The organism is Mesorhizobium sp. M0185, from assembly GCF_040322175.1.
Lineage (GTDB): Bacteria > Pseudomonadota > Alphaproteobacteria > Rhizobiales > Rhizobiaceae > Mesorhizobium.
This window is the reverse complement of record NZ_JAMYSY010000012.1, coordinates 54438-110652: the sequence shown is the minus strand read 5'-3', so window position 1 is coordinate 110652 and position 56215 is coordinate 54438. Positions and strand designations below refer to the sequence as shown.

The window sequence follows — 56215 nt, the reverse complement described above, 5'->3', positions numbered from 1 at the left end:
GACCACTTCCGGAAACGCGGCGCCGTTGCCACCTGGCTGCTCGCGATAGACAGGCAGCTGCTTGTTGCGAAAGAAATCAAAGACGAATTTCTGGATGCGCTCCAGAAGGTCCGGCTGCTCCTCTTCGACCGGCGGCAGGTCGTAGCGAAGGATCTGGCCGCGCGAATAGAGATGGCGGGAATCGAGCAGCAGGTTGGCGTCGCGGTCGTAAATGCGGGCGCGTGTGCGCGTCGGCGAGATCAACCGCCTGAGCACCGGCGCCACGCGCTCCGGATTGATCGGAAAATCGAGGTTGTCGAGCTGATCGGAGCCCGGGCCGAGGCTTTCGCCGGCCTGCAACTCGAGCAGCTTCTCCGGATCGATGCTGATCGAATCGGTCTCGACCGTCGCCGAGGCGGCGATCGCGCCGGCGATGATCTCGCCTTGAGTCATCAGGCTCTCGACACGGGCGTCGATCAGCCCGTCACGAAAGGTATTGAGATAGAGAATGCCGGTGACCAGGACGGCAAGGCCGGCAAGGTTGAGAAAGAGGATACGCCGCGTCAGGCTGGAAAAGATGTGATGGCCGAGAAACCGGCGCATCGGCACCGTAATTTTCGACACGAAGGCGGGCAGAATCCGCGGCGGGCGCCTGGCGGCGCCCGACCGTCTCACTCGCTCTACTTGCACTGCCATCGAATAGCAGCTCCCGCTCGACTCAAGCTTCGCGGAACCGATATCCGACTCCGTAAAGGGTTTCGATCATTTCGAAGTCATCATCAACGGCCTTGAACTTTTTGCGCAGCCGCTTGATGTGACTGTCGATGGTGCGGTCATCGACATAGACCTGCTCATCATAAGCCGAATCCATCAGCGCATCACGGCTTTTTACGACCCCCGGACGCTGTGCCAGCGAATGCAGGATGAGGAACTCGGTGACGGTAAGCGTCACCGGCTCGCCCTTCCAGGTGCAGGTGTGGCGCTCCTGGTCCATGACAAGCTGGCCGCGCTCAAGCGACCGGGCCTGCTGGTTGGGCGCCTTGGCCGCCGCCTCGCGGGTGCTGGCGCGGCGCAGCACGGCGCGGACGCGCTCCACCAGAAGACGCTGCGAGAAGGGTTTGCGGATGAAGTCGTCGGCGCCCATCTTGAGGCCGAACAGTTCATCGATCTCATCGTCCTTGGAGGTCAGGAAGATCACCGGCAGGTCGGATTTCTGACGCATCCGGCGCAGCAACTCCATGCCGTCCATGCGCGGCATCTTGATGTCGAGGATGGCGAGGTTCGGCGGGCGCGCCGCCAGTCCCTCCAGCGCCGATGCCCCATCCGTGTAGGTTTCGACCCGATAACCCTCGGATTCGAGGGCGATCGAAACCGAAGTCAGAATGTTGCGATCGTCGTCGACAAGCGCGATTGTTGCCATTTCAAGCGGCTCCCTCATGAGCTGTCCCTTCTTTCGTCGAGAAGGGGCTTTTGCAGGACAAATTAGGTACAAAATGTGGCACAGGCTGTATCCGCTGTCACGCGCGGCATGTCGACGGCCACAATTGTACCTCGATATGGATTGGACGAATGAACGTCGCCAATCCTTTGGGCAACCATCAGTGTTTTTGCACATATAAACGATTTAAACAACTTTCAAAATATTTAAATCGATTAATGATTTGATATCATTCGCCTTTTCTGGTTTTGACGTTTTTAGCTCCTGCAATGGGGGTTCCGGAATTCGCCGGTAAAGACGCGGTAAATCGAAGAAGGGACACCCATGTCGGAAGCCGGCAAACGCAATCCTGCATGTGCAATCGATCGCATCGGCCTGAGAACCACGGGGGTGGTACGCTATAATTTCGGCGCGGCCGCGCTCTACGAGGAGGCAATCCGCCGTGGCGAGGCCCGACTCACCGCGCATGGCGCGCTTGCCGCCGAGACCGGGCAGCACACCGGCCGCTCGCCCAGGGACAAATTCGTGGTGCGCGACGAAAGCACCGCGCCGCATATATGGTGGGACAACAACAAAGCGATTTCGCCGATCCAGTTCGATACGCTGCTTGCCGATTTTCGCGCCCACGCGGCTGGAAAGGACCTTTATGTGCAGGACCTGGTCGGCGGCGCCGACGAGGAACTGAAGCTGCCGACCAGGGTGATCACGGAGCTTGCCTGGCACTCCTTGTTCATCCGCAATCTGCTCATCCGACCGGCCGCCGCCGAACTCGAGCATTTCATGCCCGATTTGACGATCATCGACCTGCCGTCGTTCCGCGCCGATCCCGCCCGCCACGGCACGCGCGGCGAAACGGTGATTGCCGTCGATCTTTCGCACATGATCGTGTTGATCGGCGGTACCTCGTATGCCGGCGAGATGAAGAAGTCGGTGTTCACCGTGCTCAACTACCTGCTGCCGGCAAAGGGTGTGATGCCGATGCACTGCTCGGCCAATGAAGGGCCCGTCGGCGACGCGGCCGTTTTCTTCGGCCTTTCCGGGACCGGCAAGACGACGTTGTCGGCCGACCCGTCGCGCACGCTGGTCGGCGACGACGAGCATGGCTGGGGACCGCACGGCATCTTCAATTTCGAGGGCGGCTGCTATGCCAAGACGATCAAGCTTTCGGCCGAAGCCGAGCCGGAGATCTTCGCCACCACCCAGCGCTTCGGCACGGTGCTGGAGAATGTGGCGCTCGACGCAGGCCGCGTGCCGGATTTCGACGACGGCGGGCTGACCGAAAACACACGCTGCGCCTACCCGCTCCACTTCATCCCCAACGCCAGCAAGACGGGGCGCGCCAGCCATCCGAAGAACATCATCATGCTGACCGCCGACGCATTCGGTGTGATGCCGCCGATCGCGCGGCTGACCCCGGCGCAGGCCATGTACCATTTCCTCTCCGGCTATACCGCCAAGGTGGCGGGGACCGAGAAGGGTGTTACGGAACCCGAAGCGACATTTTCGACATGCTTCGGCGCACCGTTCATGCCGCGGCATCCGTCGGAATATGGCAATCTGCTGCGCGAGCTCATCGCCCGCCACGGCGTCGATTGCTGGCTGGTCAACACCGGCTGGACCGGCGGCGCCTACGGCACGGGCAAGCGAATGCCGATCAAAGCAACGCGGGCGCTGCTTGCGGCGGCGCTCGACGGCTCGCTGAAAGCGGCCGACTTCCGCACCGACGCCAATTTCGGTTTCGACGTTCCCGTGACGGTTGCCGGCGTCGACCGCGCCATTCTCGACCCTAGATCGACTTGGATCGACAAGCCCGCCTACGACCGGCAGGCGGCAAGGCTGGTCGGCATGTTCGTCGACAATTTCGAAAAATTCGAAGCCCATGTCGACGCCACGGTGCTCGGCGCCGCACCACGCATGCAGGTAGCGGCTGAATAGCCGTCGCCCCTGGTGATGCTTCAAGGCCCGGCTTCGATCGGGCCTTTTCTTTTTTCGCCTGCCGCGCCATGAGTGCGGCATGAACGCCGACGACAAGATCATCATTACCGACGTTGCGGTGATTAATCCGGGCGACCTGCACGAGGACTTCATCCGTTCGTCCGGCCCGGGCGGCCAGAACGTCAACAAGGTGGCGACGGCAGTGCAATTGCGCTTCGATGCCGCCAATGCGGCTGGCCTGTCGGAGCGGGTGCGCGAACGGACCATCAAGCTTGCCGGCCAGCGCGCCACCAAGGATGGCGTCATCGTCATTGAAGCCGGACGCTTCCGCACCCAGGAGCAGAACCGGGCGGACGCCCGGGCGCGGCTGACGGCACTGGTCGCCAAGGCCGCCGAACCACCACCACCGCCGCGCAAGAAGACCAGGCCGTCCAAAGGCGCGGTCGAAAGACGGCTCAAGAGCAAGGCCGGGCGCGGCTCGATCAAGAAACTGCGCGGCCGGGTCGGGGATGAGTGACAGCCGAAGCGGCTTCGGATCTCAGATCGCCGGTTAAAGCGCGCAGCCACCGTCGGAGGCGGCTTTCGGGTCGCCGTTTTCATTTGACGGTGGCATTCTGATTTCTCCAGACCAACGGATAAGCGACGCGATGCTCGTACTGCCCAAAGGCGTCCGCCATATGCCCGGCTACCTGTCGCGCGCCATGCAGGAAGTGCTGGTGGAAGATATCAGGCAGGTCGTGCAGAACGCGCCGCTGTTCGTGCCGGCGATGCCGCGTACCGGCAAGGAGATGAGCGTGCGCATGACCAATTGCGGTCCGCTGGGCTGGGTCACCGACAAGGAGCACGGCTATCGCTACCAGCCGACCCACCCGGTGACCGGAAGGCCTTGGCCGCCGATCCCGGAGATGCTGCTCGAACTGTGGCGGGATGTATCTGCCTATGCGCACCCGCCGGAAGCCTGCCTGGTCAATTTCTATTCGCAGGATGCCAAGATGGGTCTTCACCAGGACCGCGACGAGAGCGATTTCTCCGCGCCTGTCGTCTCGGTGTCGCTCGGCGACGATTGCCTGTTCCGGGTCGGCCAGACGACGCGCGACGGCGCCACCAAATCGTTCAGGCTGAGGAGCGGCGACGTCGTCGTGCTTGGCGGCGAAGGGCGGCTCTGCTTTCACGGCGTCGATCGTATCTACCCGTCGACCTCGGCATTGCTCAGGAGTGGCGGCCGCATCAATCTGACGCTGCGACGGGTGACGATGCCGAAATAGGCTGTTCGGGTGGCCGGTGGCCCGGGCGGACATAATCGTCGCGCAGATAGATGCGCTCGGTCTCGTCCTCGATAAGAATGCGGTAGTGCGCCAGGATGGCGTCAAAGCCAAAACGCCCCATCAGTTGGCTTGTCCACATCGTGTTGTTTTTCTTGAAGACGACGATATCCGGGCGCAGACGCACGAACTCTTCGCGTTTGCTTTCGACGTAGCGCGCCATGATGGCTCGGTAACGCATGGCTTCGGCGGTGTCACCCGAGAGAGATGCCTGCCGGGACAGGGAAAGTGCGAACGCTCCAAGCCAATCGCTGACGTGGGTCGAAACGAACTGCCCATCGATCATACGGTTCAACGGATGTCCCGAGGAAATATCCGAACTGACCAACGCTACGGTCGGCCGATCGGTGGCGGCGCGAATTGCGGCAACCAGCGCCGGCCCTGGTTTCTGGGTGCTCCAGTACGGCAAGAAAGCGATTGCCACCGCCGCCAATGCCCAAGCTCGCGAAGGAGCCGTCACGAACGTCAACAGCTTCGACGGCTGCTGCACGATCCTGGGCAGTGCCAACAGGCAGAAAATGGCTGCCACAGCGCAAAAGATCGCGGGATAGGCATGATAAGACCAGCCTTTGGCCTGGTAGAACAGGGGAAACATGCCGGCGATCGATGCCGCCAACGCTACCGCCGCCAGCTCTGGAAATCGCTTGGCAGGCCACAGCCACCAGATCAGGAAGACAAGGAAACACCACGAGAAACCGTAGCCGATCACAATCGGCCAAAAGATGCCGATCTTTGCATAAACGTCCGCCAAGAGGGGATAGATGTCGCGCACGAATTCCGGATGGATCAGCGTGACGGTGCCGAGATAGACAACGCAGATGCCGCCAATGACCCAGTGTTCCAGGGCGAAGATCGATTTCAGACTGCGCCGGCGCACTGCAACGACCAGCGCCGGCGCCAACACCATGATCGCATAGTAGGGCTTGACCAGCAGCAGAATGCTGCCCGACAGGCCGGCGAGTACGGCGAGCCCGGGGTCTGGTTGGGCAGCTGCATCTCTGCGCGCGCGCCAGGCATGAAGCGCAAGCAGCGGCATGAAAAGTGCCATGCCGATATGCTCCCGCTCGCTGAAGGCATTTCCGGGGAAGACCACCAACATTGCGCAAAACGCTGGCCCCAGTGCAAACAATGATGCAGTTTCGGTGAAACCCGCACGCTTGACGATCACGCCCGAGAGCGAAAGTCCGATAAGCACGGCAAGGTATGTCCAGGCCTCAACCAGGATTTCCGGGGCGGTGCCCAGCAATCTGGCCGCAGCCACTGGCGGCAGATAGAGCCAGACGCTGAATGGGGGATTGGTCTCGTAGATTTGCGAGTAAAGCCGCTCACCGGACAGCATACGCTCGCAGACCGTGATCAGCCAGCTAGTGTCGGGAACAGTCCCCCAACGTCGCTGCCAGAAGATCGAGAAGACGGTGACTGCGGCAATGGCCAGGACATTGCGGCTAGGAAGCAGCGACGCCGCAATATCCCGGTCGCGCCAGCGGCTCAAGCCGCCAACGTCGTTCGAGACGCTCATGCTGTTGCACCGAGGCTCTCGAGATCGAGCCATATGTCGTCCAGTGGAGCGATTGGATCCAGCCGTGTCATGGGTTTCCGGGGGCTCCTGCTCAATCGGTTTGGAGCGGCGCAGGCGCCGTGTAACGCAGATAGACAGTGATTTCCGGCTCGGCGTGCAGCAGACGATAGCCGGCCAAGGCGACCTGGATCCGCTTGTCCTGCAGCATCAGGGCAGTCCACGCCGGCGAGCCTGACAGCACGATATCGGGCTTCTTCGCTGATATCTCGGCGGCGTTTTCGCCGATCACCCGATCGCGGATGCTTTCAAGTTCCGGTCTCCGTTCGAGATCGCCGGTGACGCGGGCGAGCGTGTCCGCGTTGGAGACCGCCCAGGCGCTCGGATGGCGTGATATGAACCTGCCGCCGACCAGCCTGGCGAGGGGATGGGCAACCTGCATCTGGTCGGCAATCGACATGATGGCCGGGGTTTCGACCGTTGCGCGGATCGCGGCGACAGACCGGGCGATCGGGCCGTTATCCGTCGTCAGCGCCGCGTACTGTGCCCTGACCGCTATTTGCAGCACCAGCACGCAGCCGAAGATCAGGGCGGCCTTGCGAACGAAGCCTGCACTGCCGAATGTGCCGAACCGCACAAGCTGGATGCCAAATGCAAGTGTCGCAACAACGACCATCGGCAGCGCGTGATTGGGCCAACCCTTGCCCATGACAATGAAGGCCGGAATGAACCCCAGGGCGGTCAGGAGCGGAATCCTGACGTCCCAGTTCGTCTTTCTCAGGCCGCCGGCCGCAAGCACGGTGGCGGCGGCCAGAAGCAGCACCACTTTCGGCCAGTTTGCCAGCATATCGGCGGCAGAGGCCCTCAACGGAAGATAGACCTCCCTGACCAAGGGCAGGACGTCGCTGACGTAAGCGCGGTCGAAGAGCGCGATGGACGCTATATAGGCGGCCACGATCGCAGCGCCCATCAGGTTCTCTGCGACGAAGAGCGGTCTCAGCGACCGCCTTTCAAGCGCAAGACAGAGCGACGGCAACATGAAGGCCAGCACAAAATAGGGCGGCTTGACCATGACCACGACCGCCGCGCAGAGGCCCGCGACCATGTGCTCCAGGCGCGAGCCCGCGCTGAAATCCAGGTTCCGCTGACGTGTGCATTGCAACGCCACCCAAGGCAGAATGGCAATCAATGCGAAGTGCTCGCGTTGGCCGAATTGATCCGGCATGAAACACAGGATCAAAAACAGGGCCGCGGCTGCCGCCCACAGCGCATGGGGCTGCCGGTATACCGGTTCATCGCGCGCGAGAATGCGGACGGAAACGAAAAGACTGGCCAGGCTCAGGCAAACGATGCCAAGCGTCAGCCAGAATTCCGCACGCATGCCAGTGAGCTTTTCCAGGAGCATGAACGGCATGTAGAGCCAGATCGAGAAAGGGGGGTTGGTCTCCACGATGTCGGTGTTGAGCCGCTCTCCGCCAAGCAGGCGGTCGCAGACGACCAGAAGCCATGACACGTCAACATTGGTCGGAATTGCAACAGTCGATAGCCAGACGGCGTATGTGACGATCAGACTGGCCAGCAGCAACGGAGCACCCGCTACGCCCACAAAGGGCGAGAAGCGGTTGGCGCCGGGCAGCAGTTCACTGAGGGATCGCGCGCTAGAGACCACGAAACACCCAGCGCCCGAGGACGACATAGTTGATGACCGGCACGGCAATGCAGGTGAGCAGGATCGGGATTGCGGCAGGGACGCCGAGCATCTGGGTCAAAAGCCCCGGCAGGGCGATCGCGACGGCGAGCCCGGAAGCGGTGAGCAGGAGGAAGCGGGGCAATTCCATAGCGTGGCTGCCGCCCGAGGTGAACGTGAAATATTTATGCCCGGTGTAGGAGAACAACGCGGCGACGGCGTAGGCCGCAAACGATGTGAGCGCCGCCGGCAGGGCTGCCGTTGCCTGTCCACGCGACAGCAGAAAAGCGCAAACGGCGTAGATCAGCGTCGACGCGATGCCAATCAGCGCAAAGCGCGATAGTCGACGATACGAGCCGGTGCCCATGACGCGGTCAAGCTGCCAATTTCTCGTCGGGGCGAGCGGTTTCGACGGCGCTGTTCTTGCGGAATACCGCCAGCAGCGAAACCCCGAAGGGCAAGCTTGCATTTGGTATGATGCGGCCTTCCGCCGAAAACACTGCCTTCATCGCTGCATTCAGTGGTTTTGGCGGCGTGGCATGGCCGGCTGGCAAGGCCGACTTGCGCAACCTGTCCACCAGTCGTGCCAGCGCCGCTACCGGGAAGAGCGCGGCATTTGTGTAGCTCAGCCGGTCGATCGCGAAACCGGCCCTTTCGATTCGTTCACGCAGCAGATTGCGTGAATAGCGCCGCATATGATGCAGCCCCACATCATGCGTGCTCCACAGCCATTGGTGTGCGGGCACAGTGAGGACGACACTGCCGCCCGGTTTCAGCACTTGGCGGATCGCGGCAAGCGACGCCTCGTCTTCGGCGACATGCTCCAGCACGTCGAACAGGCAGACGAGGTCGCAGCTTTGCGGCGCGACAGGAATGTTGTCCGGCAGATGGCCGGCGAGGAAGTCGCGGCCGGTCTTTTCCCAGGCAATCCTGCGCGCGAGATCGCTCATCTCGACTGCCGTCACTGCGCCGAACTGCTCCAGCATCCGGATGTTGCCGCCGGTGCCGGCGCCGATCTCTACGATGCGCGCGTTTTCAGGCAGGCCGATGCTGCGAATGACCGCCTCGGCGATGGCGCGACGCCCGCAGAACCACCAATGCTCGTCTTCGGTGGCGGCCATCTGTCGGTAAGCGTCGATCTCCATCAGCTCACTCCCTCATATTTGCGGCGCACGATATAGATCGGACGCTGCTTGATCTCGGCGTAGACCCTGCCGAGGTATTGTCCGATGATGCCGATGCCGAGTAACTGGATGCCGCCAAGGAAAAGAACACTGACCAGCAGGGAGGCGTAGCCGGGCACATCAACGCCAAAGATCATTGTCTTGGCGACGATCAGCAGGCCGTAGAGGAACGACAGCGCGGAAATCGTCGCGCCGACATAGGTCCAGATTTCAAGCGGAGCGGTGGAGAAGCTGGTGATGCCTTCGAGCGCGAAGTTCCACAGCTTCCAGCCGGAGAATTTCGACTGGCCGGCGATGCGCTGATCGCGGACATATTCGACGCTTGCGGTACGGAACCCGACCCAGGCGAACAGGCCCTTCATGAAACGACGGCGTTCGGGCAAAGACCGCAGCGCCTGGATGACCTGGCGGTCGATCAAACGGAAGTCGCCGACATCGTGCGGGATCTTCTGCTGCGCGATCCAGTTGTGAACGCGGTAGAACATCGAGGCGGAGCGCTGCTTGAGAAAGCTGTCGCTCGACCGATTGGCTCGCTTGGCCAGAACAACCTCAAAACCCTCGCGCCACTTTTCCACAAGCAGCGGAATGACATGCGGCGGATCCTGCATATCGACATCCATCGGGATCGCTGCATCGGCATCGCAGCTGTCGAGCCCCGCGGTCATCGCGGCTTCCTTGCCGAAATTGCGTGAAAGGTCGATTACGTGGATGCGTGGATCGGTTTGTTGGGCTTCGATCAGCTTTTCGAGCGTCGTATCGCTGCTGCCGTCGTTGACGAAGATGAACTCGAGGGCAACGCCTTTGTCCTTCAGCAGCGCGGTGCTTTCGCATACCGCCTTCAGGAATGGAGCAATTGCGCCTTCCTCATTGTGGACAGGCACGATCAAGGCAATCGTTGCGCCGCCGCTGCCCGGACGTGCGATGCGGTCAGATGCCGGCCGATCGATGTTTAGGAATGGCGCATTCATTTGTTTGCCGAGCCCGCAGATCAGGCCCGACAATAGAAAGACTGGGTTAAGATGACTTTAAGGAATGTCCCGGGATTTCACAGTTTCCTGAGCGCCACTTCCTCGACCAGATGGTTGGCGCCCTTGCGCAGGATGAGATCGGCTCGGGCGCGGGTCGGCAATATATTCTCGCGCAGATTCTTCAGGTTGATGTTGGTCCACAGGCCCTCGGCGATGGCGCGGGCCGCATCTTCGGAAAGTTGCGAATAGCGGTGAAAGAAGGAGGCCGGGTCGCGGAAGGCGGTTTCGCGCAACCGCATGAAGCGGGCGATATACCAGTGATGGATCAGCGCCTCCTCGGCATCGATATAGATGGCGAAGTCAAAGAAATCCGACAGGAAAGGCACGATCTTGCCGTCCTTCGGCAGCTTGCCCGGCTGCAGGACATTAATGCCTTCGAAGATCAGGATGTCGGGCCGGTCGATGGTCTGGAACTCGCCCGGAATGACGTCATAGGTCAGGTGCGAATAGACCGGCGCGCGGACGTTGCGCTGCGCCGATTTGATGCCGGACAGGAAGCGCAGCAGCGCGCCGACGTCGTAGCTGTCCGGAAAGCCCTTGCGCTCCATCAGATTGTTGCGGCGCAGGACTTCGTTCGGCAGCAGGAAACCATCGGTGGTGACTAGGTCGACCTTGGGACTCGACGGCCAGCGCGCCAGCAGCTCCTTTAGCACGCGCGCCGTGGTCGATTTGCCGACCGCGACGGAACCGGCAATGCCGATGATGAACGGTGTCTTGGCCGCGTCCAGCGCGTTGAAGAAGGCCTGGCGTTGCCTGAACAGGAGTTGACTGGCTTCGACATGAGCCGACAACAGCCGTGACATCGAAAGATAGATGCGCTCGACCTCGTGGAGATCGACCGGATCGTTCAGCGACCGCAGACGACGGACCTCGTCCTCGGTGAGCGTCATCGGCGTATCGGCGCGGAACCGCGACCATTGCTCGGCCGAGAAGAAACGATAGGGTGAATACTTCTCGGTAGGAGCGAGCTGGTCCATCGAGTTCCTCCGCAGCGATCAGCCCCGGTCCAGCCGAGACGCCTTTTCGGCGATGCCCGAACGACCGGTGCGGCGTTCAAGCTCGTTGAGCACATCGCTCAGCGGAATGTCCGCTATGCCGAGAACGACAAGCCAATGATAGATGAGATCGGCGCTTTCCGAAACAAGCGCGGCCCTATCGGCGCTGACGGCTGCGATCACCGTTTCGACTGCCTCTTCGCCGAGTTTCTGCGCTGCCTTGCTCATGCCACGCTGAAAGAGCTTGGCCGTCCACGAATCCGGATCGCCGGAACGTGCGCGTTCGCCAATAATCTTCTCCAGATCGGAGAGCGAGAACTCGGTCATGACGGCGTTTACAGCCTCTTCTTAGCCGGAAAGGCTCTAGGACCGATTACCCGGCGAGTCCAGCCGCATCGGCAGTCCGGCCTGAGCCATGTGCAGCTTGGCTTCGGCGATGCTGTAGGTGCCGAAATGGAAGATCGACGCCGCCAGCACCGCGCCGGCATGGCCGTCGCGAATGCCTTCGACAAGGTGGTCGAGCGTGCCGACGCCACCGGAAGCGATGACCGGCACGCGTACGGCATCGGCGACCGCGCGGGTAAGGGCTATGTCGTAGCCGGCCTTGGTGCCGTCGCGGTCCATCGATGTTAGCAGGATCTCGCCGGCGCCGAGATCGACCACTCGCCGAGCGAACTCGACGGCGTCGATGCCGGTCTTCTCGCGGCCGCCATGGGTGAATATCTCCCAGCGATCAGCCTCGCTCGCAGCGGACACTTTCTTGGCATCGATGGCGACGACGATGCACTGGTTGCCGAATTTGTCGGCAGCCTCGGCGACAAAATTTGGGGTCTTCACCGCCGCCGTGTTGATCGACACCTTGTCGGCGCCGGCCAGTAGCAGCTTCCTGATGTCGGCGACCTGACGGACGCCACCGCCAACGGTCAGCGGCATGAAACATTGTTCGGCGGTGCGGGCGATGACATCGAAAATGGTCTCGCGGTTTTCCGACGAGGCGGTGATGTCGAGAAAGCAGAGCTCGTCGGCGCCGGCCGCGTCATAGGCTTTTGCCGCTTCGACGGGATCGCCGGCATCGACCAGGTCGACGAAATTAACGCCCTTGACGACACGGCCGTTCTTGACGTCGAGACAGGGGATGACGCGGGCTTTCAGCATCAGATCCTCTCGATCGCCGCAAGAATCTCGACAAGCAGCTGGCCGACGACGGGCGGAACTTCGGACTGGGAATCAAAGGCCGGGTCGTAGGCCGAGAGCGTCACGCCGACGATTGGGATTGACCTGGCCAGTCCGCAGGCAAGCTGCCGTAGCTGTTCCGGACTCGGGCCGCCCGGGTGCGCGTAGCGGTTCACCTGCAACACATCCGGATCGAGGACATCCAGGTCGAGATGCAGATGCGCCCGCACAGTCCCTGTCGCCGTGAGCTTTCCGATCATATCGAGTGCACCGGCACATTCGGTGCGCACGATCGGCAAAGTTTCCAGCAGTCGCTTTTCGTCGGGATCGAGGTCGCGGGCATCGACCAGCATGCAGCGCGCCGGGTCTATCGGCCGGAACCCCGGAATTGCTGCCGCCATCGGATGCCAGCAGAGCCCGAGCGTCGCCGCCAGCGCCATGCCGTCGAGAAAGCCGTAGGAGGACGTCTCCGGCGTGTTGAGATCGCCATGCTGGTCGATCCAGATGATCGAATCCGCAACTTCACCGCCGACCGCACCGGCGGCGGTCAGGCAATTTCCAGCAAGGACAATGGGGAAGCGTCCTCCATCGCGGGCGAGGTTAACCTTGGTCGCGACGGCGTTGCAGACGGCGAAGCCGGTTGCAATTTCGCGCCCCTGCTCGTCTCCGACCTTGCCGATATCTTCGACGGCGACGTCATGGCCAGCCACGGTCAGGGCTTCGACCAGCCCACCGCCGATGATGGCGTCCGGCCCCTGGCCGCACCCTTCGTGATAGTGCCCGCTGTCGTAGGGAGCAACGATAATCGAGACCTTCACGTTTCACACCCCTGCCATCGGTTTGCCACGCAGGATCGCCAATGCCTCGGCCGGGTCGATGCGGCCGTCGTAGAGGGCGCGTCCGGAGATCGCGCCTTCGAGCTTGCGGGCATCGGGCATGGTCATGCGCACGATGTCGGCGATCGAGGCGAGCCCGCCCGAGGCGATAACCGGGATCGACACCGCGTCGGCGAGATCGATGGTGGCGTCCCAGTTGATACCGGTCAGCACACCGTCGCGGTCGATATCGGTGTAGATGATGGCGGCGACGCCGGCACCCTCGAATTTCCTCGCCAGTTCAATGACGCCGAGGCTCGAGGCTTCAGCCCAGCCTTCGACCGCGACCTTGCCGCCCTTGGCGTCGATGCCGACCGCGATCTTGCCCGGGAATGCCTTGCAGGCCTGCCTGACCAGATCCGGATCGCGCACCGCCACGGTGCCAAGAATGACGCGGGCCAGCCCACGGTCGAGCCAGTCCTCGATCTGCGCCAGGGTGCGGATGCCGCCGCCGAGCTGCACCGGATTGCTCGTCGCCTTCAGGATGGCGCCGACCGCGGCGCTGTTGACGCTCTGGCCCTTGAAGGCGCCGTTGAGGTCGACGACGTGCAACCATTCGAAGCCCTGCTCTTCGAAGGCGCGCGCCTGAGCGGCGGGATCGTCATTGTAGATGGTGGCGGTCGCCATGTCGCCATGCCTGAGGCGCACGCATTTGCCGTCCTTGAGGTCTATCGCCGGAAACAGAAACACCTTCAGGCGCCTTCGACGATGACAAAGTGGCCGGTCGAGCCGGCGAGCCTGTACTTCAAGGCCTCCTGGTATTCAGGCGAGCCGTAGCATTCCAGCGCCTTTTCATAGGATTCGAATTCCACCAGCACGTGGCGATTGCCTGCCGGTCCTTCCGGGCTGGTGTACCGCCCGGCGCGCACCGGGAACTTCGCGCCGTATTTCGCGAAAGCCGCGGCATTGGCCTCAATGTACTGCTTGTAGATCTCGGGATCGTGGACATCGACCATTGCCATCCAATAGCCCTTCTTGCTCATGGTTCAGGGCCTCCAGCCTAGGAAATTGGTGATCAGCGCCAGGCCCAGCGCCTGGCTCTTCTCGGGGTGGAATTGCGTTCCGGCTAGGTTGTCGCGGGCGACAGCGGCCGTTACCGGGCCGCCATAGTCGGCAACCGCCAGCACCTCATCCTCCTTCCGTGCATCAAGATGGTAGGAGTGGACGAAATAGGCGTGCAGTCCCTTGCCACCCGTCGCAATGCCGGAAAACAGCGGATGCTTGCGCTTCAGGTCAATCGTATTCCAGCCGATCTGCGGGATCTTCAGTGTCGGATCGGCCGGCGTGATCTCCTTGACGTCGCCGGCGACCCAGCCAAAGCCCTTTGTGACGGTCTTTTCCAGGCCTCGCTCCGACATCAGCTGCATGCCGACGCAGATGCCGAGGAACGGCCGAGCCTTGGCGATCGCCACCTCCTCGACCGCTTCCCACATGCCGGCGACGGCACGCAGTCCAGCGGCGCAATCGGCATAGGCACCGACGCCGGGCAGGACGATGCGGTCGGCGGTCCTGACCCGCTCGGCATCTGCGGTGAGTTCGATCGCGGCGGCAATGCCGGCTTCATGCGCGGCACGCTCGAAGGCCTTGGTGGCCGAGCGCAGATTGCCCGACCCGTAATCGATGATCGCCACCCTCATCTCAGGGCTTTCCCGGAATATGGTTCAGCCCCAGCGCCAGGCCCATCTGCGCCGACCGGGCATGTGCTGCGTCTGGGACGATGCGTTGCACCGTCGGTTGTTCAGCCGATTGAGCATTGGCTTCCAATGCATAGCGGACGTCTGCGTCGTCGAGCCTGTCGGCCTCGACCACGCCCCATTCATGCCAGCCGCGACGGCGCAGGGCTGCGATCCGCAAGGCCTGCCCTTCCAGTCCGACAAAGAGCATGACAAGTAGGGATAAAAGCGAGCCGGCTGTTTCCAGGTCCAGCCTTTCGCCCAGCATCGAGAGCAGGCCCATGGCGACAAACGCCAATGCCGCCTCGACCCAGAGCCGGTGCCAGGCCAGCCACAGCGGCGGCACCAAGAAGCCGAGCCAGGCAAAGCCGTCACGGATAAAAGTAGTGTCCACGCTTTCGCTGCGGCCTGGCGGCTCCATCACGACATAGATGGCCATGACGCTATCCTTTCAGGGATCCCTTGGTGGAGGGAACCGCGTCCGGCTGGCGCGGGTCGCGCTCAAGCGCCGAACGCAGCGCACGCGCCACGGCCTTGAAGCAGGTCTCGGCGACGTGGTGGTTGTTGGCGCCGTAATGATTGGTGACATGAAGCGTGATGCCGGCATTCTGCGCCAGCGCGTGGAAGAATTCGCGCACCAGCTCGGTGTCGAACGTACCGATCTTCGGCGACGAGAATGAAACATTCCAGACCAGAAAAGGCCGGCCGGAGACATCGATTGCCGCCCGCGTCAGTGTCTCGTCCATGGCGAGATCGATCGAGGCGTAGCGCATGATGCCGCGCCGCTCGCCCAATGCCTTGGCCAGCGCCTGGCCGAGCGCAATGCCCGTATCCTCGACCGTGTGGTGGTCGTCTATGTGCAGGTCGCCCTTGGCCTTCACGGTCATGTCGATCAGCGAATGGCGCGACAACTGGTCCAGCATATGGTCGAAGAAGCCGACGCCCGTCGAAACGTCGGATTTGCCCGAGCCGTCGACCTGAACCGACACGGCGATGTCGGTTTCCCTGGTCTTGCGGCTTATCTCGGCGGAACGGGGCGCCATGACCTCATCCTTGTCTCAGATTTTGCACGATTCAGGCGTTCACATGCCTGAAAACGAAAGCCTTCTAGCAGCATGATCCGGCGATTGCCAGTTACCGCTGCGGAGCACAGTCCGGCCCGGCGGATGGCCGGTTTGCAATCGTCCGGCCTATGCATACATATGGCCGATCAAATCACTCGTAACGCGCCGATCGCCTCGATGGGATCGGTGCTTATCGGAGCAGAAAATGTCGAATGAACTGACCATGCATGCCACGACCATCCTGACCGTGCGCAAGGGCGGCAAGGTGGTGATCGCCGGCGACGGCCAGGTCAGCCTCGGCCAGACCATCATGAAGGGCAACGCCAAGAAGGTGCGCCGCATCGGCAAAAGCGGCAACGTCATCGCCGGTTTCGCCGGCGCCACCGCCGATGCTTTCACGCTGCTTGAGCGACTCGAAGCCAAGCTCGAACAATATCCCGACCAGCTGACACGTGCCTGCGTCGAGCTCGCCAAGGACTGGCGCACCGACCGCTATTTGCGGCGGCTGGAAGCGATGATGCTGGTGGCCGACAAGTCGGTGTCGCTGGCGCTGACCGGCACCGGCGACGTGCTGGAGCCCGAATTTGGCGTCATGGCCATCGGCTCGGGCGGCAATTACGCGCTGGCAGCGGCACGCGCGCTGGTGGACAGCGACAAGGGCGCAGAGGAGATCGCCCGCAAGGCGATGCAGATCGCGTCAGACATTTGCGTCTACACCAACAACAACTTCGTCGTCGAAACCCTCGATGCCGCCTGAGCGGAGCCTCCGCTATGGTTTTCGGCCGGTGACCCAGAGGGACCTGCCGATGATCGCCGGCTGGCTTGCCGAGCCGCATGTCGCCGAATGGTGGAACGACCCAGAGACCGAGATCGCGGAGATCCGCGAGCACATCGACAGCATTTCGGTCGAGCCGCTGATTATCGAGCTCGACGGAAAGCCCATCGGCTATTTGCAGAGCTACGATCCGCATCTGGAGGACGGCCATCCCTATAGCGACCAGCCGTTCGGCACGCTCGGCATCGATCTGTCGATCGGCGTGCCGGAGCTTGTCGGGGTCGGCCACGGCTCCGCGATCGTCCGGCAGTTCGTCGAGCAGCTTTTCGAGGAAGGTACGCCGCGCGTCATCATCGACCCGGACCCCGCCAATGCACGGGCTATCCGTGCCTATGAAAAGGCCGGTTTCACGGCTATCGATCGCAGGAAGTCGGAATATGGCGATGCCGTGCTGATGGCGATTGATGCCCCAGAGGGTGATGCCGGACAGGGTGACGCAGAAGAGGGGCAATAGCAGCATGAGCGTATCCAGCGACAAAACCGTCTCGGCCTACTACGACAGCTGGCGAATGGGGCTTCTGCTGGTTCTCGGCCTGGTCATCTTCCAGGCCGGGGTCCTCTACGGCATGGGGCGGACGCCGATCTGTACCTGCGGCTATGTCAAGCTGTGGCACGGCATCGTGCAGAGCTCGGAGAATTCCCAGCATATTTCCGACTGGTACAGCTTCTCCCACATCATTCACGGTTTCCTGTTCTATGCGCTGGCGTGGTTCCTTTTCCCGCGCTCGCCGATCGGGCTCAGGCTGGCCTTTGCGGTGGTTATAGAGGGCGGCTGGGAGCTGCTCGAGAACAGCCCTTTCATCATCGATCGCTATCGCGCCGGCACGATCTCGCTCGACTATTATGGCGACAGCATCATCAATTCGGTGTCGGACACGCTGGCCATGGTGCTGGGGTTTGTCATGGCGCGAAGGCTTCCTATATGGGTGGTCGTAACCCTCGCCCTCATCTTCGAATTCGGTGTCGGCTATCTCATCCGGGACAATCTGACACTCAACGTGATCATGCTGCTGCATCCGTTCGAGTCCATTCGGCAGTGGCAAAGTGGAATTTAGTGACATGAGCACCTTCTCTCCTCGCGAAATCGTTTCGGAACTCGACCGCTTCATCATCGGCCAGAAAGACGCCAAGCGTGCCGTGGCGATTGCCTTGCGCAACCGCTGGCGCCGCCAGCAGCTCGAGGGCCAGATGCGCGAAGAGGTGATGCCGAAGAATATCCTGATGATCGGCCCGACCGGCGTCGGCAAGACCGAGATTTCGCGCCGCCTGGCACGCCTTGCCGGTGCGCCTTTCGTTAAGGTCGAAGCCACCAAGTTCACCGAGGTCGGTTATGTCGGCCGCGATGTCGAGCAGATCATCCGCGACCTGGTCGAGATCGCCATCGGGCTGGTTCGCGAGAAGATGCGCGAGGACGTCAAGGCGCGTGCCCACATCAACGCCGAGGAACGGGTGCTCGAAGCGCTCGTCGGCAAGACGGCGAGCCCGGCCACCCGTGACAGTTTCCGCAAGAAGCTGCGCGACGGCGAGCTCGACGACAAGGAGATTGAGATCGAAGTGGCCGATACCGGCAATGGCGGCATGCCCGGCTTCGAGATCCCCGGCATGCCGGGCGCCAATATCGGCGTGCTCAACATCAACGATATGCTGTCGAAAGCGATGGGCGGCAAGAAGACCAAGTTGCGCAAGACGACCGTCAAGGAGTCCTACGGGCTGTTGATCAGCGACGAGTCCGACAAGCTGCTCGATCAGGACGAAGTGGTGCGCAGGGCGCTCGAATCGACCGAGAATGACGGCATTGTCTTCCTTGACGAGATCGACAAGATCGCCTCGCGTGAAGGCGGCATCGGTGCCGGTGTTTCGCGCGAGGGCGTCCAGCGCGACCTGTTGCCACTGGTCGAAGGCACCACGGTTGCGACCAAATACGGACCGGTGAAGACCGACCACATCCTGTTCATCGCCTCGGGTGCGTTCCACGTCGCCAAGCCCTCCGATCTGCTGCCGGAATTGCAGGGCCGCCTGCCGATCCGCGTCGAGCTGCGGGCGCTGGAGAAGGGCGATTTCGTCCGCATCCTCACCGAGACCGAAGCCAGCCTGATCAAGCAGTATATCGCGCTGATGAAGACCGAAGGCGTCGATCTGGTCTTCACCGACGACGCCATCGATTCGTTGGCCGGCATCGCCGTGGACCTCAACGCCAGCGTCGAGAATATTGGCGCCAGGCGGCTGCAGACGGTGATGGAACGGGTGCTGGACGATATCTCCTATGACGCGCCGGACCGCAACGGCACCTCGGTGACCATCGATGCCGCCTATGTCGAAAAGCATGTCGGCGACCTCTCCAGAAACACGGACTTGTCGCGTTTCATCCTGTAGGAGACGCTTCATTCTCGAAGAGGGTCGGGGAATTGCTCCCGGCCTCCCCAATTTGGCCCAGCATTCCCGATGTGTGGCCAAATGGAAGCATCCGGCAAGCTTTCGTCCCGTCGGGTGCAGGCGTCTCTCGACTCCCGGTGGAGCATTACCTAGTTTGCCGGCGACTATTTGGGCGGCGGCGCATGAAAAAAAAACTGATCCTCGTCATTTTGGGGCTGACGCTGGCGGCAGCCATGTTCGCCGCGCAAGCGGCAACGATGGTGCCGCCGGGCAACCGCAACACCGAGCAGCCCGACATACCGGGCGCTTCGAGCCGGCGCACCCAGGCGACCAACACCACCTTCCAGGCGAAATACCGCAAAGTCTTTGCGCTGCTCCAGAACGATGCCGAGCTGCGCGGCAAGATCAAGCAGGCAGCCGCGGCCTATGACATCGACCCAATGCATATCGTTGGAGCCATCGTCGGCGAGCATACCTATAATGTCGATGCCTATGACCGGCTGCAGACCTATTACGTCAAGGCGATCTCGTATCTGTCGAGCAAGCTCTCCTTTGCCTATGATGGCGAGGACATCACCTATTTCGTGCAACGGCCGCAATTTGCGAAATGCGCAGGGAAGTCCGACAGCTACGATCTGTGGGAGTGCCGCGAACAGGTGTGGAACCGGTCGTTCCGCGGCAAAACCGTCAACGGCGAGAGCTTTCCCAACGACCGCTTCGGCGCCACTTTCTTCCAGCCTTATTATGCCGGCCAGACTTTTGGCATTGGCCAGCTCAATCCGCTGACCGCACTGCAGATGAGCGACCTCGTGCACAAGGTTTCCGGCCTGCCGGAACTCGACGTCGGCGACCCCAATGCGGTCTACAAGACGATCATGGACCCTGACCTGACACTGCCTTATGTCGCGGCGACGATAAGGAAGTCGATCGACGCCTATAAAAGCATTGCCGGCTTCGACATCTCAGGCAATCCCGGCATCACGTCGACGCTCTACAATGTCGGCAACCCCGAACAGCGCGCCTATGCGCTGAAGGCCGAGAACGACAAACGCCGCGCTGCGGGCGAGCCGGAAAAACTGCCCGAGGAAAATTACTATGGCTGGCTGGTCAACGACAAGCTGCCGGAGCTGAAAGCGCTGTTTTAGCCGAACGCGTTCGGCCAATTATCCACGCGGCGGATCAAGCCGCCAGCAACGACTTTAACTTGACGGACTGCGAGCCTAGCGCTTCCGGCGCCGGCCTTGCCTGCTTTGCAATCAGCATCTCGGCCAGCCTTATGTCGCGGGCGACCGCGTTGCCGGCGCCGATGCCGCTTGCCGCAACCAGCCTGCCGTCTTCGGCGAGGTGGAACAGGATGAAGGCGCCGTCGCCGAGGTCGCGGCGCACGATGCTGCGGCCTTCGTCCGACAGGCCGGCGATCTGCAAGGTCAGGCCGTACTGATCCGACCAGAACCACGGCACCGCCGCATGGGCCTCGCCGGCGCCAAGCATATTCCTTGCGGCGAGCGCGCCCTGCTCCTGTGCGTTGCGCCAGGCTTCGAGCCGCACGCGCCGGCCGCCATAGATGGCGAGCGGAAACGAACAGCAATCGCCGGCGGCAAAGACATCCGGGTCGCTGGTGCGAAGCTCGGCGTCGACGGCGATGCCATTGTCGACGGTCAGCCCCGCCTCCGCGGCAAGTCCGGTCACCGGCATGGCGCCGATGCCGATCACGGCAAGATCGGCGACAATGTCGCGTCCACCGGCGAGCGCGATGCGCACTTCGGCGCCATCATCGGCAATGGCGGCGATGCCCTCGCCGCACAGGATTTTCACGCCTTCCGCTTCATGCGCCTGATGGATAACCCCAGCGATCTCGGCTGGCACGCCGCGCATCAAGATGCGCGGCTGCGCCTCAATGATGGTGACCGCCGCACCCAGCCTGCGCGCCGCCGCGGCAAGCTCAAGCCCGATGAAGCCGCCGCCAATGATGGCGATGCGATTGCCGGCGCTGAGATGGGCGCGAATGGCCAGCGCGTCGTTGAAGGTCCGGAGGTAGACGCAGCGCCCGCCAAGGCCCGGCATCGGCAGCTTGCGCGGCACCGAACCGGTTGCCAGCAGGAGCTTGTCGTAGGCCAGGGCGGAACCGTCGGACAGGCGCACGACATGCGCCGTGCGGTCGATCGCCACAGCCAAAACCGAATGGATATGCCGGATAGAGCGCTCGGCCAAGATCGCGTCGCTGGCGATCGCCTTGATTAGGGGCGCGTCGGCAACCATCGCGTCTTTCGACAGCGGCGGGCGCTCATAGGGAAGATGCGGCTCGTCGCCGACCAGCGTCACCGGGCCATCATAGCCGAGCTCGCGCAGCGCAAGGGCGGCGCGCCCGCCGCATTCGCCGGCGCCAATGATGGCCATTCCCTTCGTCATCATCAACCAATCCGGACAAGGACTTTGCCGGCGTCGACTTTGACCGGATAAGTTCTTAGATCGACGCAGACCGGCGCGCCCCTGGCAGCCCCTGTCTTGTAGTTGAAGCGGCCATTGTGCTTCGGGCACTCGATGATGTCGTCCATGACCAGCCCGTCGGCCATATGCACCTTCTCATGCGTGCAAAGCCCGTCGGTGGCGAAATACTCGTCGTCGGGGCTGCGATAGATGGCAAAGGTGCGGCCGCCATGGTCGAAGCGCATCACGTCCTCTTCGTCGATGTCCTCGGCGTCACAGGCCTCGACCCAGTCGCTCATCTACGGCTCCCCCAATACTTGGCACCCTCGGCATGGGCTTGTCATTCGGCAGCCACCGCAGCGGTAGCGTTGTCGTTGTGGAAGCCCTCGCGATAGGGCCTCGCCGTCGGCGGCAGTTCGCGCTTGATGAAATAATCCTCATTGCGCAGCTGGCGCAGGAAAGCCGGTATCATCTCGCGGTAGCCGGCCAGGATGGACGGTGTCGGCGCCGGCAGATCGTGCTTGATCAGTTCGTGCAGCCTGGCCAGCGCGTGATAGGGCACCATGGGAAACATGTGATGCTCGACATGGTAGTTCATGTTCCAGTAGATGAAGCGGCTTATCGGGTTCATGTAGACGGTGCGGCTGTTGAGCCGGTGATCGGTGACGTTTTCAGCCAGGCCGCCATGCTGCAGCAGGCCGACCATGACATGGTGCCAGGCACCGTAAAGCCTGGGCAGACCGACCAGCATCAGCGGCAGGAACGAGCCGGTATAGAGCGCCAGCGCAATGGTCGCGGCATAGATTGTCGTCCAGATGCGGGCAATGCGAGTTGCCTTCGGCTGCTCCTGCTCGGGAATGAAGGTTCTTTCGGCCGGGCTGACGATGCCGGCTGCATTGCGCAGCATGTCGCTCATCGCGTGCCAGGCGTCGAGAATGCCGACGAAGTTGAGCACCACGCGCAGCAGATCGGGCGGACGCATCACCGAGATCTCCGGATCGCGGCCGACGATGATGGTATCGGTATGATGGCGCGTGTGGCTCCAGCGCCAGGTCACCGGGTTGCGCATGATCATGAAGCAGGCGACCTGATAGACCACGTCGTTCATCCACCGCGTCCTGAAAGCGGTGCCGTGGCCGCATTCGTGCCAGCGTGAATCGGTGGAGGAACCGTAGAGGACGCCGTAGACGAAGAAGAACGGCACGCACCACCAGCTGCCCCAGAACCAGGCGGCGCCGGCGCCGCTGAGGATCATGGCGCCGAGCCAGACGATGGTATCGCGGATCGCCGGGCCGTCGGAGCGCTGCATCAGCTCCTTCATCTGCTTGCGCGGCACGTCGGTGTGATACCACTCGGCCGCCGCCAGCCCGCTCTCGACGGCAAGCTTCGCGTCGCGGCCGATCAGGCTATAGTCGCGTCGGGACGCCGCTGCGGAGCTCGTATTCCCGGTTCGGAGTCCAATATCCACCATAGCGGAGGCCTCGATCATATTCGGTCAGCGTTCAAAATAACGCCGAGCCCTGATAGGCTCAATATCACAAAGATAGTTTCTATCATTTTCCATCAGGATGGTGTAAAAGGGCCAAACAGTGGAATGAGGCAGCGATGGCGAAACGGCCGACGATCACCGACCTGGCGCGCATTTCGGGGGTCAGCGTTGCCACCGTCGACCGGGTGCTGAACAACCGCTTGCCGGTGCGCGAGGAAACCGCGCGCCGCGTCTATGAGGCCGCGACCAGCATCGGCTATCACGCAGCCGGATTGATCAAGCAGCGGATGCGCCATGAATTGCCCGAATACCGGCTCGGGTTCCTGCTGTTGAGACGGGAGGACGTCTTCTACAGTGAATTTGCCCGCGAGCTTGAACTGGCGGTATCGCAGTCGCCGCGCTTTCGCGGCGTGGCCACCATCGACTTCGCCGCTTCGCTGGCGCCGGACGAGATCGTCGAGCGGATGCGCAAGCTGGCCGCCAAATCCAGGGCCGTCGCCCTGGTCGGGCCTGATCACCCGACGCTGACGGTCGCCGTCGAGGCTCTCAAAGCCAATGGCGTACCGGTGTTCTCCCTGCTTTCCGACTTTGCGTCCGGTATTCGCGAGGGCTATGTTGGCCTGGACAATCGCAAGGTCGGCCGCACCGCTGCCTGGATGATCTCGAAGGCCGCGAAGAGACCTGGCAAGGTTGCCCTCTTCGTCGGCAGCCATCGCTTCCACGGCCATGAGCTTCGCGAGATCGGTTTTCGCTCCTTCTTTCGCGAGCAGGCGCCGGAATTCACTCTCCTCGAGACGTTGGTCAATCTGGAAGCGAACCAGATCACGCATGATGCAATGATCGAGCTTCTGGCCCGCCACCCTGATCTCGCCGGTTGCTATGTCGCCGGTGGCGGCATGGAAGGCGCGATCTCGGCGCTGAGGGAGGCAAAGCCGGCTGAGATGCCGGCGGTCGTCTGCAACGAGATCACGCCCGACTCCCGCGCGGCGCTGGCAGATAATTTCCTGACCATGGTGATCTCGACGCCACTGGCGGCGCTTTGCCGCGAGCTTGTCGGGCTGATGGCGCATGCCATCGAGACCGGCGCTGCGAATGCGCCGGGCCAGACCTTTCTGCCCTTCGACATTTATCTGCCGGAAAACATCTGACGTCGCGGTCATCGGCGGCAGACATGATGTAATCTATCAGAACGCTTTCAGGCCTGGCTTGCGTTAGCGTCCGTCTAAAAGCGCTCGAAATGCCGAAAATCCATTCCTCATGGCGAAATCTCGCTTGACGCCCAAGCGAAATGGAATAAATATTTCACCAACTGAGAATTTTGGTTCTTTCGTTCCGGAAGATCTGTTCCAGGCAAAATGCCTCCGGAACCAAAAATGGCAATCGGGAGAGAATTCCCTGCGAGATCGGGGATTCCGGGTAGATCGGTGCAGCCGGACACCAATGTGGAGGAGAAATAAAATGAAAAAACTGCTTTTGGGCGTCGCGTTCGCGGCGCTGATGAGTTCGTCCGCCTTTGCTGCCAAGATCGGCGTGTCGATGGCGTTGTTCGACGACAATTTTCTCACCGTGCTGCGCAACGGCATGATTGAACAGGCCAAGGGCATGGACGGCGTCGAGCTGCAGGTGGAGGATGCGCAGAACGACGTCGCCAAGCAACTCGACCAGATCAAGAACTTCGCCGCCTCAGGCGTCGACGCCATCATCGTCAACCCGGTCGACACCTCGGCGACTCAGGCGATGTCGGACGCAGCCGCCGCTGCCAAGATTCCACTGGTCTATGTCAATCGCGAGCCGGTCAACGTCGACACGCTGCCCGAAAACCAGGCCTTCGTCGCCTCGAACGAAGCCGATTCCGGCACGCTCGAGACCAAGGAGGTCTGCCGCCTGTTCAAGGAGGCCGGCAAGACTGAAGCCAACGTCTATGTGATCATGGGCGAGTTGTCGAACCAGGCAGCGGTGCAGCGCACCAAGGACATTGATGACGTGATCGCCACGCCGGAGTGCAGCTTCATCAAGATCATCGACAAGCAGACGTCGAACTGGAAGCGCGAAGAAGCGCAGAACCTGATGACCAACTGGCTGTCGACCGGCAAACCGTTCGACGGCGTCATCGCCAATAATGACGAAAGCGCCATCGGCGCCATCCAGGCGATGAAGGCCGCCAACATCGACATGAAGTCGGTTGTCGTCGGCGGGGTCGACGCTACCCAGGATGCGCTTGCCGCGATGCAGGCGGGCGACCTCGATGCGACGGTGTTCCAGGACGCGGCCGGCCAGGGTGCCGGCGCGCTTGACGCGGCGCTCAAGCTGGCGAAGGGCGAGAAGGTCGAGCACAAGGTCTACATCCCGTTCCAGCTGGTCACGCCGGCAAATATCGACAAGTTCCTGAAGAAGAACTGAGGCGGACCTGTCCGATACGGAGCGGCGCGCCGAAGTAAGACAGCGCCGCTCCGCTTTTTCCCTCTCGGCCTGAACAGCGCCGAGTGGAGACCGTGGCTGACGGAGGAAGCACGATTGGCACAGACATCTCACGGCGTCGGCGGGCTCAGCTATGATGCGAAGCGGCGCGCATGGCCGGCCGAATTCAACGTCTTCCTGGCGCTCGTCATCCTGGTCGGCGCTTTCGAGCTGATCGGCCGGGTTTTCCTGGGCGACAGCTTCCTGTTCAACACCCGCGACAATATCGATGCGATCTTCAACGAAGCGCGCCTGCAGATCATCATCCTGCAGGTGTCGATCGTCGGCATTATTGCCATCGGCGTGACGCAGGTGATCATTACCGGCGGCATCGACCTGTCCTCAGGTTCGATCGTCGGCGCCACGGCAATGATCGCCATGAGCTTCGCCCAGGTGGCGACGGTCAACGGCAACCCGAACCCCAAGGCGATGTTCATCGCCCAGGGCTGGACCGACCTGCCGGTGATCGTGCCGGTGCTGGTCGCGATCGGCTGCGGACTGCTGGCCGGCCTGGTCAACGGCGCTTTGATCGCCTACACGCGCATCCCGCCGTTCATCGCCACGCTCGGCATGATGGTCACCGCACGCGGCATCGCCAAATGGTGGTCAAAGGGGCAGCCGATCTCGTTTCCGACCGAGAGTTTCGCCGCCATCGGCAAGGGGCTGATGCCGGTCATCATTTTCATATCGCTCGCAGTGCTGTTCCAGCTGATCCTGAGTTACACCAAATATGGCAAGCACTGCTATGCAATCGGCTCCAATGAGGACGCCGCGCGCATGTCCGGCATCAACATCGCCAACCACAAGATCCTCGTCTACGTCATTGCCGGCGTCCTCGCCGCGCTCGCCGCCGTGGTGCTGAGCTCCAAGAATCTCACCGCCCAGGCCGGCATGGGTGTAATGTACGAGCTCGACGCGATCGCCATGGCGGTTATCGGCGGCGTCTCGCTGTCGGGCGGCCGCGGTTCGATTATCGGGACGGTGATCGGCTCGCTGATCTTCGGCGTCATCATCTCCGGCTTCACCTTTCTGCGCCTCGACGCCTATTATCAGGAGATGGTCAAAGGCGTGATCATCGTCGGCGCAGTCGTACTCGACCAGTGGCGCCAACGCCTGCGGGCGATGAGGGCTTGATCATGTCGGACATCGTCCTGAAGACCGAAAACCTGACCAAGTATTATGGCGGCGTCCATGCGCTGGAGGGTGCCAACTTCGAGCTGCGCAAGGGCGAGCACGTCGCCATCATGGGCGACAACGGCGCTGGCAAATCGACCTTCGTACGCCAGATCACCGGCGTCGAGCAGCGCACCAGCGGCAGGATGTGGTTCGACGGCAAGGAAGTGAATTTTGCCGGCCCGATCGAAGCCCGCGAGGCGGGCATCGAGACGGTGTTCCAGAACCTGGCGCTCGCCGACGACCTCGACGTCCCGTCGAACCTGTTCCTCGGCCGCGAGCGGGTGCTTTTCAATCTCGGGCCCTTCTCGATCCTCGATCGCAAGTTCATGCGCAAGGCGACCGAGGCAGCCTTGGTCCGGACAGCGGTCAAGATCCCCAATCTTTCCAATACTATCCGCCACATGTCGGGCGGCCAGCGCCAGTGCGTGGCGATTGCCAGAACCGCGACCTTTGCTTCCAAGCTCATCATCATGGATGAGCCGACGGCGGCACTCGGCGTGCAGGAGACGATGCAGGTCGAAAACATCATCCGCACGCTGAAGGAGAATGGCGAACCGCTGATCCTGATCTCTCACAACATGCGCCAGGTGTTCGACCTGGTCGACCGCATTGTCGTTTTCCGGCGCGGCCGCATCGTCGCCAATTTGCGCAAGCAAGACACCGACGGCAACGATATCGTCTCCTACATCACCGGTGCCAAGACCGGGCAGGCAGAACTTGCGGCGTAACGGCCAACGCCGAGCCACAGGCGCTGACACGCCCTCCCTTCCGAACCATCCTCAAAGGAAAATTCTTCATGCCTCTTCGCTTTGCTCTTCTCGGTGCCGGCCGTATCGGCAAGGTCCATGCTCGCGCCGTTGGTTCCAATCCGCAGGCCAGGCTGGTTGCGGTTGCCGACGCCTTCGAGAAGGCGGCGACCGATCTGGCCTCTGCCTATGACGCCGAAGTGCGCAGCATCGACGCCATCGAGAAGGCCGGCGATATCGACGCGGTCGTCATCTGCACGCCGACCGACACTCATGCCGATCTGATCGAACGCTTCGCCAAAGCGGGTAAAGCGATTTTCTGCGAAAAGCCGATCGACCTCGACGCCGCCAGGGTGGAACGTTGCCTGGCCGTCGTCGACAAGGCCGGCGCCACCCTGATGGTCGGCTTCAACCGCCGCTTCGATCCGCATTTTGCCGCCGTGCGCAAGGCGATCGACGACGGCGCCATCGGCACTGTCGAAATGGTGACAATCACCTCGCGCGATCCCGGCCCGCCGCCGCTCGACTATATCGGCCGCTCGGGCGGCATCTTCCGCGACATGACCATTCATGATTTCGACATGGCGCGCTTCCTGCTCGGCGAGGAGCCGGTGGCGGTCAGCGCGCATGCTTCGGTGCTGGTCGACAAGAAGATCGGCGAGGCCGGCGACTTCGACAGCGTCAGCGTCATCCTCGAAACTGCCTCCGGCAAGCAATGCGTTATCTCCAACTCACGCCGCGCCACCTATGGCTACGACCAGCGCATCGAGGTGCATGGCTCGAAAGGCATGATTGCGGCCGAGAACCAGCGGCCGGTGTCGATCGAACTGGCCAATGAGAAAGGCTATACGCGGCCGCCGCTGCACGATTTCTTCATGACCCGTTATCTCGACGCTTATGCCAACGAGATCGCTGCCTTCATCGCGGCAGCGACGTCAGGCAAGAAGGCGACGCCGAGCGGCAAGGACGGGCTGGTGGCGCTCAGGCTGGCGGATGCGGCGCTGAAATCGGCCAAGGAAGGCAAGACCGTCCGCCTCGACAAAACAATCTGACTATCAAGCACAGGAGCAAGGCGATGAACGGTTCAGCCGGTCGCAATTCCGAAACACGCGCCATCGTCACCGGCGGCGCACAAGGCATCGGCTTTGCCGTCGCCGAAGCGCTGGCCGATGAGGGCTGCCGGGCGCTGGCGCTGATCGGCCGCTCGCAGGAGAAGGGCGACAAGGCTGTCGCCATCCTCGAGGGGGCAGGCGTCGATGCCATCTTCATCAGCGCCGACGTCTCAAAAGTGGCCGACTGCAAGCGTGCGGTCGAAACCGCGATTGGCCATTTTGGTACCGTCAACGCGCTGGTCAACGCCGCTGCCACCTCGGCTCGCGGCTCGCTGGTCGAGACCTCCGAGGATCTGTTCGACCAGATATTCCAGACCAATGTGCGCGGCCCGTTTTTCCTGATGCAGGGCGTGGTGGCGCATTTGCTGGCGCGCCAGGCACCGGGCTCGATCGTCAACGTGCTGTCGATGTCGGCGCATTGCGGCCAGTCGTTCCTGGCGCCCTATTCGTCGAGCAAGGGAGCGCTGGCGACACTCACCAAGAATGTCGCCAACGCCTATCGCGGCAATCGCATCCGCTGCAATGCGGTGCTGCCCGGCTGGATGGACACCGAGGGCGAGGCGATCGTGCAGAAGAAATGGCACGACGCGCCGGACGACTGGCTGGAAAGGGCCGAGGCCGCGCAGCCGATGGGTCAATTGGTGAAGCCGGCGCAGCTTGCCCGGTTGATCAGCTATATGATCAGCCCGCAGTCCGGCGTCATGACCGGGTCGCTGGTCGATTACGATCAGAGCATCGCCGGGGCGTCACCGGAATAACGCTGGCAAGTCTAGCGGAACGCCGCCCATCACTTCGTCATCCACGGGCGGAGCAAGGAGCGCAGCGACGCGGCGCAGACCCGAGGATCCATGCCGTGACATCTAGGCGTCGCTACAATGCAGAATTTAGTTCCGCAGCACTCCTTGGCCAAGGCAACGGCATGGATCCCAGGGTCTCCGCGACGGAGCTCCGCTCCTGCTTCGCCCTGGGATGACGAAGTTCGGGGGGCTTCAGCCAATCGCGAATGGGCTGGAGTAAACCTCCTCCTCACCAGGCACGTGACAAGCGCCTCCGCATCGACTATATCAGCCCTCATGATCAACCTGACCGCCACCTATTGGTACTTTATGAGCTCGCTGGCGGCGGGAGGATTGCGCTCGATCTGAAGATTGCAGCAACAAGATCCGAACAGCCGCCAGACCTGGCGGCTTTTTTGTTTCAGCCGGCAGGTCTCCCCAATCAGGAGCAGAAAGCCATGTTGACGACCACAGACGATCTTCGGGTCAAGGAAATCAGAGAACTGAGCACACCCGACGAGGTGATGCGGGAAATACCGCGCACGCTGACGGCGACGCGGACCGTTGCCGCGTCACGCAACGCGATCCACGCCGTGCTGACCGGCACCGACGATCGTCTGGTGGTCGTCGTCGGCCCCTGTTCGATCCACGACCCGGCCGCTGCCGTAGACTATGCCAGCCGTTTGGCATCGCTGCGTGAAAGCCTGTCGGACCGGCTGGAGATCGTGATGCGCGTTTATTTCGAGAAACCGCGCACGACGGTCGGGTGGAAGGGCCTGATCAACGATCCCGACCTGGACGGCAGCTTCAACATCGACAAGGGTCTGCGGATGGCCCGCAACGTGCTCTCGGCGGTCAACAATCTCGGCCTTCCCTCAGCGACCGAGTTCCTCGACATGACAACTCCGCAATACATTGCCGACGTCGTCGCCTGGGGCGCGATCGGCGCGCGCACGACCGAGAGCCAGATCCACCGCGAACTCGCATCAGGCCTGTCCTGCCCGGTCGGCTTCAAGAACGGCACCGACGGCAATTTGCGGATCGCGGCCGAGGCCGTGAAATCCGCCGCCCAGCCGCACCATTTCATGGCGGTGACGAAAGGTGGGCGCAGCGCCATCGCGACGACCACCGGCAACGAGGACTGCCACGTCATCCTGCGCGGCGGCATTGTGCCCAACTACGACGCGACAAGCATAGCTGCTGCCTGCGCTGAGCTCGGCCGGATCGGCGTGGCACCTCGGCTGATGATCGATGTCAGTCATGCCAACAGCAACAAGAAGCCGGAAAACCAGCCGCTGGTGGCGGCTGACGTGGCGGGCCAGATCGCGGCAGGCGACGAGCGCATCATCGGCATCATGATCGAGAGCAACCTTGTCGCCGGCCGGCAGGACGTCGTGCCCGGCAAGCCGCTCGTCTATGGCCAGAGCATCACCGACGGCTGTATCGACTGGGAAACCACCGAAACGGTGCTGCACGGCCTTGCCGACGCCGTCGAGCAGCGCCGGTCGGCGCGACGCGCCATGATCGCTGGCCGTCCGGGAGCCGCCTGAGGCAGCCAATGCCGGCCCTGACCCTTCTCCCCTTGTGGGAGAAGGTGGATCGGCGCGCAGCGCCGAGCCGGATGAGGGGTGCTGGAAGAAACTCGGCGCAAAAATATTGAGGGATTTTAAGCGTTTATTTCTTCGCTGTAGCGATCCGTCCAACACCCCTCATCCGACCGAGCTTCGCTCGGCCACCTTCTCCCACAAGGGGAGAAGGGCTTATTACCGCACCTCCACCCAGCGCTGTTCCGCGAACGAGCGCGCCATCGCGTGCACCGTGCGCTCGATCTCCAGGCCTTCGTCGAAATCGATGATCCGCGCCGGCTTGCCGGCAAGTCGCGTCAACAGTTCCCGGCATTCGATAATCTTGAGGTCATTAAAGCCAAGGCCGTGGCCGGGCGCCGGCAGGAAGGCGTCATAAGGCTTATGATGCGGCGCCACCAGGATGGTGCGATAGCCTTGCTCGGTCGGCCGGTCGGCCGTCAGATAGAGTTGGAACTCATTCATCCGCTCCTGGTCGTACAGGATCGAGCCCTTCGAGCCAAAAATCTGGATGGCGATCCGGCCTTTGCGGCCCCAGGCCGAACGGTTGACCAGCAGCGTGCCGGCGATGCCGTTTTCGAGATGCATCAGGATGCTGGCGATGTCGTAGGTCTCGACCGCGCGGCGCCCGCCCGAGGCGACGCGGCGGTCGGCATAGGGTTTGGCCATGTCGCACATGACGCGGGCAACGCGGCCGAACAGTACGGCGATGAGCGACAGCGGATGCACGGCGAAATCGTCGAGCGCGCCGTAACCGGACGCCGCCTCGTGCTTCCAGAAGAACAGCGCCTCCGGATCGGCCATGAAGTCCTCGTCCATCTCGATACGCAGATGGTTGACCTCGCCGATGATCTTCTCGTCGAGCAGCGCGCCGATATGGCGGATCGCTGGGTTCTGAATATAGTTATAGCCAAGCGCGGCCACCTTGCCGGACTTTTGGGCCGCCGCAGCCATTGCTTGCGCCTCCGCAAAACTTGGCGCCATCGGTTTTTCACACCACAGATGCTTGCCGGCTTCGAGGATGGCGATGGCCATTTCCGGGTGGAACTGGTTCGGCGTGGTCAGCGAGATGACATCGACCTCCGGGTCGTCGACGACAGCGCGCCAATCGCCGGAGGCCTTGGCGAAGCCGAATTCGGTGGCACGCCGTTTGGCAAGGTCCTCGTTGACCTCGCCGAGATGGACCATCCTTGGCTTGTCCACATCGGGAAAGACGGTGCCAACTGCGTTCCAGGCGATGGCGTGGCACTTGCCCATGAAGCCCGTACCGATAAGACCTACCCCGATCATCTGCCTTGCCTCCGTGTGCGCAAATTGTGTGGATGAATTAGTCCATTTTGTTTGTAAATGGAACGCTTGCCTCATTTTTTATGGTGTTCTTGCACAGGCCCGCTATGATGGGGCACAGAGGGAACCGACGATGAGCCTGGGCGGAGCGACGATGGACGAACGGGTGCCGCGCGATTTCGAGACGCTGCGGGCGACGATCCTGGAGCGGCGCCACAGCCTGCCGAAACGTATCGCCCAGATCGCCGCCTATGCGCTCGACAACCCAGACGATATCGCCTTCGGCACCGCTGCCAGCATCGCCGCTTCCGCCGGTGTCCAGCCTTCGACCCTGATCCGCTTTGCCCAGCAGCTTGGTTTTGACGGTTTCACCAGCCTGCAGTTGGTGTTTCGCGAGCGCCTGCGCGAGCGCAATTCATCCTATGATGAAAGGCTGGCGGCATTGCGCGCCAAGGCCGAGGAAGGCGCCGGCCACCGCGCGATTTTCGACGGTTTTGTTGCCGCAGCCAGTACCTCGCTCAACGACATTTCGCGCACGCTGAATGAAGACCATTTCGAAGATGCGATCACCGTGTTGGCCAAGGCCGAAACCATTTACGTGCTGGCCAAGCGGCGCTCCTACCCGGTCGCCTCCTATATCGCCTATGCATTGGGCAAGCTCAAGATCCGCAACCAGCTGATCGAATCGGCCGCCGGCCTCAATGCAGAGATGATCGGCTTTGCCTCTCCAAGGGACGCCGTGATCGCTATCAGCTTTTCGCCCTATGCCCCGGCCACCATCGAGGAGGCGCGCGTCATTTCGGAGCAAGGGGTGCCGATCGTGGCGATTACCGACAGCTCCTTTTCGCCACTCGCCCAATTCGCCAGGGTCTGGTTCGAGGTCGCCGAGGCCGATTTCGCCGGCTTCCGCTCGCTGTCGGCGACGATGGCTTTGGCTATGGCGCTGACCGTCGCGGTCGGCGAGAAGCGGCGCGATACTGGCAAGAAGCGCAAGCCTTAGATCACCTCTATTGCCGTTTCGCCTTCTGCCGAAAGCCGCGCTGCGTCGCGGGCAGGCGGCGACCCGAACTGGCGGGCATACTCCCGGCTGAACTGGGAAGCACTCTCATAGCCGACGGCGAAGGCGACACGTGCGACGTTGCCCGGCTGGGCAATCAGCAGATGGCGGGCTTCCAGCAAGCGGATTTGCTTTTGATACTGGATTGGGCTCATGGCCGTCGCCGCCTTGAAGTGACGATAAAACGCAGCACTGCTCATACGGGCAATCTCGGCCAGATCGCCGACCCGGACCGGCTGATGGGGATGCCAACGGATCCAGGCGATCGCCCGGCCAATCCGGGACAGATGGCCATCGGCGCGCGCAAGTTCACGAAGCTTTCCGCCTTGGGGGCCTTGCAAGAGCCGAAACAGCATCTCCCGCTCGATCATGGTCGCGAGCACGGGAATCTCCGCTGGCCGGTCAAGCAGCCGCATCATTCGACGCGACGCGTCGAGCAGATCGTCATCAGCGGGAGAGGTGGAGAAACTGTCGCCACTGAGGGCCGGCGCGTGCTCGACGAGGAGCGCGGCGACGGCCTGCAGGTCAAGGGTCAAGCCAATGGCCAGGTAAGGACGCGCCGTGCTCGCTTCGATTATCTGGCTGATGGTGGGCGTCTCGACAGTATAGATGAAATAGCTGGCCGGATTGTAACGAAGAGCCCGGTCGCCGATCAGAACCGTCTTCGCGCCCTGCAGTACGAATAAGATCCCCGACCCCCACACCCCTGACAATGGCGGCGTGGCGACTTCGCTGCGGCCGATCGAAACGCGGGGAACCGCCGTTCTTGTTCGTCGCCCGCGCGCATGGCGGCTGGCGATCTCGATCAACTCCTGCAGCGCTTCGCTCATTGCGCCAGCATCGCGCATTCGCACCGGCGGCGCAACAGCGTGAGAGGATTAGGCAAGAGCTGGAGAGTTTCCGGCGCGCAACGCCCGCTGCCTCGCACCATTTGTGGGTCTTCCACAAGAAAAATGGAGACACCGATTATGAGAACATCGAAAAGCGCGCTGGTGACCGGCGCCAACAAGGGTATAGGCCGTGAAATCGCCCGGCGACTGGCGACCATGGGCTTCAAGGTCTGGCTCGGCGCCAGGAGCGCCGAACGCGGCATGGCGGCGGCGCAGGCATTGCGCGCCGAAGGCCTCGACGTGGAGTGGCTCGAGCTGGACGTCACGCGGGATGACAGTGTGAAGGCGGCAGCCGAGGCATTCAGGCAGGCCAGCCCCTGCCTCGACGTGCTGGTGAATAACGCCGGCGTCGCCATCAATTACGACCTGCCGCCGAGCCAGCAGCGGATCGCCGACATCCAGGCCACCTACGACGTCAATGTCTTCGGCCGATCCGCGTGACCCAGGCATTCCTGCCGCTGCTGCTGGCAGCACCTGCTGCCCGGATCGTGATGGTGAGCAGCTCCACCGGGTCCATCGGCCGGGCGCTCGATCCCGCCACTGCGAACCACGCCGTTAACATGATGGGCTACGGCAGCTCCAAGACAGCCTTGAATGCCATCACGGTGGCGTTCGCCAGGGAGCTCGCGCCGCAAGGCATCAAGGTCAACGCCGCGGCGCCCGGCTACACTGCCACCGATCTCAACGGGTATAAAGGTCACCGCACGGTGCAGCAGGCGGCCGAGATCGTCATTCACCTGGCGACCTTGGACGCCGATGGCCCGACCGCCGGGTACTTCAACGATGACGGCCCGCTTCCTTGGTAAATCAGCTGGTTTCAGTGGTAGACACTTGACGTTCGTCTGACTTCAAAGTTTCTGAACGCGCGAGCCTTGTACAGCACTTTTCAGCCTTGGGAATGCTCGTTCCATATTGACTATGGATTGGAATTATTATTTCATATTGCCGGCGCCACGCTGCCGCTCGCGCGTGTTACCCAATACAACAAGCCGATGGGAGGTTCGAATGGGCGAAGCCGTGGAAGCGAGACATGCGCCGCTCGACATCATCACCATCGGCCGCGCTTCCGTCGATCTCTATGGTCAGCAGATCGGCTCGCGCCTCGAGGACATTACTTCCTTTGCCAAGTCGGTCGGCGGCTGTCCGGCCAATATCGCGGTCGGTACTGCCAGGCTCGGCCTGCGCTCGGCGCTGCTCACCCGCGTCGGCAATGAGCAGATGGGCCGCTTCATCCGCGAGCAGCTGACCCGCGAGGGCGTTTCGGTCCAAGGCCTCAAGACCGATCCGGAGCGGCTGACCGCCCTGGTGCTGCTGTCGGTCGAGGATGAAGGCGTCTCGCCGATGATCTTCTATCGCAGCGATTGCGCCGACATGGCGCTTTCGAAAGACGATATCGACGAGGCGTTCATCGCTTCGGCACGCGCGATCGTCGTCACCGGCACGCATTTTTCGCGGCCCAACAGCGACGCCGCCCAACGCAAGGCGATCCGTGTCATGAAAGCCAAGGGCGGCAAGGTGGTGTTCGACATCGACTACCGCCCCAACCTCTGGGGTCTCGCCGGCCACGCCGAAGGCTTCGAGCGCTATGTGAAATCCGACCGCGTCTCGGCGCAGTTGAAGACGGTGCTGCCCGATTGCGATCTCATCGTCGGCACCGAAGAGGAAATCATGATCGCGTCGGGCGCAGACGATTGCCTGAGCGCGCTGAAAACCATCCGCTCGCTGTCGGCGGCAACCATCGTGCTGAAACGCGGCGCCATGGGCTGCATCGTCTATGACGGGCCGATCAGCGACAACCTCGAGGACGGTATCGTCGGCAAGGGATTTCCAATCGAGGTCTACAATGTGCTCGGCGCCGGCGACGCCTTCATGTCGGGCTTCCTGCGCGGCTGGCTCGGCGAGGAAGGCTTGGCGACGGCGGCGACCTGGGCCAATGCCTGCGGCGCCTTTGCCGTGTCGCGGCTGCTCTGCGCACCGGAATACCCGACTTTCGAGGAATTGCAGTTCTTCCTGAAAAACGGCAGCAAGCATCTGGCGCTGCGCAAGGACGAGGCGATCAATCACATCCATTGGGCGACCACGCGCCGGCGCGACATCCCCTCGCTGATGGCGTTCGCCTGCGACCACCGCGTCCAGCTGGAGGATGTCGCGGCAAAAGCCGGCGCCGATCCGTCGCGAATCCCAGCTTTCAAGGTGCTGACGGTCAAGGCTGCGGCCAAGGTTGCGGCTGGCCGCGCCGGCTACGGCATGCTGCTCGACGAAAAATACGGACGCGAGGCGATGTTCGAATTCGCCCACCATTCCTTCGCCTGGCTCGGCCGGCCGGTCGAGTTGCCGGGTTCGCGGCCGCTTCGCTTCGAGTTCTCGCAAGACATAGGTTCGCAACTGACCGAATGGCCGGTCGACCACTGCATCAAGTGCCTGTGCTTCTATCATCCCGACGATCCCGCGGCGCTGAAGAGCGAACAGCAGCAGAAACTGCGCGCTTTGTTCGAGGCCGCGCGGAAAGTGGGTAGAGAACTTCTCATCGAGATCATCGCCGGCAAGCACGGCAAGCTCGACGACATGACGATCCCGCGGGCGCTGGAGGAACTCTATGCGCTGGGCATCAAGCCCGACTGGTGGAAGCTCGAGCCGCAGGCTTCGGCCGGCGCATGGGCAAAGATCGAAGCGGTGATCCTGAAGCACGATCCGTGGTGCCGTGGAATTGTGCTGCTTGGCCTGGAAGCGCCGCAGGACGAGCTGGAAGCGGCCTTCGCCGCCACCGCCAAGGCGCCTATCGTCAAAGGCTTCGCTGTCGGCCGCACCATCTTCATTAACGCGGCCGAACAATGGCTTGCCGGCAAGATGTCGGACGAGGAGGCGGTGGCCGACATGGCATCGCGTTTCGAAAAACTGACCGAGGCATGGCTTGCCGCGCGCGGTCGCAAAGCGGCATAAGAAGGCGCGACATAAGCACTGCGGAGGAACCGACATGACCAAGACAATCCGCCTGACGATGGCGCAGGCGCTGACCCGCTTTCTTGCCCGACAGATGACCGAGATGCACGGCAAGAAAGTGCCGATCTTCGGCGGAGTCTGGGCGATCTTCGGCCACGGCAATGTCGCCGGCGTCGGCGAGGCGCTCTACCAGGTTCGCGACGAACTGCCGACCTTCCGTGCCCATAACGAGCAGGCAATGGCGCATGCGGCGATCGCCTACGCCAAGGCCAATTTCCGCCGTCGCTTCATGGTCGCGACCAGTTCGATCGGCCCCGGCGCGCTCAACATGGTGACGGCGGCCGCACTTGCGCACGTAAACAGGTTGCCCGTCCTGTTTCTTCCCGGCGACGTCTTCGCCAACCGCATTCCCGATCCGGTATTGCAGCAGGCCGAGGATTTCTCCGACGGCACGGCGACGGTCAATGACTGCCTCCGCCCGGTGTCGCGCTATTTCGACCGCATCACGCGGCCGGAGCAGATCATGCCGGCGCTCAACCGCGCCATGCAGGTGCTTACCGATCCCGCCGAATGCGGGCCGGTGACGCTCTCACTTTGCCAGGACGTGCAGGCAGAGGCTTATGATTATCCGGAGAGCTTCTTTGCCGAACGGGTCTGGATCCCGCGCATGATACGTCCGGATCGCCGGGAACTGGCGGCCGCCGTCGCGGCGCTGAAGAGCGCGAAGAAGCCGCTGATCATCGCCGGCGGCGGCGTACTCTATTCGCAGGCATCCGAGGAGTTGGCAAAACTGGTGCAAGGCGCCGGCGTTCCAGTTTGTGAGACGCAAGGCGGCAAATCCTCGCTCCCGGACGATCATCCGTTGAACATGGGCGCGGTCGGCGTTACCGGCACTTCGGCGGCCAACAGGCTGGCCGAAGAGGCCGACGTCGTGCTTGTCGTCGGCACCAGACTGCAGGATTTCACCACCGGCTCCTGGGCATTGTTCAAGCATACCGGCAGGACCATCATCGGGCTCAACGTGCAGCCTTTTGACGCCGGAAAGCACCAGGCGCTGCCGCTGGTCGCCGATGCGGCGGAAGGGCTCGCCGAACTCGCTGCGGCGCTGAAAGGCTGGAAAGCCCCTTCAGGCTGGACCGACAATGCGATCACGGGCAAGAAGAACTGGCAAGCGGATGCCGACAAGGTGACGGCGTCGACCAATGCCGCCTATCCGTCCGACGCGCAAGTGATCGGCGCAGTACAGCGCGCCATGGGCTCCGGCGTGGTACTGCTTCATGCCGCCGGCGGCTTGCCCGGCGAATTGCACAAGCTATGGCAGGCGGGCGCGCCCGGCTCCTATCACGCAGAATACGGCTTCTCGACAATGGGCTATGAAATCGCTGGCGGGCTTGGCGTCAAGATGGCCAAGCCGGACGAAGAGGTCGTGGTGATGATCGGCGACGGCTCTTACCTGATGCTCAATTCCGAGATCGCGACCTCGGTGATGCTCGGCCTCAAGATGACCATCGTGCTGCTCGACAACCGCGGCTATGGCTGCATCAACCGGCTGCAGATGGCGACCGGCGGGGCCAACTTCAACAATCTGCTGAAGGACGCCCGTCACGAAACCTTGCCCGAGATCGACTTCGCCGCGCATGCTGCGAGCATGGGTGCGATTGCCGAAAAAGTGCCATCGATCGCCGGGCTGGAAACGGCGCTAGCGCAAGCGAAGAAGAACACGCGAACGACCGTGCTGGTCATCGACACCGACCCGCTGGTTTCGACCGAGGCCGGTGGAAGCTGGTGGGATGTCGCAGTGCCGGAAGTCTCGGCACGGCCGCAAGTGAATGCGGCGCGCAAGAAATATGAGGAAGCGCTGAGCGGGCGGGTTCTTTAGCCATCCGCGAACGCGCCTCGAATGTCTGAAACTGGAGTGACGACTTGAAAGCCAAACTGGGCATGTCCCCCATTGCATGGTGGAACGACGATCTTGCCGAACTCAGCGATGATGTGTCGCTGGAGGAGTGCCTGCGCCAGTCCCGCTCGGCTGGCTTTACCGGAATGGAAATGGGCCGCCGCTTTCCCAACGATCCGCAAATCATGCTGCCGATCCTGAAAGAGGCCGACGTGACGCTTTGCGGCGGCTGGTTCTCGGGGACGCTGGTCGACGAAGACATGGCGAAGAACAAGGATCGTATCCAGCCGATGATCGACCTGTTCAAGGCGGTGAACGCGCCATGCATCGTCTATGGTGAAGTCGGCCGCTCCATCCAGGGCGACCGCTCAAAGCCGCTCGCCAGCAAGCCCAGGCTTTCGGACGAGGAAATGAAACCCTACGCCCGGCGGCTCACGCAGTTCGGCGAATGGTGTGCAGAGCAAGGCATGCCGCTCTCCTACCATCATCATATGGCGGCAGTAGTTGAGACCGAGCCAGAGCTAGACGCCTTCATGCGCTATTCGGGAGAAGGCATTCCATTGCTGCTCGACGCGGGTCACCTGGCCTTTGCCGGCGGCGATGTGCTCCGCGCTATTGATAACCACCACCCGCGCATCAACCATGTGCATGTGAAAGATGTGCGCATGGAGGTGATCGCGGGACTGGATCGCGAGAAGCAATCGTTCCTCGACGCGGTGGCACTTGGCGCCTTCACCGTGCCGGGAGATGGCTCGCTGGATTTTGGCGCCATCGTCCAGAGGCTCGCCGACCATGGCTATGAAGGCTGGTTCGTGGTCGAGGCCGAGCAGGATCCGAAGAAGAACCCGCCGCTCAAGATGGCGCAGGTCGGCTACAAGGAATTGATGCGGGCTATGACGGCGGCCGGCTATACGGTGGAGACACAGGGCTTTCCCAATGCTTGAGAGTTCGCGAGGAAAGGTGTTGATCCGATGAAAGACTCCGAGCACCCGTTTTTCCGGCCGCTGTGGCGGCGCGTTGCCGTTGTCGCGGTCTGCCTGGTCTGGTCGGTGATCGAATTCGCCACCGGCACGCCGTTCTGGGGCGTGATCGCGCTCGGCTTCGCCGGCTATGCCGTCTGGCAATTCTTCTATCTCTACAAGCCGGCTGACGAGGACAAGTCATCGGCGGACGCCGAACCGAAGGAATGACCATGTCGAAGCTGCTCGTCAAAGCCAATAAGGGCCACGGCCGCATCGCTCATGTGACGCCGCAAAACGCCGGCTGGACCTATGTCGGCTTCGATCTGCATCGGCTCAGGCCCGGCGAGAGCGCTTCCGGGCAAACCGCGGATCGTGAGGTCTGCTTGGTGTTCGTCACCGGCAAGGGCAAGGCCAAAGCCGGCGGCAAGGATCTCGGCCTGCTCGGCGAACGCATGTCGCCGTTCGAAGGCAAGCCTTGGTCGGTCTATGTGCCGCAGGGGTCGGAGTGGTCGGTGAGCGCCGATACCGATCTCGAACTTGCCGTCTGTTCGGCGCCAGGACTGGGCGGCGGTCTGCCGATCCGTGTCATCGGACCCGACGATCTCGGCCAGGAGGTTCGCGGCAAAGGCACCAACACGCGCTACGTCACCAACATCCTGCCGGAAGGCAAGCCGGCCGATTCCTTGCTGGTGGTTGAGGTCATCACACCCGGCGGCCACACATCGAGCTATCCGCCGCACAAGCACGACCAGGACAATCTGCCGGCTGAATCCTATCTCGAGGAGACCTATTACCACCGTCTCAACCCGCCGCAGGGCTTTGCTTTCCAGCGCGTCTACACCGATGCCGACGAGAACGGTGCTCGTTCGCTCGACGAGGCGATGGCGATCGAGGACGGCGACGTCGTGCTGGTTCCCAAGGGTTATCACCCCTGCGCAGCCTGCCACGGCTATGATCTCTATTATCTCAACGTCATGGCCGGACCGAAGCGGACGTGGAAATTCCACAACGCGCCCGAGCACGAATGGCTGATGAAGGCCTAACCACTTCCCCTTCGCCCCAACCGCTGGTCCAAGCGAAAAATCGTCGGCTAACGACCCGGCTGTGTGGTTTTGTTACCGAAAACGCCGCAAAGCTTCGTCAATTCGTCATGGAAATCACCTATGGCAGCGGGGCTGACGAGGACTTTCGATGCGCTACGCGATCTATTTCACCCCCCGACAGGACGAACCGCTGGCACGGATCGCCGCCGACTGGCTCGGCCGCGACCCATTCGGTGCCGCCACAAAGCCGGTCGAGGCTGCGGGCGAGTTGTCGGCGGCAGAAGTTGCCTTCCATACCGCCTCGGCGCGCCGCTATGGCTTTCATGCGACACTGAAGGCGCCCTTCAGACTGGCCTCCAACGAGACGGAAACGTCGCTTCGTGCAGCACTCGACGATTTTGCCGAGGCGACGCCGGTGGTTACGATCCCGCGCCTCGTCGTCAGCCAGATCGACGGCTTCTTCGCGCTGTTGCCGGAAGCACCGCTGCCGGCGCTCAACCGCTTCGCCGACGACGTGGTGCGCGACTTCGACCGCTTTCGCGCGCCGTTGACGGAAGCCGAGATCGAACGGCGCAGCCCCGATTCGCTGAAGCCCGACGAGTTCCGCAATCTCTGCCAGTGGGGCTATCCCTATGTCTTCGAGACGTTTCGCTTCCATATGACGCTGTCCGGCCGGGTGTCGTCACAGGAAAGCCCTCGTCTTCGCCTAGCAATCGACAGCCTGTTTGCGGACGTGCTGCAACGGCCGGTGGCGGTGGACGCGCTGACGCTGTTTGTGGAAACTGAACCGGGCGCACCGTTCATGGTGCTGTCCCATCACGCGCTCGGGCGCCGCCCGGCCAGAAGAACTGCCTAAATGACTATTTGCTTTAACCGCATGGTGCGAAGCCAATTCATTTTCAATTGGCTGCAAAATGCTGCAAGGACTGCCTGAAATGACTGCCGAGACCGTTCTTGACAATGCCCGTATTGTGCTGGCCGACCAGATCGTCGAAGGGTCGATCGTGCTGCGCGACGGCATGATCGCCGCCATCGATGCCGGACCCGGCCGCAGCGGCGAGGACATGGGCGGCGACTTCATCATCCCTGGCCTGGTCGAGCTCCACACCGATCATCTCGAAGGCCATTACGCGCCACGGCCGAAAGTGCGCTGGAACCCGATCGCCGCGGTGCTCGCCCATGACGCGCAGGTGGCGACCGCCGGCATCACCACCGTGCTCGACGCCTTGCGTGTCGGCATGGACGAGGATGCCGACCTGACGGCCGCCGACATACGCAAGCTGGCCGACGCGATCGAGGACAGCGTGCAGCAGGACCGGCTCAGGGCCGACCATTTCCTCCATCTGCGTTGCGAGGTTTCGGCGCCGGACTGCCTCACAGCCTTCGCCAATTTCGACGGCGACGAGCGGGTCAGGCTGGCGTCGCTGATGGACCATGCGCCCGGACAGCGCCAGTTCGTCAATTTGGAAACCTACGCCTATTACTACCAGCGCAAGCTGAAGCTGACCGATCGCGATTTCCAGAAATTCTGCGAAAAGCGGATGGCGGAATCGGCGAGGAATTCGAGCCCGAACCGCAGCTTCATCGCCGCTGCCTGCCAAGAGCGCGGCATCGTGCTCGCCAGCCATGACGACGCAACCGTCGGCCATGTCGACGAAGCGATCGAGCAAGGTGTGCGCGTCGCCGAGTTCCCGACCACCGAGGAGGCGGCGCGGGCTTCAAAAGAGGCAGGGCTCGGCGTATTGATGGGCGCGCCGAACGTCATGCGCGGCGCGTCGCATTCGGGCAATGTCTCGGCCCGCACGCTGGCCGGCGATGGCCTGCTCGATATCCTGTCGTCGGACTACATTCCCTTCAGTCTGATCCAGTCAGCCTTCTTCCTCGGCGACGTGGTCGAGGGCATTTCCTTGCCACAGGCGGTGGCGATGGTCTCAAAGAACCCGGCCGAGGCGGTCGGCCTCACCGATCGCGGTGTCATCGAGCCCGGCCGGCGCGCCGATCTGGTTCGCGTGCGCGTCGACGACCATGTCCCGGTCGTCCGCACGGTCTGGCGGCAGGGACGCCGAGTCGCATGATGGTGTCGGCATCGGTCGAGCGTGAATTGTCCGCTACGGGATTTCCGATCCGCGACGGTGTCTTCGTCGCCGTCGTCGGGCCGAGCGGTGCCGGCAAGGACACGGTGATCGGCTATGCGCGCGCCGTGTTTGCCGACGAGAGCCGGCTGGAGTTCGTGCGCCGGGTGATCACCCGGCCGAGCGATGCGGCCACCGAGGATCACGACACGCTCGCCGACGTTGCCTTCGTCGAGGCCGAAGCGGATGGCGCCTTCGCGATTTCCTGGGAGGCGCATGGCCTGCGCTATGGCATCCCGGCCGAAGTCGATTGGTCGGTCTCAAACGGCCGTGTCGCGATCGCCAACGTCTCGCGCGCGATCATCCCGGCGCTGCGGGAGCGCTACGCCAATCTGGCTGTCGTCGAGATCACGGCTACACCGGATATCCTGGCCGAGCGGCTGGCATTGCGCGGTCGCGAATCGCGCGGCGAAGTGCTGGCACGGCTGGCGCGCAGTGCCAATGTCGCGCTGTCCGGACCGGGTGTCACCTCGATCGACAATAGCGGCCCTCGTGAAGCCGCCGGCGAGCGCTTCGCCGAGGTGCTGCGCAAGGCCATGGCCTTCTCCGACATGTCGGGCCTTATCTAAAGTAGCGCCCATCTGATGCATTCGGTATGGGCGCTACTTGTCTAACCGATATCTTTTTGGAAACCGGTATCCACTTTTCGGGATTATGGCCTCATGCGGCGTGCCGGTCCCGACCAGCGTGACGAGTATCCGTGGCAGTGGTTGTCGAAGGCTTCGCTGGCGCATCCGCTGGTGTGTCCAGAACTGCAACGTGGTGCCGATACACCATCTCCCAGCCCTTCCAGCCGGTGAACAGCAGTATGCAGACCACTATGAACGACAAGAGCACACCCCATGGGCGGACCGCGGCTTCGGCGCCTTGCGCATAGCGAAGGTAGAAATTGATCAGTGCCACAACGACCGCGGTCAAGTTGCCTAGCATGTGGTACCAGGCGTCGGACAAGGCGCGAATGCGCGGCTCGTTGAGGAAGTCGATAAATCCGGCTGTCGCAGCGAGAAGGGCCATTACTATGGCTGCCCCGATCAACCACATCGATGCCCGTGCCCAGAAGGCATCGGCAGTCCCCCAGAAAACCAGGTCGGTGACAAACGCACCGACAAGAAACGCGACAGGAAAAGGTATCAGCATCGGGTGGAGGGGGTGAGTTCCTACTTGTGGGCATGGAACACCTCCGCGCAGCAAAGCTTAAATAAACGCTCAGATACGGGTTTCGTTCCAAATAGAGACCGACCTGAACTGCTGTCGCGAAGCTCCGGCTGACTCTTTCACGCCACCTGCCATGGCAGTCGGCGAATTTCATCCAGCTATTTTTGCGTCACTCAGCGGCAGCACCCGCCACGCCCTTGCGTGTGGCTTCCAGCATCCGCCGCCGCGCCCTGAACACGCCCCATTGCTGGTCGACCAGCACGCCGATGAGGATCACCCCGCCCATGACGGCGAAGTTGAGCGAGGACGGGATGCCGAGCAGGTTGACGAGGTTCTGCAGCTCCTGCAGCAGCACGGTGCCGAGCAGGACGCCGATCAGCGAGCCTTCGCCGCCACGCAGCGAGAAGCCGCCGAGCACCGCGGCCGCGATGGCATAGAGCTCGTAGAACTGGCCGTGGCTCGCCGGCGAGATCGAGCGTGTGTACATGGCGAAATAGATCGCCGACAGCGCCGTCAGCACGCCGCAGATGACATAGGCGGCCATGACGATGCGGCCGGTGCGGATGCCGGAATATTTTGCCGCTTCCTCGTTCTTGCCGATGGCATAGAGATAGCGCCCGAACACCGACCGGTGCAGCACCACCCACATGACGACGGCGATGACGATCAGCGCGATGAAGCTGTTCGGCACGCCCCAGGACCGCCCCGCCGTCAGGAACTCGAGTTCCGGGAAGTTCTGTCCGAAGGCAAAGCCGGCGGTGCCGTCGGCGGTGTAGAAGCGCGCCACGCCGCGATAGATCAACAGGCCGCACAAAGTCACCACGAAAGGCTGCAATTTGAGCCGGGTGATCAGCCAGCCATGCGCCAGCCCGATGATGCCGCCGAGCACCAGGATCAGCGGCAGGGCGACCGGCCAGGCCATGCCGCGCGTGGCGATGAAGTCGATGAACAGCACGCCGAGCAGCGCAACCACCGAGCCGACCGACAATTCGATGCCACCGGTGATGATGACGAAGGCTTGGCCGATCGACAGGATGCCGAACAACCCGATCAGGTTCGAGGTGTTGGCGAGATTGATCGGCAGCAGGAAGCGCGGGTTGATGATTGCCACCACCGCGCCGACCACCAGGATCAGGATCAGCAGGCCGAGATCTTTCTTGCTCATCGTCTTCTCCCAGTGCCTGCGAACTACTTCGGCTGCTTGCCGACCGCCAGCAGCAGCACGTTTTCCTGGCTGAACCGGTCCTTGTCGAGAATGCCGGAGATCTGGCCTTCATGCATGACGGCAATGCGGTCGGAAACGCCGATCACCTCCTCCATGTCGCTGGAGATCATCAGCACGGCGACGCCGGCATCGGCCAACGCCCGCATCAGCCCGTAGATCTCGGCCTTGGCGCCGATGTCGATGCCGCGCGTCGGCTCGTCGAGGATCATCACCTTCGGCTTCATCGCCAGCCATTTGGCCAGCACGACCTTTTGCTGGTTGCCGCCCGACAGCGTGCCGGTGCGCGTCTGGACGGAGGGCGCCCTGATGCCGAGATCGGTCTTCTGCTTCTCGGCGGTGGCGGCCTCCGCGCCGGCCGAGACCAGCGAGCGCCGCGAATGCGCCGGCAGATTGGGCAGCGAGATGTTCTGGGCGATCGACAGATCGAGCAGGATGCCGGTCAGCTTGCGGTCTTCGGGGACGAGGAAAATACCGTTGGCCACTGCGTCCGCGGCCGAACCAAGAACCAGATCTTTTCCGTCAAGCTGGAACGAGCCGCCAAAGCTCTTGTCGATGCCGAACAGAACGCGCGCCAGCTCCGTCCGGCCCGAGCCGACGAGACCGGCGAGGCCGAGGATCTCGCCATGCCTGACGTCGAGGTCGACGGGCCGGTCGGGATAGGCAGCGGTGCGAATGGCCTTGACCGACAGCGCGACAGAGCCCGGCGGGCGCGCCGATTCCGCGGCCTTCTCGCGCTCCTTCAGCATGCGGCCGATCATCAGCTTGACCATCTGGTCGTGATTGATGGCGCTCTTCGGCAAGGTTCCGGCGAGCATGCCGTCCCTGAGCACGACGACGCGGTCGGCGACGCGCTCGACCTCGTGCAGGCGGTGCGAGATGAAAATGACGCTGATGCCGTCTGCCTTCAGCGCCTTGATGACACCGAGCAGCTTGTCGGTTTCGGCGATCGGCAGGCTCGATGTCGGTTCGTCGAGGATGACCAGCCGCGCCTTGATCGACAGCGCCTTGGCGATCTCGACCATTTGCTGCTGGGCCAGCGACAGCGCCGACACCGGCGTATCGGCCGAGAAATTGGCGCCCACGCGTTTGAGCAGCGGCGCCGCCAGCGCTCGCAGCCTGGCGCGGTCGACCAGCCTGAACGGGCCGGCGCGCAGCGGTTCGCGGCCGAAGAAGATATTGGCGGCGACGTCGAGGTTCTCGAACAGGTTGAGTTCCTGGTGGACGAAGGCGATGCCCGAACCGATGCTGGCCTCGACGGTCAGACTGTCATGGGCGACGCCATCGACGGTGATGGTGCCGGTGTCCGGCCGGGTCACGCCGCCGAGGATCTTCATCAGCGTCGATTTGCCGGCGCCGTTTTCGCCGACCAGGCCGATGACCTCGCCGGGCCTGACCTCGATCGAGAACCCGTCCAGCGCGACAACGCCGGGATAGGTCTTGCGCACGCCGTCGAGGCTCAGGAACGGAGCGGCCGTGGATGCAACGATGGATGGATCGGAATAATTCATCACGCCTGACAGCAGCCGGTGAGCCGTTTTGGCCTCAGACTGACGGGCCTTGCGAGGCGCGTCAATAGAATCGCCGGCTCAGGGCGAACCCTTGAGCCGGCGCAACCTAATTCGCTCAGTTTCCCGACATCGCCTTGAGGTTGGCGGCGTAGGCGTCGACATCGTCCTTGCCGATGATCTTGGTCGGCACGATGATCAGGCCATCGGCGGGCACGCCCGACTTGTCGCCCTCGAGATAGGCGGCCATCAGCTTCATGCCCTGATAGGCCCATTCGAAAGGCTGCTGTACGACGGTAGCGGCGACGGTGCCTTCCTTGACGCCGCCCAGCGTGATCGGATCGTCGTCGAAGCCGACGACGGTGATCTGGCCGAGCTTGCCGGCATCGCGCAGCGCTTCGTAGATGCGCGGCGTGTTGTAGGAATAGAAGCCGACCATGCAGGTGACGTCGGGGCTGGCGACCAGCGCGTCCTCGACGTTCTTCTTGGCGCGAGCCTGATCGATGTCGTCGCCACGCACGTCGACCAATTCGATCTTGGTGCCCGCGAGACCGTCCTTCATGCCCTGGATACGTTCCTTGGCATTGTCGGCGCCGAGCAGGCCGACGAAGCCGAGGCACTTGCCGCCGTCAGGCATTGCCTTCTTGGCGATCTCTGCCGCCTGCTTGCCGGCATCGACATTGGAAGAGCCGATATAGGCGACACGCTTGGTCTGCGGTGCGTCGCTGTCGGTGGTGAACAACGCCGTTTCCGAGGCGATCTTGTTCAGCCCGTCGGTCGACGTCTTGGGATCGACGGCCGAGACCATGATCGCCTTCACGCCGGCCGTCACCAGATCGTCCATCAGGCGCTGCTGGATGGCGACCGAGGACTGCTCCGGATATTTGAGCTCCAGATTGTAATTGGGCAGTTCGCCTTGAGCCTTCTTGACGCCGGCTTCGGCCGCCTTCCAGAAATCGGAAGCGCCGTTGACGACGAAGGCCAGAGTCGGCTTGTCGTCGGCCCGCGCAATTGCGCTGGCGGAAAGGCCGAGCAGCAGGGCCGCAGCGGCGACGGACGCATTTCGTATCACAGATTTCATATTCAACCTCCCATTTTGACTCAGTAATTTTCGCTGATGATGAACGTGCCGGCGCGGCTTGGACGCCCTCCTCCTCAAGGGTTTCCGGCAACGAAGAACGACGCCATTCCAGCCGCTATCGTCGACTTTAGAGACTCATTCGCCGTTCGTAAATAGTCCGATTTGTCTGACATTTCCCGGAGCGGCAGGCAAGCTTCGACTGACGAGAACCGTCCGATACCAGGCTGACTTGCGTTCCGAACATGCGCGGTCTGACGTCGTCCGGGCATGATGGATTGACGTTATAGGGATGCCAGATATTAGTAAAGAGTATTAGTTTGGTCGGGATTCTCGCCACAAACGAGAGAGGCCTCCCCAGTCGCAACCGTTTTGGATCGGGGTCTAAATCGCCTAAGAGGGTCGATTATATCTATTAGTATCGCTTCGCCCTATAAATGCGAGATTCGCGAGACCAATGACATGAACGAACCACTGCGTGATCCCGTCCTTGAGGGTACCAGGCGGCGCAAGCTGTCCGGGAAAAATCCCAAGGGCCGCGTTACCATGACCGACATCGCCAGGGCCGCAGGCTGTTCGCAGGCGACGGTTTCGTTCGTGCTCAACAACACGCCGGGCATCAGGCTGTCGCAGCAAACCCGAGAGCGGGTGATCGAGACGGCGCGAACGCTGGGCTATTCGCCGCCCGTGTTTTCTGCCTTGCGAGCCCCGGTTGCCGCATTCGACGGGCTGGATGGCGTGATCGGCTTCGCCGTCGACCAGTTGGCGACCAGCCCGGAGGCGGTCGTCGCCATTGAAGGGGCGCGGCAAGCCTCGTGGAACGCCGGCAATGTAGTGTTGGTGGCGCAGACCATGGGCGACGAGATGATGGAGCCCCGGGCCATCGCGGCACTGACCAAGCGGGGCATTTCGGCGCTGATCTACATGACCATTTTCACCCGCGAGATCGTCGCGCCGGACTATCTCTACGGCCTCGACATTCCGGTCATCCTGCTCAACTGCTACACCGCCGACTATGCCTTCCCCGCCGTGGTGCCGAGCGAGATCGCCGGCGGCCAGAGCTCGACCCGGCACCTGATCAGCCATGGGCACAGACGTATCGCCACCATCACCGGCGAGCCCTGGATGCAAGCGGCGCAGGACCGCCTGAAGGGCTACCGCCGGGCGCTGGCGACGGCCGACATTCCGTTCGACCCGGCGCTGGTCGTCGAAGGCGACTGGTCGGCGAGCGCCGGCTATGCCGCGACCGTCAAGCTCTTGGCGCTGAAGGACCGGCCGACCGCGATCTTCTGCCAGAACGACCGCACCGCAATCGGCTGCTACGAGGCGCTGAAGGAGGCCGGCCTGCACATCCCCCGGGATATTTCGGTGATCGGTTATGACGACGAGGAGATCGCGCGGCATCTGTTCCCGCCGCTGACGACGTCGATCCTGCCGCATATGGCGATGGGACAATGGGCGATCGAGCAGCTCGAAGTCCCCGCTGCTCCCGGTCGTGGCCGCTATCCCATCACCAAGCTCGAATGCCCGCTGGTGGAGCGGGAGTCGGTTGGCGCTCTGGCGGGCTGAGGCGAGAGCGCCGGCGATCGACAATTGCACAGGCTTGACATCGGGCCCGGCATATACCCGATTGATTTCATGAGATTGCAAAGCTGCTATAATTTTCAGGACTTCCGCCGGCTGGCAAAACAGCGCCTGCCAGGTCCGATCTTCAATTATATCGATGGCGGCGCGGACGACGAGACGACGCTGCGGCGCAACACGGCGGCGTTCGAGGACTGCGATCTCGTCCCCAACGTCCTTGCCGGCGTCGGACAGGTCGACATGTCGGTCACCGTCATGGGCCAGAAGCTGGCGATGCCGGTCTATTGTTCGCCGACGGCTCTCCAGCGACTGTTTCACCATAGCGGCGAGCGCGCCGTCGCCGCGGCGGCGGAGAAGTTCGGCACGATGTTCGGCGTCTCGTCGCTCGGCACGGTCAGCCTGGAGGAAGTCCGCAAGCACAGGACGCCGCAGGTCTATCAGTTCTATTTCCACAGGGATCGCGGCCTGAACCGCGCCATGATGGAGCGCGCCAAGACGTCCGGCGTCGACGTGATGATGCTGACGGTCGACAGCGTCACCGGCGGAAACCGCGAACGCGACCTGCGGACCGGTTTTTCCATCCCCTTTCGGCTTACGCTCAGCGGCATGATGCAGTTCACGATCAAGCCGAGATGGGCCATCGACTATTTGACGCATGAAAAGTTCAGCCTGCCGCAGTTGGACGGCCATATCGATCTCGGCGGCGGAGCGCTTTCCATCAGCCGCTATTTCACCGAGATCCTCGACCCGTCGCTGGATTGGAAGGACGTCGAAGACATGGTCCGCTTCTGGAACGGCCAGTTTTGCCTGAAGGGGATCATGAGCGTCGCCGATGCCAGAAAAGCGGTCGACATCGGCTGCACCGGTATCGTTCTGTCAAATCATGGCGGCAGACAGCTGGACGGCTCGCGCAGCCCCTTCGACCAGCTGGCGGAGATCGTCGACGCGGTGGGCGACAAGATAGACGTGATCATCGACAGCGGCGTCCAGCGCGGCACGCATGTGCTGAAGGCCCTGTCGTTGGGCGCCAAGGCCGTCGGCCTCGGGCGCTACTATCTCTTCCCGCTGGCAGCCGCCGGACAGGTCGGCGTCGAACGGGCGCTCGGCCTGATGCGAACCGAGATCGAACGCGACATGCGGCTGATGGGATGCAGGTCGGTGGCAGAGCTTTCCAGGGGGAATGTGCGGTTTAGGTGATAGAGCCGGGAAGTGGCGCACGGCATAAGCTTTTCGAAGTGCGAAACTATACCGACCTGCCGCTGCTCCTGCCGTCCGTTTCGAAGACAGCCTCGCCGGAAACAGCATCCGTATATCCGCCCTCAAGCTGCTGCAACGTATGCCGGAACCGATCAAGATTGCCCAGCATTTTGGGCCTGGCATCGACCATGTGCTGAAAAGTGTCCCACTCTCCAATCGAGAAGAAGGCGCCATCTCCCGATTTGATGAGAGCCATTTTTCGCAATCCCTCGAAATTGCGCGGAGCGCTGCTGAACAGTTCGACGAATTCGTCTTCACTACCCGGCCTGACCCGGAAGCGGACGCTGTTGAATGCCGTCATCTACGTTCCCCCGTGAAAGAACTGAAAACCTCGAATATGCGAGGCCCTAACGCACCTCGAACCCTTCGAACAGGTGTACAGGAAAATCGGAAGGTTGGCTTCAGTCACCTCTGGCCGAAAGCCCCGTTTCTGGCGCTATTTTGCAAGGAAGAGGACGACGCTCGATCGCAATCGGTACGCCCTTCCAACCGGCAATGAAACGCGCTGTTAACGCCGTTCGCGGGTGACAGGATGTTGGCCGCAGTTCGAAGGTATAATCTGCGTCTCGCTGTCAGTTGCGGAGGCGAAAATGAATTTGGTTCGGATTGCGCTCTTGTGCACGGCCATGATCGACCTTGGAATGCCGGCCGTTCGCGCTGAGGATCGGCCTGTGCCGCAGAACAATAAAGCCGCAACAACGCAGCCGCCCGTTCATTGTGAAGGCCAAAATTGTCTCCCGCCGGCGAAAGATCCCGTGCAGGAATGCACTGGCCAGGATTGCACGCCAGGCCCGCCGACTGAACCGGGCCCGGAGATTAAGCAGGCCGACTGAGCAGCATTAGCTGACGATCCCCGTTTTGGCATGGATGGCGCTCAGCCCTCGCGACTTTCCGGCCACCGGTGGTAGATTCTGTTACCTATGTTCCCGGGTTGGACAAATGAGTTTAATGGCGCGCCCGAAGAGATTCGAACTCCTGACCCCCAGATTCGTAGTCTGGTGCTCTATCCAGCTGAGCTACGGGCGCGCAACAGGCCATGCTTTGCATAGCCCCGCGATCCGATCCTGGCGACCGGCCGCGAATGTGAGCTGTTCCCTAGCGACTGAATTTGCGAAAAGCAAGCCGATCCTGGCCAAAAGTTTTGCCGTCATGCGCCGGCCGGCGAAGGCAAGATCGCGTCACACGGCGGCCGAGCCGATAGGTCGTCGTCTTGGATCAGTCATTTGCCAATCGGAACGGCCCGTAACGAAACACGCCGTTCCACGGCGGCCGAGCCGATGGCTCGTAGTCTCGGACCAACCATTTGCGAATTGAAACGGTCCGTAACGAAACGGTTCGTTACGCCGGGCGGCGCAGACCGTTGCGGGCTTGGTCGAGCCGGACCGGCTGGTCGGGAATGGTGACCGCGAATGTGGTGCGGCCGCCGATCGATTCGACCAGCTCCACCGTGCCGCCATGGGCGCGGATCAATTCATGGGCGATCGCCAGGCCAAGGCCGGTGCCGCCGCTGCGGGCCGAGCCGCGAAATGCCGCGAACAGGTTTTCTCGCGCCTTTGGCGGCAGGCCGGGGCCGGTGTCGGTGACGACGATGCGGCTGACGCTGCCGATGCGCTCGGCCGATATGGTCAAGCGGCGCACCACGGCGCTCTCGGTGTCGGCCGCCATCGCCTGCACGGCGTTGCGGCTAAGATTGGTGAGCACGCGGAACAGCTGGTCGGAATCGGCGTCGACCTCGAGCACCGGATCGACGGCGTTGACGAATTCGATGCCGCATTCGATGTCGAGCAGGCCCTGGACGTCCTCGACCAGCTGGCGCAGCCGCAGCCTGCGGCGCGACGGCGGCGGCTCCTGGGTGCGGCCATAGGCCAGCACGCCCTCCGAGTAGGACACCGCACGGTCGAGCGCGCGCAGCAGTTTTGGTGCGAAGGCCTGCACGGTCGGGTCCTTGACCTGGCGCAGGCGGTCCGACATCAGCTGCGCCGAGGCGAGGATGTTGCGCATGTCGTGGTTGATCTTCGAAACCGCGAGGCCGAGATCGGCCAGGTGCTTCTGCTCGGACAGCATCTTCTGCAGCCGCTCCTGCATCTGCGACAGCTCGCGTTCGGCGACGCCGATCTCGTCGGCCCGGGCGGCGGGGTGAATGATGCGACCGGGATCGTCGGGCGCCTCGGAAAAGGACAGCATCGAGCGTGTCATCGTCCTGATCGGGCCGATCATGATCAGGTCTATCGCGGCGTAGACCAGCATGGCGGTGAACAGCGAGATCAGCAGCGAGACGAAGGCGACGTTGCGCGAATAGATCAGCATGGCATTGCGCAGGCGGTGGTCGGGCATGATCAGCTCGAATTCCTTGTCGCTGTCGCCGACCGGCCCGAAAACGCGCAGCATCCGCTTGCCGCCGAAAAACAGCGTGTCCAGCGCGCCGGTCATACCCTTGATCATGCCGACATTGGCGATATCGATATGCTCGTCGACCTGCGGCGGCATTTCGGCCACGACCAGAAGCCGCGAGACGCCGCCGTCGCGCACGGCGATCGCCTTGGCGCCGATCGCCATCAGTACGTCGTTCTGGGCGGCACGCGACAGCGAGGCAGGTTCGCCCTGCACCAGGACGATGGAAACCGCGGCGGCGGTGCTCAGCCTCTCCTTCAGCCAACTCAGCCTGTAGCTGGCGATCCAGGGCACGAAGATGAGGATTTCGGCCAAGAGCACGAAGACGATGGTGAGCAGCAGCAACTTGGTCGACAGGCCGCGCGCCAGCGGCACCCTGCGGGTGGCCGCCTTCGCCTGGGCGATGCTTTCGTCGGTTGCTGGGACTTCACTCATGCTCGTCGTCACGGCTGCCTGTCATCACGGCTGCTTGTCTTAGGGACTGCTCGTCTTCACGATCGCTTGATCGGGTGAGATTAGGCGATTGCGGCTTTTTTGCCAAATTCATCCTTGGTCGAAGCCGGACAAAGGGCCGCAAGACTTCGATGCCGGTCCGACAATGCCGGCCCGACACGCTGGATTGACTTCCAAAACCCTTCTTTCTATAAGCCCGCTCACGCTCGGGCCATTCGTCCCGGCGCGGTTTCGATCGCGCCAAAACCGGCCCGGCAAAGCTCCTGTTACAAAGTGACAGAATCAAGAAGGGCCGCACCCCGCGGTATTTAAACAAATGAAGCGTACTTACCAGCCGTCCAAACTCGTCCGCAAACGCAGGCACGGTTTCCGCGCCCGCATGGCCACCAAAGGTGGCCGCGGCGTCGTCGCAGCCCGCCGCAACCGCGGCCGCAAGCGTCTCAGCGCCTGAGCACCAAGCGAGAGACAAGATCGTTGCCCGCAACCGGCAAGCCAACGGGTGCCCATCCCAAGCGGCTTCTGAAGCGCGCGGAATTCCTGGCTGTCCGCCGCGGCGAAAAGCGCCGCGGGCGGCTTTTCCTCGTCGAGGTCCTGGGCCGCGGCGACAGCGAGGCGCCGCGCGTCGGCTACACCGTCACCAGGAAGGTCGGCAACGCCGTCGTTCGCAACCGCATCCGGCGGCGGCTGAGAGAGGCCGTGCGCACGCATGCCGCGGATGACATGGCGCCCGGCAATGATTATGTCATCGTCGGGCGCGAAGACGTGCTTACCACTCCGTTCGGCCAGTTGAAGGCCGAACTCTCCCGCAGATTGCGTGGAACACGATAGGCCAAGGGCTTCGATGGAAAACAACCGCAACTTCTTCATCACCATCGCACTGTCGGTGCTGATCCTGGCGCTTTGGCAATATTTGTATGTGATGCCGCGCAGCGAGATGCAGCGCGAAGCCGCCCGCATCGAAGAGCAGCGCGTGGCGGAGCAGAAGAAGGCCGCCCAAGGCACCAGCCCGGGCGCCAGCGAAACACCGGTGCAGCCGGGCGCCATTCCGAACGCGCCTGGCGGCAACGCGGTGACGCCGGCCGGCCGCGAGCAGGCGATTGCCTCGACCAGCCGCGTCAAGATCGACACGCCGAGCCTCGAAGGCTCGATCAACCTCACCGGCGCGCGTCTCGATGATCTCAAGCTCAAGCACTACACGGAGACGGTCGACAAAAACTCACCCAAGATCGCGCTGCTCAATCCTGAGTCGCTGCCGAACGGATATTTCGCCGAGATCGGCTTTGTTGGCGAAGACAAGGTGGGAACGCTGCCGGGACCCAAGACCGTTTGGAACGTCGACGGCAATCCGACGCTAACGCCGGCTACACCAGTGACGCTCACCTTCACCAACGACAAGGGCCTGACTTTCAAGCGCACATTCTCGGTCGACAACGACTACATGTTCACCGTTTCCGACACCGTGCAGAATTCCGGTAGCAGCCCTGTCTCGCTGTTCAATTACGGCCGCATCACCCGCTTCGACAAGCCGGCAGTCGCCAGCATCTATGTGTTGCACGAAGGCCTGATCGGCGTCACCGGCAGCGAAGGCCTGCAGGAACACAAATACGCCGATCTCGAGAAAAACAAGCAGTACACACCGAGCAAGTCCAAGGACGGTTGGCTGGGCATCACCGACAAATACTGGGCGGCGACACTGGTGCCGACAGAGGCGCAGGAGTTTCAGCCAAACTTCGCTTATTACGAGGACGGCCGTCATCGCTATCAAGCCGACTTCCGCACGGACGCGATTGCGCTGCAACCCGGCGAATCCAAGACCATTGAATCGGAGATCTTTGCCGGCGCAAAGGAAGTCAACAAGATCAATGCTTACGAGAAAGATCGCAAGATAAGGCTTTTCGAAAAGCTGATCGATTGGGGCTGGTTCTGGTTCATAACTCAGCCGATGTTCTCGCTGATCGACACGCTCTACAAATTCTTCGGCAATTTCGGTCTGGCGATCCTCGCCACCACCGTCATTGTCAAGGCGCTGTTCTTCCCGCTCGCCAACAAGTCCTATGCGTCGATGGCGAACATGAAGAAGGTGCAGCCCAAGATGCTCGAGATCCGCGAGAAATACGCGGACGACAAGATGAAGCAGCAGCAGGCGATGATGGAGCTCTACAAGTCCGAGAAGATCAATCCGCTCGCCGGCTGCTGGCCGGTGGCATTGCAGATCCCGGTGTTCTTCTCGCTCTACAAGGTGCTCTACATCACCATCGAGATGCGGCACGCGCCGTTCTTCGGCTGGATCCAGGATCTGGCGGCGCCGGACCCGACATCGATTTTCAACCTGTTCGGGCTGATCCCCGTTACCTTGCCGCACATGCTGATGATCGGCGTCTGGCCGCTGATCATGGGCGTGACGATGTTCCTGCAGATGCGCATGAACCCGACGCCGCCGGACCCGACGCAGGCGGCGATCTTCACCTGGATGCCCGTGATCTTCACCTTCATGATGGCGGGTTTTCCGGCCGGCC

At 62.3% G+C, this 56215-nt stretch carries 56 protein-coding genes, 1 tRNA gene and 1 pseudogene (2 of these 58 only partly in view); 30 read left to right on the top strand and 28 right to left on the bottom strand.

Going from position 1 to position 56215, the window contains the following annotated elements; all coding sequences use genetic code 11:
* A protein-coding gene (locus tag NKJ20_RS12605; RefSeq protein ID WP_023677548.1) for a sensor histidine kinase crosses the window boundary here: on the bottom strand, positions 1-675 show its 5' end (the start). 1110 nt of this gene lie to the left of the window's left edge; the window shows 675 of its 1785 coding nt (coding positions 1-675); the start codon lies at positions 673-675; its stop codon lies beyond the left edge, outside the window.
* Positions 676-697: 22 nt separating this feature from the next.
* Positions 698-1399: a response regulator transcription factor gene (locus NKJ20_RS12600; protein WP_023677547.1), complete on the bottom strand. Its 702-nt coding sequence runs from the start codon at positions 1397-1399 to the stop codon at positions 698-700.
* A 342-nt stretch (positions 1400-1741) separates the two neighbouring features.
* Between NKJ20_RS12600 and NKJ20_RS12595 the strand changes: the two genes are divergently transcribed.
* The 3 genes from NKJ20_RS12595 (at position 1742) to NKJ20_RS12585 (ending at position 4617) form a co-directional block, all read left to right on the top strand.
* A complete protein-coding gene (locus NKJ20_RS12595; RefSeq protein ID WP_352451655.1) occupies positions 1742-3352 on the top strand; it encodes a phosphoenolpyruvate carboxykinase in 1611 nt (536 codons plus the stop codon).
* A 79-nt stretch (positions 3353-3431) separates the two neighbouring features.
* Positions 3432-3869 carry an alternative ribosome rescue aminoacyl-tRNA hydrolase ArfB gene (arfB, locus tag NKJ20_RS12590; protein WP_352744345.1) on the top strand — a complete coding sequence of 146 codons (438 nt, stop codon included), beginning with the start codon at positions 3432-3434 and terminating at the stop codon, positions 3867-3869.
* Between the two features lie 130 nt (positions 3870-3999).
* Positions 4000-4617: an alpha-ketoglutarate-dependent dioxygenase AlkB family protein gene (locus NKJ20_RS12585; RefSeq protein WP_352454809.1), complete on the top strand. Its 618-nt coding sequence runs from the start codon at positions 4000-4002 to the stop codon at positions 4615-4617.
* Here NKJ20_RS12585 and NKJ20_RS12580 read toward each other — a convergent pair.
* From NKJ20_RS12580 to hisB, 14 genes are all read right to left on the bottom strand, one after another.
* Entirely contained in the window at positions 4580-6193 is a 1614-nt protein-coding gene (locus NKJ20_RS12580) for a hypothetical protein (RefSeq protein WP_352744342.1), read from the bottom strand. The two genes, NKJ20_RS12585 and NKJ20_RS12580, sit on opposite strands and share 38 nt — an antisense overlap.
* Positions 6194-6284: 91 nt before the next feature.
* On the bottom strand, positions 6285-7775 hold the full coding sequence (locus NKJ20_RS12575; RefSeq protein WP_352744340.1) for a hypothetical protein: 1491 nt from the start codon (positions 7773-7775) through the stop codon (positions 6285-6287).
* Between the two features lie 73 nt (positions 7776-7848).
* Complete coding sequence (locus tag NKJ20_RS12570) at positions 7849-8244, bottom strand: GtrA family protein (protein WP_023677541.1); 396 nt, start codon at positions 8242-8244, stop codon at positions 7849-7851.
* A 7-nt stretch (positions 8245-8251) separates the two neighbouring features.
* A complete protein-coding gene (locus NKJ20_RS12565; protein WP_352744338.1) occupies positions 8252-9022 on the bottom strand; it encodes a class I SAM-dependent methyltransferase in 771 nt (256 codons plus the stop codon).
* Positions 9022-10029 carry a glycosyltransferase family 2 protein gene (locus NKJ20_RS12560; RefSeq protein ID WP_352451661.1) on the bottom strand — a complete coding sequence of 336 codons (1008 nt, stop codon included), beginning with the start codon at positions 10027-10029 and terminating at the stop codon, positions 9022-9024. The genes NKJ20_RS12565 and NKJ20_RS12560 overlap by 1 nt, the downstream gene beginning before the upstream one ends.
* Positions 10030-10106: 77 nt before the next feature.
* The gene (gene coaA / locus NKJ20_RS12555; protein WP_352451662.1) at positions 10107-11066 is read right to left on the bottom strand and encodes a type I pantothenate kinase; all 960 of its coding nucleotides are present in this window, start codon (positions 11064-11066) and stop codon (positions 10107-10109) included.
* Between the two features lie 18 nt (positions 11067-11084).
* The gene (locus NKJ20_RS12550) at positions 11085-11411 is read right to left on the bottom strand and encodes a phosphoribosyl-ATP diphosphatase (protein WP_352576337.1); all 327 of its coding nucleotides are present in this window, start codon (positions 11409-11411) and stop codon (positions 11085-11087) included.
* A 36-nt stretch (positions 11412-11447) separates the two neighbouring features.
* The gene (hisF, locus tag NKJ20_RS12545; protein ID WP_023677537.1) at positions 11448-12242 is read right to left on the bottom strand and encodes an imidazole glycerol phosphate synthase subunit HisF; all 795 of its coding nucleotides are present in this window, start codon (positions 12240-12242) and stop codon (positions 11448-11450) included.
* Entirely contained in the window at positions 12239-13075 is an 837-nt protein-coding gene (locus NKJ20_RS12540; RefSeq protein ID WP_352744335.1) for an arginase family protein, read from the bottom strand. Before NKJ20_RS12540 ends, hisF begins: the two co-directional genes overlap by 4 nt.
* Positions 13076-13078: 3 nt before the next feature.
* A complete protein-coding gene (gene hisA, locus NKJ20_RS12535) occupies positions 13079-13822 on the bottom strand; it encodes a 1-(5-phosphoribosyl)-5-[(5-phosphoribosylamino)methylideneamino]imidazole-4-carboxamide isomerase (RefSeq protein ID WP_352454816.1) in 744 nt (247 codons plus the stop codon).
* A 2-nt stretch (positions 13823-13824) separates the two neighbouring features.
* The gene (locus NKJ20_RS12530; RefSeq protein ID WP_023677534.1) at positions 13825-14115 is read right to left on the bottom strand and encodes a DUF1330 domain-containing protein; all 291 of its coding nucleotides are present in this window, start codon (positions 14113-14115) and stop codon (positions 13825-13827) included.
* Between the two features lie 3 nt (positions 14116-14118).
* Positions 14119-14769: an imidazole glycerol phosphate synthase subunit HisH gene (hisH, locus tag NKJ20_RS12525; protein WP_023677533.1), complete on the bottom strand. Its 651-nt coding sequence runs from the start codon at positions 14767-14769 to the stop codon at positions 14119-14121.
* Position 14770: 1 nt separating this feature from the next.
* Entirely contained in the window at positions 14771-15244 is a 474-nt protein-coding gene (locus tag NKJ20_RS12520; RefSeq protein WP_352454819.1) for a DUF2628 domain-containing protein, read from the bottom strand.
* Between the two features lie 4 nt (positions 15245-15248).
* Positions 15249-15848: an imidazoleglycerol-phosphate dehydratase HisB gene (hisB, locus tag NKJ20_RS12515; protein WP_352454820.1), complete on the bottom strand. Its 600-nt coding sequence runs from the start codon at positions 15846-15848 to the stop codon at positions 15249-15251.
* Between the two features lie 226 nt (positions 15849-16074).
* On the opposite strand from hisB, the gene hslV reads away from it, so the two are divergent.
* The 5 genes from hslV to NKJ20_RS12490 all read left to right on the top strand — a co-directional run bounded on the left by hslV (position 16075) and on the right by NKJ20_RS12490 (position 20222).
* Complete coding sequence (gene hslV, locus NKJ20_RS12510; protein ID WP_352454821.1) at positions 16075-16626, top strand: ATP-dependent protease subunit HslV; 552 nt, start codon at positions 16075-16077, stop codon at positions 16624-16626.
* On the top strand, positions 16616-17158 hold the full coding sequence (locus NKJ20_RS12505) for a GNAT family N-acetyltransferase (RefSeq protein WP_352736755.1): 543 nt from the start codon (positions 16616-16618) through the stop codon (positions 17156-17158). The genes hslV and NKJ20_RS12505 overlap by 11 nt, the downstream gene beginning before the upstream one ends.
* A 4-nt stretch (positions 17159-17162) precedes the next feature.
* Positions 17163-17759, top strand: coding sequence for a DUF2585 domain-containing protein (locus tag NKJ20_RS12500; protein ID WP_023677528.1), 597 nt, complete (start codon positions 17163-17165; stop codon positions 17757-17759).
* 4 nt (positions 17760-17763) lie between these two features.
* Positions 17764-19077, top strand: coding sequence for an ATP-dependent protease ATPase subunit HslU (gene hslU, locus NKJ20_RS12495; RefSeq protein WP_352454824.1), 1314 nt, complete (start codon positions 17764-17766; stop codon positions 19075-19077).
* Positions 19078-19259: 182 nt separating this feature from the next.
* Positions 19260-20222 carry a DUF1402 family protein gene (locus tag NKJ20_RS12490; RefSeq protein WP_352744330.1) on the top strand — a complete coding sequence of 321 codons (963 nt, stop codon included), beginning with the start codon at positions 19260-19262 and terminating at the stop codon, positions 20220-20222.
* Between the two features lie 34 nt (positions 20223-20256).
* On the opposite strand, the gene NKJ20_RS12485 is transcribed toward NKJ20_RS12490, so the two are convergent.
* From NKJ20_RS12485 to NKJ20_RS12475, 3 genes are read right to left on the bottom strand one after another with little or no spacing between them, the layout of a single operon-like run.
* Positions 20257-21486, bottom strand: a complete 1230-nt coding sequence (locus NKJ20_RS12485; RefSeq protein WP_352744381.1) for an NAD(P)/FAD-dependent oxidoreductase — start codon at positions 21484-21486, stop codon at positions 20257-20259.
* A 2-nt stretch (positions 21487-21488) separates the two neighbouring features.
* Entirely contained in the window at positions 21489-21803 is a 315-nt protein-coding gene (locus NKJ20_RS12480; RefSeq protein ID WP_352744327.1) for a MocE family 2Fe-2S type ferredoxin, read from the bottom strand.
* A 41-nt stretch (positions 21804-21844) separates the two neighbouring features.
* Positions 21845-22972: a fatty acid desaturase family protein gene (locus NKJ20_RS12475; protein ID WP_352744324.1), complete on the bottom strand. Its 1128-nt coding sequence runs from the start codon at positions 22970-22972 to the stop codon at positions 21845-21847.
* Between the two features lie 137 nt (positions 22973-23109).
* Here NKJ20_RS12475 and NKJ20_RS12470 point away from each other — a divergent pair, with 137 nt between their 5' ends.
* The 7 genes from NKJ20_RS12470 to NKJ20_RS12440 all read left to right on the top strand — a co-directional run bounded on the left by NKJ20_RS12470 (position 23110) and on the right by NKJ20_RS12440 (position 30810).
* Positions 23110-24141: a LacI family DNA-binding transcriptional regulator gene (locus tag NKJ20_RS12470; protein ID WP_023677522.1), complete on the top strand. Its 1032-nt coding sequence runs from the start codon at positions 23110-23112 to the stop codon at positions 24139-24141.
* A gap of 310 nt (positions 24142-24451) precedes the next feature.
* Positions 24452-25393: a sugar ABC transporter substrate-binding protein gene (locus NKJ20_RS12465; protein WP_352451673.1), complete on the top strand. Its 942-nt coding sequence runs from the start codon at positions 24452-24454 to the stop codon at positions 25391-25393.
* Between the two features lie 114 nt (positions 25394-25507).
* The gene (locus tag NKJ20_RS12460) at positions 25508-26584 is read left to right on the top strand and encodes an ABC transporter permease (protein ID WP_292655972.1); all 1077 of its coding nucleotides are present in this window, start codon (positions 25508-25510) and stop codon (positions 26582-26584) included.
* Between the two features lie 2 nt (positions 26585-26586).
* Positions 26587-27354 carry an ATP-binding cassette domain-containing protein gene (locus tag NKJ20_RS12455; RefSeq protein WP_254815918.1) on the top strand — a complete coding sequence of 256 codons (768 nt, stop codon included), beginning with the start codon at positions 26587-26589 and terminating at the stop codon, positions 27352-27354.
* Positions 27355-27422: 68 nt separating this feature from the next.
* Entirely contained in the window at positions 27423-28424 is a 1002-nt protein-coding gene (gene iolG / locus NKJ20_RS12450; protein WP_352634844.1) for an inositol 2-dehydrogenase, read from the top strand.
* A 23-nt stretch (positions 28425-28447) separates the two neighbouring features.
* Positions 28448-29242, top strand: coding sequence for an SDR family oxidoreductase (locus tag NKJ20_RS12445; RefSeq protein ID WP_352634842.1), 795 nt, complete (start codon positions 28448-28450; stop codon positions 29240-29242).
* 476 nt (positions 29243-29718) lie between these two features.
* Positions 29719-30810, top strand: a complete 1092-nt coding sequence (locus tag NKJ20_RS12440; protein ID WP_352744321.1) for a 3-deoxy-7-phosphoheptulonate synthase — start codon at positions 29719-29721, stop codon at positions 30808-30810.
* A gap of 213 nt (positions 30811-31023) precedes the next feature.
* Here NKJ20_RS12440 and NKJ20_RS12435 read toward each other — a convergent pair whose 3' ends face one another.
* Entirely contained in the window at positions 31024-32133 is a 1110-nt protein-coding gene (locus NKJ20_RS12435; protein WP_352634838.1) for a Gfo/Idh/MocA family protein, read from the bottom strand.
* Positions 32134-32284: 151 nt separating this feature from the next.
* Here NKJ20_RS12435 and NKJ20_RS12430 point away from each other — a divergent pair, with 151 nt between their 5' ends.
* Positions 32285-33130, top strand: coding sequence for a MurR/RpiR family transcriptional regulator (locus NKJ20_RS12430; RefSeq protein WP_023677514.1), 846 nt, complete (start codon positions 32285-32287; stop codon positions 33128-33130).
* Here NKJ20_RS12430 and NKJ20_RS12425 read toward each other — a convergent pair.
* On the bottom strand, positions 33127-34017 hold the full coding sequence (locus NKJ20_RS12425; RefSeq protein ID WP_352744318.1) for an AraC family transcriptional regulator: 891 nt from the start codon (positions 34015-34017) through the stop codon (positions 33127-33129). The two genes, NKJ20_RS12430 and NKJ20_RS12425, sit on opposite strands and share 4 nt — an antisense overlap.
* Positions 34018-34155: 138 nt before the next feature.
* Here NKJ20_RS12425 and NKJ20_RS12420 point away from each other — a divergent pair.
* From NKJ20_RS12420 to phnN, 9 genes and pseudogenes are all read left to right on the top strand, one after another.
* Positions 34156-34883: pseudogene (locus tag NKJ20_RS12420) on the top strand (SDR family oxidoreductase).
* Between the two features lie 199 nt (positions 34884-35082).
* Positions 35083-37017, top strand: a complete 1935-nt coding sequence (locus NKJ20_RS12415; protein WP_352744315.1) for a bifunctional 5-dehydro-2-deoxygluconokinase/5-dehydro-2-deoxyphosphogluconate aldolase — start codon at positions 35083-35085, stop codon at positions 37015-37017.
* A 34-nt stretch (positions 37018-37051) separates the two neighbouring features.
* Entirely contained in the window at positions 37052-38896 is a 1845-nt protein-coding gene (iolD, locus tag NKJ20_RS12410; protein ID WP_352744313.1) for a 3D-(3,5/4)-trihydroxycyclohexane-1,2-dione acylhydrolase (decyclizing), read from the top strand.
* A 44-nt stretch (positions 38897-38940) separates the two neighbouring features.
* Positions 38941-39858 carry a myo-inosose-2 dehydratase gene (gene iolE / locus NKJ20_RS12405; RefSeq protein WP_352744311.1) on the top strand — a complete coding sequence of 306 codons (918 nt, stop codon included), beginning with the start codon at positions 38941-38943 and terminating at the stop codon, positions 39856-39858.
* Positions 39859-39885: 27 nt separating this feature from the next.
* Complete coding sequence (locus NKJ20_RS12400; RefSeq protein ID WP_352453009.1) at positions 39886-40104, top strand: DUF3329 domain-containing protein; 219 nt, start codon at positions 39886-39888, stop codon at positions 40102-40104.
* Positions 40105-40106: 2 nt separating this feature from the next.
* Complete coding sequence (gene iolB, locus NKJ20_RS12395) at positions 40107-40919, top strand: 5-deoxy-glucuronate isomerase (protein ID WP_352453008.1); 813 nt, start codon at positions 40107-40109, stop codon at positions 40917-40919.
* Positions 40920-41067: 148 nt separating this feature from the next.
* The gene (locus tag NKJ20_RS12390) at positions 41068-41775 is read left to right on the top strand and encodes a DUF1045 domain-containing protein (RefSeq protein ID WP_352453007.1); all 708 of its coding nucleotides are present in this window, start codon (positions 41068-41070) and stop codon (positions 41773-41775) included.
* 79 nt (positions 41776-41854) lie between these two features.
* Positions 41855-42994, top strand: a complete 1140-nt coding sequence (locus tag NKJ20_RS12385; RefSeq protein WP_352453006.1) for an alpha-D-ribose 1-methylphosphonate 5-triphosphate diphosphatase — start codon at positions 41855-41857, stop codon at positions 42992-42994.
* The gene (phnN, locus tag NKJ20_RS12380; protein WP_352464731.1) at positions 42991-43620 is read left to right on the top strand and encodes a phosphonate metabolism protein/1,5-bisphosphokinase (PRPP-forming) PhnN; all 630 of its coding nucleotides are present in this window, start codon (positions 42991-42993) and stop codon (positions 43618-43620) included. The genes NKJ20_RS12385 and phnN overlap by 4 nt, the downstream gene beginning before the upstream one ends.
* 91 nt (positions 43621-43711) lie before the next feature.
* Here the strand turns inward: phnN and NKJ20_RS12375 are convergent, their stop codons facing one another.
* The 4 genes from NKJ20_RS12375 to NKJ20_RS12360 all read right to left on the bottom strand — a co-directional run bounded on the left by NKJ20_RS12375 (position 43712) and on the right by NKJ20_RS12360 (position 48017).
* The gene (locus tag NKJ20_RS12375) at positions 43712-44242 is read right to left on the bottom strand and encodes a DUF2231 domain-containing protein (protein WP_352744307.1); all 531 of its coding nucleotides are present in this window, start codon (positions 44240-44242) and stop codon (positions 43712-43714) included.
* Between the two features lie 133 nt (positions 44243-44375).
* Positions 44376-45371, bottom strand: a complete 996-nt coding sequence (locus NKJ20_RS12370) for an ABC transporter permease (RefSeq protein ID WP_023677502.1) — start codon at positions 45369-45371, stop codon at positions 44376-44378.
* Positions 45372-45394: 23 nt separating this feature from the next.
* Positions 45395-46939, bottom strand: coding sequence for a sugar ABC transporter ATP-binding protein (locus NKJ20_RS12365; protein WP_352455995.1), 1545 nt, complete (start codon positions 46937-46939; stop codon positions 45395-45397).
* Positions 46940-47054: 115 nt separating this feature from the next.
* Complete coding sequence (locus tag NKJ20_RS12360; RefSeq protein ID WP_352455994.1) at positions 47055-48017, bottom strand: sugar-binding protein; 963 nt, start codon at positions 48015-48017, stop codon at positions 47055-47057.
* 543 nt (positions 48018-48560) lie between these two features.
* Between NKJ20_RS12360 and NKJ20_RS12355 the strand changes: the two genes are divergently transcribed.
* Both NKJ20_RS12355 and NKJ20_RS12350 read left to right on the top strand, forming a co-directional pair.
* On the top strand, positions 48561-49583 hold the full coding sequence (locus NKJ20_RS12355; protein WP_352996191.1) for a LacI family DNA-binding transcriptional regulator: 1023 nt from the start codon (positions 48561-48563) through the stop codon (positions 49581-49583).
* Positions 49584-49652: 69 nt separating this feature from the next.
* Positions 49653-50795, top strand: a complete 1143-nt coding sequence (locus tag NKJ20_RS12350; protein WP_352744304.1) for an alpha-hydroxy acid oxidase — start codon at positions 49653-49655, stop codon at positions 50793-50795.
* 46 nt (positions 50796-50841) lie between these two features.
* Here NKJ20_RS12350 and NKJ20_RS12345 read toward each other — a convergent pair whose 3' ends face one another.
* From NKJ20_RS12345 to NKJ20_RS12335, 3 genes are all read right to left on the bottom strand, one after another.
* Positions 50842-51156 carry an antibiotic biosynthesis monooxygenase family protein gene (locus NKJ20_RS12345; RefSeq protein ID WP_352744302.1) on the bottom strand — a complete coding sequence of 105 codons (315 nt, stop codon included), beginning with the start codon at positions 51154-51156 and terminating at the stop codon, positions 50842-50844.
* A 648-nt stretch (positions 51157-51804) separates the two neighbouring features.
* Positions 51805-51881, bottom strand: a tRNA-Arg gene (locus NKJ20_RS12340).
* 312 nt (positions 51882-52193) lie between these two features.
* The gene (locus NKJ20_RS12335; protein ID WP_352539961.1) at positions 52194-53681 is read right to left on the bottom strand and encodes an ATP-binding protein; all 1488 of its coding nucleotides are present in this window, start codon (positions 53679-53681) and stop codon (positions 52194-52196) included.
* Positions 53682-54015: 334 nt separating this feature from the next.
* Here NKJ20_RS12335 and rpmH point away from each other — a divergent pair, with 334 nt between their 5' ends.
* The 3 genes in view from rpmH to yidC are tightly spaced (at most 23 nt apart) and all read left to right on the top strand, a layout consistent with a single transcriptional unit that may run on beyond the window.
* Positions 54016-54150: a 50S ribosomal protein L34 gene (rpmH, locus tag NKJ20_RS12330; protein ID WP_008833937.1), complete on the top strand. Its 135-nt coding sequence runs from the start codon at positions 54016-54018 to the stop codon at positions 54148-54150.
* A 23-nt stretch (positions 54151-54173) separates the two neighbouring features.
* Positions 54174-54527, top strand: a complete 354-nt coding sequence (gene rnpA / locus NKJ20_RS12325; RefSeq protein WP_352539960.1) for a ribonuclease P protein component — start codon at positions 54174-54176, stop codon at positions 54525-54527.
* Between the two features lie 13 nt (positions 54528-54540).
* Positions 54541-56215 carry the 5' portion of a membrane protein insertase YidC gene (gene yidC / locus NKJ20_RS12320; RefSeq protein WP_352744298.1) on the top strand. Its footprint extends 137 nt past the window's final position, so only the first 1675 of its 1812 coding nucleotides appear in the window; it begins with the start codon at positions 54541-54543; the stop codon falls past the right edge of the window.

Coding starts and splice junctions, on each gene's coding strand:
- NKJ20_RS12455 (WP_254815918.1), top strand. CDS start 26,587: ATGTCGGACATCGTCCTGAAGACCGAAAACCTGACCAAGTATTATGGC.
- NKJ20_RS12520 (WP_352454819.1), bottom strand. CDS start 15,244: ATGGCCATCTATGTCGTGATGGAGCCGCCAGGCCGCAGCGAAAGCGTG.
- NKJ20_RS12400 (WP_352453009.1), top strand. CDS start 39,886: ATGAAAGACTCCGAGCACCCGTTTTTCCGGCCGCTGTGGCGGCGCGTT.
- NKJ20_RS12570 (WP_023677541.1), bottom strand. CDS start 8,244: ATGGGCACCGGCTCGTATCGTCGACTATCGCGCTTTGCGCTGATTGGC.
- NKJ20_RS12350 (WP_352744304.1), top strand. CDS start 49,653: ATGAGATTGCAAAGCTGCTATAATTTTCAGGACTTCCGCCGGCTGGCA.
- NKJ20_RS12385 (WP_352453006.1), top strand. CDS start 41,855: ATGACTGCCGAGACCGTTCTTGACAATGCCCGTATTGTGCTGGCCGAC.
- NKJ20_RS12490 (WP_352744330.1), top strand. CDS start 19,260: ATGAAAAAAAAACTGATCCTCGTCATTTTGGGGCTGACGCTGGCGGCA.
- NKJ20_RS12370 (WP_023677502.1), bottom strand. CDS start 45,371: ATGAGCAAGAAAGATCTCGGCCTGCTGATCCTGATCCTGGTGGTCGGC.
- NKJ20_RS12365 (WP_352455995.1), bottom strand. CDS start 46,939: ATGAATTATTCCGATCCATCCATCGTTGCATCCACGGCCGCTCCGTTC.
- NKJ20_RS12440 (WP_352744321.1), top strand. CDS start 29,719: ATGTTGACGACCACAGACGATCTTCGGGTCAAGGAAATCAGAGAACTG.
- NKJ20_RS12480 (WP_352744327.1), bottom strand. CDS start 21,803: ATGAGCGACTGGGTCGAGGCCTGTGACGCCGAGGACATCGACGAAGAG.
- hslV (WP_352454821.1), top strand. CDS start 16,075: ATGTCGAATGAACTGACCATGCATGCCACGACCATCCTGACCGTGCGC.
- NKJ20_RS12465 (WP_352451673.1), top strand. CDS start 24,452: ATGAAAAAACTGCTTTTGGGCGTCGCGTTCGCGGCGCTGATGAGTTCG.
- NKJ20_RS12425 (WP_352744318.1), bottom strand. CDS start 34,017: ATGAGCGAAGCGCTGCAGGAGTTGATCGAGATCGCCAGCCGCCATGCG.
- coaA (WP_352451662.1), bottom strand. CDS start 11,066: ATGGACCAGCTCGCTCCTACCGAGAAGTATTCACCCTATCGTTTCTTC.
- NKJ20_RS12585 (WP_352454809.1), top strand. CDS start 4,000: ATGCTCGTACTGCCCAAAGGCGTCCGCCATATGCCCGGCTACCTGTCG.
- NKJ20_RS12355 (WP_352996191.1), top strand. CDS start 48,561: ATGACCGACATCGCCAGGGCCGCAGGCTGTTCGCAGGCGACGGTTTCG.
- iolB (WP_352453008.1), top strand. CDS start 40,107: ATGTCGAAGCTGCTCGTCAAAGCCAATAAGGGCCACGGCCGCATCGCT.
- NKJ20_RS12360 (WP_352455994.1), bottom strand. CDS start 48,017: ATGAAATCTGTGATACGAAATGCGTCCGTCGCCGCTGCGGCCCTGCTG.
- NKJ20_RS12470 (WP_023677522.1), top strand. CDS start 23,110: ATGGCGAAACGGCCGACGATCACCGACCTGGCGCGCATTTCGGGGGTC.
- NKJ20_RS12560 (WP_352451661.1), bottom strand. CDS start 10,029: ATGAATGCGCCATTCCTAAACATCGATCGGCCGGCATCTGACCGCATC.
- NKJ20_RS12415 (WP_352744315.1), top strand. CDS start 35,083: ATGGGCGAAGCCGTGGAAGCGAGACATGCGCCGCTCGACATCATCACC.
- hslU (WP_352454824.1), top strand. CDS start 17,764: ATGAGCACCTTCTCTCCTCGCGAAATCGTTTCGGAACTCGACCGCTTC.
- NKJ20_RS12445 (WP_352634842.1), top strand. CDS start 28,448: ATGAACGGTTCAGCCGGTCGCAATTCCGAAACACGCGCCATCGTCACC.
- NKJ20_RS12435 (WP_352634838.1), bottom strand. CDS start 32,133: ATGATCGGGGTAGGTCTTATCGGTACGGGCTTCATGGGCAAGTGCCAC.
- rpmH (WP_008833937.1), top strand. CDS start 54,016: ATGAAGCGTACTTACCAGCCGTCCAAACTCGTCCGCAAACGCAGGCAC.
- NKJ20_RS12595 (WP_352451655.1), top strand. CDS start 1,742: ATGTCGGAAGCCGGCAAACGCAATCCTGCATGTGCAATCGATCGCATC.
- NKJ20_RS12430 (WP_023677514.1), top strand. CDS start 32,285: ATGGACGAACGGGTGCCGCGCGATTTCGAGACGCTGCGGGCGACGATC.
- NKJ20_RS12335 (WP_352539961.1), bottom strand. CDS start 53,681: ATGAGTGAAGTCCCAGCAACCGACGAAAGCATCGCCCAGGCGAAGGCG.
- NKJ20_RS12390 (WP_352453007.1), top strand. CDS start 41,068: ATGCGCTACGCGATCTATTTCACCCCCCGACAGGACGAACCGCTGGCA.
- NKJ20_RS12500 (WP_023677528.1), top strand. CDS start 17,163: ATGAGCGTATCCAGCGACAAAACCGTCTCGGCCTACTACGACAGCTGG.
- phnN (WP_352464731.1), top strand. CDS start 42,991: ATGATGGTGTCGGCATCGGTCGAGCGTGAATTGTCCGCTACGGGATTT.
- iolD (WP_352744313.1), top strand. CDS start 37,052: ATGACCAAGACAATCCGCCTGACGATGGCGCAGGCGCTGACCCGCTTT.
- NKJ20_RS12530 (WP_023677534.1), bottom strand. CDS start 14,115: ATGAGCAAGAAGGGCTATTGGATGGCAATGGTCGATGTCCACGATCCC.
- NKJ20_RS12505 (WP_352736755.1), top strand. CDS start 16,616: ATGCCGCCTGAGCGGAGCCTCCGCTATGGTTTTCGGCCGGTGACCCAG.
- NKJ20_RS12580 (WP_352744342.1), bottom strand. CDS start 6,193: ATGAGCGTCTCGAACGACGTTGGCGGCTTGAGCCGCTGGCGCGACCGG.
- NKJ20_RS12600 (WP_023677547.1), bottom strand. CDS start 1,399: ATGGCAACAATCGCGCTTGTCGACGACGATCGCAACATTCTGACTTCG.
- iolG (WP_352634844.1), top strand. CDS start 27,423: ATGCCTCTTCGCTTTGCTCTTCTCGGTGCCGGCCGTATCGGCAAGGTC.
- hisH (WP_023677533.1), bottom strand. CDS start 14,769: ATGAGGGTGGCGATCATCGATTACGGGTCGGGCAATCTGCGCTCGGCC.
- hisB (WP_352454820.1), bottom strand. CDS start 15,848: ATGGCGCCCCGTTCCGCCGAGATAAGCCGCAAGACCAGGGAAACCGAC.
- NKJ20_RS12565 (WP_352744338.1), bottom strand. CDS start 9,022: ATGGAGATCGACGCTTACCGACAGATGGCCGCCACCGAAGACGAGCAT.
- NKJ20_RS12550 (WP_352576337.1), bottom strand. CDS start 11,411: ATGACCGAGTTCTCGCTCTCCGATCTGGAGAAGATTATTGGCGAACGC.
- NKJ20_RS12485 (WP_352744381.1), bottom strand. CDS start 21,486: ATGACGAAGGGAATGGCCATCATTGGCGCCGGCGAATGCGGCGGGCGC.
- arfB (WP_352744345.1), top strand. CDS start 3,432: ATGAACGCCGACGACAAGATCATCATTACCGACGTTGCGGTGATTAAT.
- NKJ20_RS12345 (WP_352744302.1), bottom strand. CDS start 51,156: ATGACGGCATTCAACAGCGTCCGCTTCCGGGTCAGGCCGGGTAGTGAA.